We start from the raw sequence: 46,820 nt of genomic DNA on the forward strand, positions 1-46,820 counted from the left end.
GGAGCAGGGCGTGGAGGTGACGCCCGAACGCCTGAAAATCGCCGAAAACACCGCGCTTATCCTGTCGCTGCACCGGGAGCTGGACGGGTTCCGCGAAGACGCCGCCTCGAATTCCGGAACCAAGATTGGCACGACCCGCCGCGGCATCGGCCCCGCATATGAGGACAAGGTGGGCCGGCGTGCGGTGCGGGTGATGGATCTGGCGGATTTGGAAACGCTTCCCCTGAAGGTCGACAGGCTGCTCACGCATCATAATGCGCTGCGCCGCGGGCTCGGCCATCCGGAAGCGACCCAGGAGGCGATCATGCAGGAGCTGACCTCGGTGGCCGGCGAGATCCTGCCTTACATGGACCGCGTCTGGAAGGTGCTCGACGACAAGCGCCGCGCGGGTGCGCGCATCCTGTTCGAGGGCGCGCAAGGCACGCTGCTCGATATCGACCACGGCACCTATCCCTTCGTCACCTCATCCAACACCGTGGCAGGGCAAGCGGCCGCCGGCTCCGGCACCGGCCCCGGCGCGATCGGCTATGTGCTCGGCATCACCAAGGCCTATACGACGCGCGTCGGCGAAGGGCCGTTCCCGACCGAGCAGAAGAATGAGGTCGGCGAGTTCCTCGGCACGCGCGGCCACGAATTCGGCGTCGTCACCGGCCGCAAGCGCCGCTGCGGCTGGTTCGACGCCGTGCTGGTGCGCCAGGCGGTGGCCGTCAACGGCATCAAGGGCATCGCGCTCACCAAGCTCGACGTGCTCGACGGGCTGGACGAGATCAAGGTCTGCACCGGCTATCGCCTCGATGGCGAGTTGATCGACTATCTGCCGGCCAGCCAGGGCGCCCAGTCGCGCGTCGAGCCGGTCTATGAGACGCTCGAAGGCTGGAAGGGAACGACGGCCGGCGCCAGGAGCTGGAACGATCTGCCGGCGCAAGCCGTCAAATATGTCCGCCACATCGAGGAGCTGATCGGCGCCCCGGTTGCACTGCTTTCCACCAGCCCGGAGCGGGACGACACGATACTTGTGACCGATCCGTTTCAAGACTAGTTTCACAGCGCTTCCAGGCGCTACGGCTGATTTGCGGCCGGCCCGGGAAAGAATTGCAGGTCGACTGACGCATGGCAGATTTCGTTGGTGTTCTGAAAAAACAGCTTGCGAAGCACAGCGAGCCCTCGCCCGAGTTGCGCAAGCGGATTTACGAGAATGCTCGTGAGATGCTGGCGAAGAAACTCGCGAACTATTCTCCGCCGTTGTCGGCCGAGGTCATCAGCAAGCAGAAACGTTCGCTCGAAGATGCCGTCGCCAGCGTCGAGCGCGAGTATGCCAAGCCTGCTCCGGCGCCCAAGCCGGCTCCAGCGGAAGATCCCCTGGCGGAGCTGGAACATATTTTTTCCTCGATCGACCGCAACAAGAACCAGCCGAGCCACGTCCGGCAGCCGTCGGTGGCGAAGCCCGAACCAGCCAAGCCGGAGCCCTTCAAGCCGGAGCCCTTCAAGACGGCGCCCGCACCGGCGCCGGTGAAGGCGGAACCGAGCTGGCAAGGCGCAGCAAAGACGGAACCAAGCTGGCAAGGGGCAACGAAGACTGAGCCCGGCGGCTGGCACAAGGTGCCTGCGGCACCGCCGCCCATGCCCTCGCCGCGCGAGGACGATGTCGGCCTGCCCGGGATGAACGCCGCCGAACCGGACGAGGACAGCGATGTCTTTGCCAATGACGAGCAGCCGGCCGATACTTTCCAGCGGCTGCGGCCTGCGCCGCGCAAGCGCAGCTATGGAGGGTTGATTGCTGCCGTTGTCGCATTGCTGGTGCTGGCCGGCGGCGGGTACGGCGTTTGGCTGAACAAGGATGCGTTCAGCTCCATACTCGGCTTGAAGGGCGGCAGCAGCCAGACCGTCTCGACCGAGCCTCTGGTCAAGCCTGCCGCCCCGACAAAGCCGACCGCCGAGACGGCGGCCGCGCCGCCGGCTGCGGGCAATAACGCGGCTGCAGCCAATGAGCCGGCCGAAACAGCGAAATTCACCCAGCGGCTGACGCCCGAGGGCAAGGAAGTAGATCCTGGTCCGGCTGGCGGCCAGAGCACCATCGGCGAGGGCGAATCCGTCGCCGCGCTGACCACGCCGCCGCGAGCCGCGCCTGGGATGACGCCGGCGCCCGCCGCCGGCACGCCGCCCGCCGCGCCAACTCCGGCCGCGACCCCGCCCGCCGCCGACACTCCGCAGGCTGCGCAAACCCCGCCCGCGAGCCCGCCTGCCGGGACCACGCCGTCGGCGCCCGCCGGTGCCGCCGCCAATCCGCCCGCGCCGGCCGCCGGAACCACGCCTCCGGCCGCGGCGGCCACTCCGCCTGCCGCTGGCACGACTCCGCCACCCGCGTCCGGGACTGCGCCTGCGACGGCCCAAGCGACCGTGCCGGTCGGCCAGAAAGCGATCTTCTATGAGGAGCGCACCAGCACGCAGCAGGGCACCGCCGAGCCCGGCAGCATCGTCTGGTCGCTGGTGCAGGAATCGCCGGGCGGCGACTTGCCGCCGGAGCCGGCGATCCGCGCCGAGGCGACGATACCCGGCAAGGACATCCAGCTGCGCATGACCATCCGGCGCAATACCGACCAGACGCTGCCGGCCAGCCACATCATCGAGATGATCTTCCTGACGCCGGAAGGGTTTGACGGCGGCGGCGTCGACAACATCCTGCGCATCGCCATGAAGAGCTCGGAACAGGACGCCGGCAGCCCGCTGATCGGCATCCCGGCCAAGATCGCCGACGGCTTCTTCCTCGTCGCCCTCAACGACACCAAGGCCGACGAGGACGCCAACCTGACGCTGCTCAGGGGGCAGGCCTGGATCGACGTGCCGGTGGTCTACAAGACCGGACGCCGTGCCCTGCTCACCATGGAAAAGGGCATTCCGGGCGAGAAGGTTTTTGATGAGGCGCTGAAGGCCTGGGCGACGAAGACGTCCGGTTGAGGCCGAGCGGCTCAGAAGCCCTGAAACAGCATGTCGAGCGCTGCAACGATCTCGTCGTGATGCTTCGCGAGGTTGAAACGGTTTTCCCCGAGTTCCGTCGCAGCCACCGTAGCGATCAGATGGGTGGCCATGACCAGCTTGCGTCCATTGAATTCGAAGACCGGGTGCAGCTTCCGCATTGGCGGCGGCGCCGACGCGAGGGGCAAAAGCGGAACGACGACGCGCGTCTTGAAATTGTCGAGCAGGTCGGATTGAACCTCGAGGAGGTAGCCGCCTTCGATGCCGCTGGCGGCAAAGGCGTCATAGCGCGCCATCAGAACTGCCGATGCTCCTTGAGCGGAACGCCGTACGTGTCGACATACTCGTTCCAGGCATCCATGGTGGCGCGGTTTTCGAGCTTCCACAGCCGCGTTTTCTCGGCTGCCACGGCTTCTGCGATCCCGGCTTCGGCGGCACGAGATACATTCACGTTGAGCCCCTTGGCTTCCTTCATGAGCTGTGAATCGATCGATAGATTTGCCGGCTGGCGGACCGCATTTGCGGCAATCTTGCGCATGGTAGCCTCCGCAACATGCGTATAGAATATGCGCATCACGCGAGTGCTGCAATGGATAGCTTGGACCAGCGCGACCTTCGCGACCGGGCCGGCATGGCAAATTCGCCCTCAAATGCTATAGTCGCGCAAGCGGCAGGTCTGACCGAAGACGGCGATGACCAGTGCGAAGATCGACGTTCGTGAGCTGGGTGAAGCCGTTTTCCTGACCGATGGCGGCCTCGAGACCTCACTTGTTTTTCTGGAAGGCCTCGATCTGCCCTGCTTCGCCGCCTTTCCGCTTCTTGGCGAGGAGGAGGGGCGGACGACGTTGGCCCGCTATTTCCGCCAGTATCTCGACATCGCCGACAAACACGGCGTCGGCTTCGTGCTCGATACTCCGACGTGGCGCGCCAATCCGGACTGGGGCGAAAAGCTCGGCTATTCTAAAGTCGCATTGTCGGGCATAGACATGCAGGCAGTGTCATGGGCGCGGGCGCTGGCTGCGCCCTATGTTGCGCGTGGCATGACCGTGCTGGTCAATGGGGTGGTCGGGCCCCGTGGCGACGGCTACCGCGTTGACACAGTCATGTCGCCCGCCGACGCCGAGACCTATCACGGCGATCAGGTCAAGGCATTCCGCGATGCCAGCGCCGATATGGTCAGCGCCATTACGATGACCTATGCGCAGGAGGCTGCCGGAATAGCCTGTGCCGCGATGGCGGTGGGGCTCCCGTCGGTGATTTCGTTTACCGTCGAGACGGACGGACGCCTGCCTTCGGGGGAGAGCCTGAGAGACGCCATCGAGACCGTTGACGACGAAACGGACGGCGCTCCCGCATATTTCATGATCAACTGCGCACATCCGAGCCATTTCGACGCCGTCCTTGCCGGCGACGGACGCTGGATCAGGCGCATTCGCGGCGTGCGGGCCAACGCCTCCGCCAAAAGCCATGCCGAGCTGGATGCGGCGACCGAACTCGATCCAGGCGATCCTGTCGACCTCGGCCGGCGCTACCGCGCCATGCGCGACCGCTTCGGCCAGATAGCCGTGCTCGGCGGCTGCTGCGGCACCGACAGACGCCATATCGCTGCCATCTGCGAGGCCTGCCTCTGAGGCTTGCCTATAGCGGCTAGCCTTCCATCTCCTCGCGCAGCATCTCCAACTCTAGCCACTCTTCCTCAAGTGAGGCCAGCGTGATGCGCTCCTTGTCGAGCGCGGCGATGGTCTTCTGGAACGATGCGGGATCGCGCTCGTAGAAGGACGGGTCGGCGATATTGTTCTCCAGCCTTGAGATGGACGCGCTCACCGCCTCGATCTTCTTCGGCAGGGATTCCAGCGCGAACTTCTGCTTGAAGGAGAGCTTCTTGGCCGGGCTTTTAGCGCTGGTCTGTTCGGCCCTGGCCGTCGCTTCGTTCGCTTCAGCCTTCGGCCTTGCCTTGCGCTCCTCCAGCTTCGAGCCGCCGCGTTGCGCCAGCATGTCGGAATAGCCGCCGGCATATTCGAGCCAGCGTCCGGCGCCGTTGGGCGCGATCACGCTGGTGACTGTGCGGTCAAGGAAATCGCGATCGTGGCTGACCAGGACGACCGTTCCGGCAAAGCCGGCGACCAGTTCCTGCAGCAGCTCCAGCGTCTCCATGTCGAGGTCGTTGGTCGGCTCGTCGAGCACCAAAAGGTTCGCCGGCCGTGCCAGCACCCGGGCCAGCAGCAGTCGCGCCCGCTCGCCGCCCGAAAGCTCGCGCACCGGCGTGCGCGCCTGCTCCGGCTTGAAAAGAAAATCCTTCATATAGGAGACGACGTGGCGCTGCTCGCCATTGACCACAAGGTTCTCGCCGCGCCCGTCGGTCAGGTAATTCGCCAGCGTCTCCTGCGGGTCGACGGCCTCGCGCTTCTGGTCGAGCGTTGCGATTTCCAGATTGACGCCAAGCCGCACAGTGCCGGCATCCGGCGCCAGCTCGCCGGTCAGCATCTTGAGAAGCGTCGTCTTGCCGACGCCGTTCGGCCCGACAAGGCCGACACGGTCGCCGCGCTGGATACGGGTCGAAAAGCCCTTGACCACGGTGAGGTCGCCAAAACTCTTCTCGATGCCTTTGGCTTCGATCACCAGCTTGCCGGATTCAGCGGCGTCGCTTGCCACCATCGTCGCCGAACCCTCGGCGCCGCGATGGCTGCGAAAACGCTGGCGCATGGCCTGCAGCTCGCCGAGTCGGCGCATGTTGCGCTTGCGCCTGGCGGTCACGCCATAGCGCAGCCAATGCTCCTCGCGCACGATCTGGCGGCCGAGCTTGTGCTGTTCGCGCTCTTCCTCTTCAAGCACCTGGTCGCGCCATTCCTCAAAGTGCGCGAACCCCTTGTCCAGCCGGCGCGTCTGGCCGCGGTCGAGCCAGACGGTGGCGCGCGAGACGCGCTCGAGAAAGCGGCGGTCGTGCGAGATCAGGATCACGGCCGACGAGGTGCGGGCAAGCTCTTCTTCCAGCCATTCGATGACCGACAGGTCGAGATGATTGGTCGGCTCGTCGAGGAGCAGGATATCGGGCTTCGGCGCCATGACGCGGGCGAGTGCTGCGCGGCGCGCCTCGCCGCCGGAAAGGTCGTTCGGCCGCTCCTCGCCGGTCAGGCCGAGATGCTCCATCAGATAAGTGGCGCGATGCGGGTCGTCGGCCGGCCCGAGGCCGGCTTCGACATAGGCGCGCACGCTGGCGAAGCCATCCATATCGGGCATTTGCGGCAGGTAGCGCACCGTTGCCGAGGGCTGGCGGAATACTTCGCCGTCCTGCGGTTCGATCAGCCCCGCGACGATCTTGAGCAGCGTCGACTTGCCCGAACCGTTGCGGCCTACAAGCGCGATCTTCTCGCCGGCGGAGGCGCTCAGTGCCGCGCCGTCGAGCAGCGGCGTGCCGCCAAAAGTCAGTTTTATGCCATCCAGATTGAGAAGAGGCGGGGCCATGTCAGCTTTCGGGAAGAGGATAGGGGTGGGCGAGCAGCAGCGCCCGGCCACGCTCGAGCGCGATCTCGAGCCGACCCTTGATCTCATTTGATATGGTAAGCGATGAGCCGAACGCCACCTCGACACCGTCCAGCGGCCATTTGGCGCCTGAGACCGTCAGGCCGGCGAGGTCGGAGAAGCCGAGCACCGAGAACAGCGTGCCCTCGGCGTAGTCGAAGCCGGCTTTGCCCGGCAGGATCGGCACGCCTTCCTGCGCGCCGCTGGTCAGCAGCACGGTCATGCCCGCCTCGGCCAGCCGCACGCTCAGAGCCAAATGCAGAAAGGCATGATCGGCGCGCTTGCCGCCGAAGGCGCCGGCCAGCACCAGGCTGGTGGCGCCGCGCGCCAGCGCCTCGGCAATGGCGAGCTCGCCGTCGGTCATGTCCTTCTCGGTCGGGAAAATCTTGCGCGGCACGGCGGCCAGATTCTCCGGCAGGTTTGGCGGTACCGAGTCGAAATCTCCGACCCAGAGCTCCGGCAGGAGGCCAAGCATATGGGCATGGCCGATACCGGCATCGGCGGCGATGATGCGGGAGCCTTCGATCTGGCGATCGAGGCGAGGCGTGCGGACGAGATCGCCGCCAAGCAGGATGGTGAATGTGCCCATGGCCGTCGCCCTTACCAGCCCGGCCCACGAAACGGAAGCGGGCGCGTCCAAACGGAATCGCGCTTCGCTACCGCGGTGAACGATGATGATCCCCGGAAACTTCCGCTTGCGCGCCGCATCGGCCGGGCCTATGTCTCGAAATGCTCTAACGGGGTGCCGGACGCTGATTTTGCGAACCGGCTGAGAGGCAACGAAAGCCAACCCGCTGAACCTGATCCGGTTTGTACCGGCGGAGGGATTAGACGCTTCGGACCATCCGACGCCTCAATTCCTTTAACGCGAACGAAGGAGGCGCCGATGCGCTCGTTATTGTCCAACCTTGTTCTTGCAGCCGGCCTTGTTTCGCTTTTGGTGGGCGTCGGGCCTGCCGAGGCGAAAGACAAGCTTACCGTCTACACCTACGAAAGCTTCACCGCCGACTGGGGTCCCGGGCCCGCGGTGAAGAAGGAATTCGAGGCCGAATGCGGCTGCGATCTCGAATTCGTCTCGGTTGCCGACGGCGTGGCACTGCTCAACCGCGTCAAGTTGGAGGGCGCCGGCACCAAGGCCGATGTCGTGCTCGGCCTCGATACCAACCTGACCGCGGATGCCAAGGCGAGCGGCCTATTCGCGCCGCATGGCGCGGTGGCCGATTTGAATGTGCCCGGCGGCTGGAAAGACGACACTTTCGTGCCTTTCGACTACGGCTATTTCGCCGTCGTCTACGACACCGAAAAGCTGAAGACCCCGCCGAAGAGCTTGAAGGAACTGGTCGAGGGCGCCGGCCCCGACAAGATCATTATCCAGGATCCGCGCACTTCGACGCCGGGCCTCGGGCTGCTGCTGTGGGTCAAGTCGGTCTATGGCGACAAGGCGCCGGAAGCCTGGGCCAAGCTGAAGCCGAAGGTGCTGACCGTGACGCCGGGCTGGAGCGAGGCCTATGGTCTGTTCACCAAGGGCGAGGCGCCGATGGTTCTCTCCTATACCACTTCGCCGGCCTACCACATGGTGGCCGAGAACACCGAGCGCTATCAGGCGGCGTCCTTCGAGGAGGGCGAATATCTGCAGATCGAGGTCGCCGGCATCACCAAAACCGGCGCGAAGAACCCGCTGGCGGAAAAATTCATAGCCTTCATGACCGGGCCCAAGTTCCAGGACATCATCCCGGAGACCAACTGGATGTTCCCGGCCGGCAAGACCGACAAGCCGCTCAACCCGGCCTTCGAAAAGCTGGTGAAGCCGACCAAAACCCTGCTGTTCAGCCCGGACGAGGTGGCGGCCAACCGCAAGGCCTGGGTGGATGAATGGCTGGCGGCGATGAGCAAGTAGGACGCAGGATGGCGCTTGAGCACCCCCCTCTGTCCGGCCGGCCATCTCCCCCGCAAAGGGGGATCGGTGATTTCGCTAGCCGCCGACGGTGTAGGAAGAGCGGCAAAGCTGCCAATCTCCCTCCTAGAGTGGGAGATGTCCGGCAGGACAGAGGGGGGTGCGACGGAACGTGGCGTTCGCTAGCTCGAGCCAACGTGGTGCAGCGTGCAATCCACGCCGCGCCCTGACCCTCGCATCACCGCCGGCATCATCGCCCTTGTCGCCATCACTTTGCTCATCGGCGGCGCCTTCGCCGGCCTGATCCTCGAAGGCGCGAGCGGTCCGTCCAGCGCTGCCGCGGCCTTCGACAGCTATCTGCTCCGCGTCGCCCGCTTCACGCTTTGGCAGGCGCTGCTGTCGACATTGCTTTCGGTCTTGCCGGCAGTGTTCGTCGGCCGCGCCCTGTCCAGGCAAACGAACTTTCCCGGACGTCGCCTGATCCTGCAGTTGTTCACGGTGCCGCTGGCGCTGCCGGCCATCGTCGCCGCGCTCGGCGTGTTGGCGCTCTACGGCCGTGCCGGTTATTTTGCCGGCATCCTCGGCACGTTCGGCGGTGGGGAATGGCCGGGCATTTACGGCCTTTCCGGCATCCTGGTCGCGCATGTCTTCTTCAACCTGCCATTGGCCACGCGGCTGTTCCTCGAGGCGCTCGGCACCGTGCCGGCCGACCAGTGGCGGCTGGCGAGCCAGCTCGGTATGGACGCTCGGTCGGCCTTCCGGCTGATCGAATGGCCGGCGCTGCGCACGGTGCTGCCGGGGGTCGCCGGGCTGGTCTTCATGCTGTGCATCACCTCCTTCACAATCGTACTGACGCTGGGTGGCGGGCCGGCGGCGACGACGCTAGAGGTCGCGATCTACCAGGCGCTGCGCTTCGATTTCGATCCCGCGCGGGCCGTGACACTAACGTTTCTGCAGATCGTGCTGACCTTCGTCGTGGTCGCCATGCTGACGCGACTCGGCGCCAACACGGTCGGCGATGCGAATCTGCCGGTAGCGCCACGCCGCTATCTTGCGACCAGCACCACCGAGGCCGTGTTGAATGCCGGCCTCATCGTGCTTGCGCTGCTGTTCGTCGCCGCACCGATGGCGGCGACCGTGCTCGCCGGGCTGGAGGCGGATCTCGGCCGGCTGGCCGGCGAGGACGCCGTGCGCCGCGCGACGCTCACCAGCGCCGGGCTCTCCTTTCTCTCGGCGCTGTTTTGCGTGATGCTGTCGCTGTCGCTGATCGCCGCCCGACGCGCACTGGCCCTGAGGCGCCGCGCGGGCGGCGCCATGTCGCTGCTCGAACACGCCGCCGACACCGGCGCCGGTTTCGTGCTGGTCGTGCCGCCGATCGTGATCGGCGCCGGCTGGTTCCTGGCTCTGCGCAACATCACCGATGTGTTCGCCATCGCGCCCGTCATGGTCGTCGCGGTCAATGCGGTGATGGCAATGCCTTTCGCCATTCGCGCCGTCCGCCCTGCCTATGATGCGGCGAGCGAGCGCCACGAGCGACTCTGCCTGGCGCTCGGCATTTCCGGCTGGAACCGGCTGCGGCTGGTCGACTGGCCGTCGCTGCGGCGGCCCTTGGCCACCGGCTTTGCGTTCGCCATGGCGCTGTCGCTCGGCGATCTCGGCGTGATCGCACTGTTCGGCAGCGATTCCGTCCAGACCTTGCCCTATCTTCTACTCGCGCGCATGGGCAGCTACCGGACCGCCGACGCCGCGGGGCTGGCCTTGCTGCTCGGCCTCGTCTGCCTGCTGCTGGTTGTCGCCGCCGACTGGCTGGGGCGGGAGGCAAAGGCATGACGAGGGATAATAATGGCATCGCGGCCACGAAGGGCCTGGCCGTCACGTTGGACGGCGTATCCTTCAGCTATGGCGAGGCATCCTTCCGGTTCGATGTCGAATTCGCCGCCGGCAGGATCACCGCCATCATGGGGCCGAGCGGTTCAGGCAAGTCGACGCTGCTCAATCTGGTGGCCGGCTTCGAATCACCAAATGCTGGCAAGGTGCTGATCGGCGGGATCAATGTCGATAATGCGCCGCCCTCGGCGCGGCCGGTGTCGATGGTGTTCCAGGAAAACAACCTGTTCGCCCATCTTTCGGTCGAGGGCAATGTCGGGCTTGGCCGCTCGCCATCGCTCAAGCTCACGGCCGACGACCACCGCGCGGTCGCGGACGCGCTGGGGCGTGTCGGCCTCGCCGGCAAGGAAAAGCGGCTGCCGAGCGAGCTTTCCGGCGGCGAGCGGCAGCGCGTCGCGCTGGCGCGGGTGCTCATACGGGACCGTCCGGTGCTTCTGCTCGACGAGCCTTTCGCCTCGCTCGGCCCGGCGCTGCGCGAAGACATGCTCGATCTCGTGGCCGGCATCCACGCCGAGCGACAGATGACCGTGCTTTTCGTCACGCATCAGCCGCAGGACGCGCGCCGCATCGGCCAACGGATCGCGTTCGTCGACGAGGGCAGGGTCGCGGCCACAGGGTCGGCCGCCGCTTTCTTCGACGGTGCTGGACCGGAGGCCTTCCGGCGCTATATCGGCGATCGAGGCGGCAGCGTTGCCGGATGACAACACATTGCCCGGAAGCGGACATAATTTACGGCCAAACCGGCTGCGGGTGATCAGGCGTTTGCTTGCCTTGTCCGGGGGAGTGTGGCTAGGTCCGGCCATGCTGGTCCGGGTGGGCCGTGATTTGCCGAAAGATTACGAAAGGAAGCCGATCTGACAGCCGGCATCGAGAGGGTATGGACTAAGCCGCTGGCGCGATTTTTCGCGATGGCCGGCTTTGCCGTGGCGCTGGCGAGCTGCCAGATGTTCACGCCGCCGGACGTGCAGGAGTCCGGCTTCCAGCCCTCCGACAAGCCGATCACCGTCGACAATGTCGTCGCCAATGCCAGGCTGGCCGAAATGGCCAAAGCGCAGCATCCGCGGATTCTCGCCACCTATGGCGGCGAATATTCCGATCCGAAGCTCGAGCGCATGGTGGCCAAGGTCGTCGGCAATCTGACGGTGGTCTCGGCCAATCCGACCCAGACCTATCGCATCACCATCCTCAACTCGCCCAACGTAAATGCCTTCGCGCTGCCGGGCGGCTATCTCTATGTCACGCGCGGACTTTTGGCGCTGGCCAATGACTCCTCCGAGCTTGCGGCCGTCATCGCGCATGAGATGGGCCACGTCACCGCCAATCACGGGTTGCAGCGGCAGCAGCTCGAGGCCGAGGAAGGCCTGGCGACCAAGGTCGTCTCCGACGTGCTCGGCGACAGCCCGACCGCCAAGGCCGCGCTCATCCGCGGCAAGCTGAGGCTTGCGCAGTTTTCGCGCAACCAAGAACTGCAGGCCGACGCGATCGGCATCAAGTCGATCGGCGAAGCGGGCTATGATCCCTATGCGGCCGGCCGCTTCCTGCAGTCGATGTCGGCCTATACCGATTTCCGTTCGGTCAGCGGCGCCACGGATGCCAGCCTCGACTTCCTGGCCACGCATCCCAACACGCCGCAGCGCATCGAGCTGGCGCAGCGGCTCGCCCGCAACTTCGGACCGCCCGGCGTCGGCACGCGCGACCGCGATGCCTTTCTAGCCGGCATAGACGGGCTGCTCTACGGCGACACGCCGGAAGAGGGCTATGTGCGCGGCCAGACCTTCCTGCATCCCGGCCTTGGCGTGTCGCTCTCGGTGCCCGAGGGTTTCGTCATCGACAATTCGGCGGCCGCGGTGACCGCGACCGGTCCGGGCGACATCGCCATCCGCTTCGATGGCGTGGCGATCGACAAGTCTGTGTCGCTCACCGACTATATCCGCAGCGGCTGGGTCGCCGGACTAGACGATGCCAGCGTGCGCCAGGAAACGGTCAACGGCAACGAGGCGGCGATGGCGCATGCCAGCGCGCAAGGGTGGCAGTTCGATATCGCGGTCATCCGGGCCAGCGGACAGGTCTACCGGCTGCTGACTGCGGCACCCTCGGCCAGCACCGCGCTGGAGCCGGTTGCGCGCTCCGTCAGCAGCTCCTTCCGCACGTTGAGCGCGGCCGAGAAGGCGGCGCTGAAGCCGCTGCATATCCGGGTGGTGACTGTGCAGCCCGGCCAGAACATGGGCACGCTTGCCGCTCAGATGGTCGGCGTCGACCGAAAGCTCGACCTGTTCCGGGTGCTCAACGCAATGTCGCCGGGCGCGAGCGTGTCGGCCGGCGACAAGGTCAAGATCGTCACCGACAAGTAGGGTCGTCATCCCGTTTCGTGCTTCCGCAACGAATCAGCCGCGCGCTTCTATTCGGTCAACCCGGGCGCGCGGCTGCCGCAGCAATCAGAGCCCGCCACTGCTGCCGCCTTCAGGGCTGGTCTGGCCGCCGGTGCTGCCTCCGCTGCCCTCACCACTTTGGCCGCCGCCGGACCCCGAATGATCGCCGCTACTGCCGCGCCAGGGCGCCGGCCCGGTATCGGTCTGAGGTGGTTTGACCACTGTCGGGACTGTCACCGTCGGCGTCTTCGGCGCGGGTGTGCGGACAACCTTTACCTTGGTGACTATTTTCGTCACGACCTTCGGCTTGCACACTGCGACCGTTAAGGTGCTGCGCGCGGGAAGGCCGAGAATGCTCATCGAATATGCCTCTTGCCGCGCGATGCCGGCTTTGAGGAAAGCCAAGGCGCGGGCCTCGTCGGCGGGCACGCCGTTGCGGCCATCCTTGAAGATCACGGCGAGATCGTTCATCGCGTTGACGTGCCCCATGGCCGCCGCCTTGAGCAGCAGGTCCAATCCCTTGCCGGTATTCTGCTCGACGTCGACACCATTGAACAAGGCTCGCCCCCAAGCGGCCATCGCATAGGGGTCTCCCTTGTCGGATGCTTCTGAATAGAAGCTGATCGCTTTCGCGGAGTCCGCGGCCGGTCCTATTCCGGACGAAGCGATATGGCCGAGCTCGAACATGGCGCGGACGTGCCCCCTGTCGGCAGCTTCCTGGATAGCTTTCCTGGCCTCGTCGACCTTGCCGGACGCCAGCAGCGCCCGCCCAAGCTCGTAGCGAAACCGAGCGACGTCGGGGTAGGCCTTCACCGCCGCCTCGCAGGCCTCAGCGGCCTCGCCGGCGATCTCGTTCTGCAAACGGCCGGGCGCGACGCCCTGCAGGTCGAGCGGTGCGCCCGCCGCCTGGTCGCAGGGGTCGACGCTTGGCGACAGCTTCATCATCGCTGCCTTGGACGCGTTGCCGCCGCGGATTTGGAAGCCAATCTGGACCGGAGCAGCCGAGCCGATCTGCGGCTCGTAACGCAAATTATCGACTTCACCGGCCATCAGGCTGGAATCCGGAGACAGGGTCCGGTCCGGCAGCGACAGAGTTCCCGTTGCCGGATAGCTTGCAAGCTTCAGGCTCACCGCGGGGTCGTTGCTGGGGAAATCGAGCTTCAGCGGAACCGGACCGACGCCAACCGGGATGCTGATATCGCGATTTTCGATCGCCTCGGCGGCGCCGGTGAGGTGGATGCCGCTCTCCGGATCCGGCTGCTTCTGCTTGGCCGTGACCTCCTGACCCCCGGCGTCATCGTGGCGCATCAGCACCACCTCGTCGACCAGCGAGGAATTCTCCCACGGAACCTGCTTGCCGTTGGTGGCTTTGACCACGTCGCGGCGAACCGCCGCCATCACCGTGCGGATTTCCTGGTTGGGCGCCAACGCGTGGCGCGAAAAGGCAGATGAGAACGGGCTGAGGGCACCGCGCCCGTCATAGGCGACCGCGCCTGGCTCGGTGGCGAAGGCAATCAGCGTGTTCAGTGAGCTCTTCACCTGCGCAAGGCCGGCGTCGCCCGCGACGATCAGCTGGTCCCTCAGCCAGTAATCCTGGCGGGGGAAAGGATTGTTCCGGCAGGCGTCGAGGATGATCACCTGGATCTTCGCTTTCGAACGCAATTGCTCCAGCACGTCGTCAAGCTTGATCGCCTGGACCTCGATGTCGGCGGCATCCTTCAGCGACGCGTCGACGGGGATCAGGAAATTCTCGCCCCCGATCTGAAAACCGTGGCCGGAATAGTAGACGACGGCCAGATCCGCACCGTCCGCCGCGGCGAGATAGTTGCGGAACCGCTCCTCGAACTGAAGCTTGGTCAAGTCCTTTGCGACGAACACGTCGAAGCCGGCCAGCCGGAACGTGTTCGCGACGTCCTGAGCATCTTTGTCCGGGTTTTTGAGAGCCGGAATATTTCGGTATTCGGCATTGCCGATGACCAAGGCAACCCTTCGATCGGCGTGAGCCTCGAACGCGGTGAAGCACACGAGAACCAGGGCTGCAAGGAACTCGCAGCATCGCAGCATGGCAAACCCCCATCCGCTAAAGTTGGTGCAGTCAGGAAGACAGTTTACGCCGCGAGGGTCTGTTAAAGAATTCACAATCCATGGCTACGGATGCAGAAAGCCGCCGGGATGGCTGACTGATAGTCTCCTGGCGACTTCGAGTCGCTGCCTTGGCTTTCAGGCGGCTTCCGCCAGGAATTCGGGGTTCTGTTTCACCAGCGCCGCCCGCAGCTTTTCCATGGCGCGGGCTTCGATCTGGCGGACGCGTTCCTTGGAGATGCCGAGCGCCTCGCCAAGCGATTCCAGGGTGGCGCCGTCGTCGCTCAGGCGGCGCTCCTCGATGATGCGCAGCTCGCGCGCATTGAGCGCGCCGAGCGCGCTCTTCAGCCAGACCGCGCGGCGCTCGACGTCTATCGTTTCGCCGACGACCTCGTCGGGAAGCGGATCCTCCGAGACCAGGAAATCCATCCGCTCGGCGGCGCCGTTCTCATCGGCAAGCGGGGTGTTGAGGGAGCTGTCGGGGGCCGAAAGACGCGAATCCATCATCGCCACGTCGGCTTCCGGCACGCCGAGCGCGGCCGAAACCTCGCGGTAAAGCGAGGCATTGGAGAGCGGCTCGGCGCCGTTGGCAAGCCGCGCGCGCAGCCGCCTCAGATTGAAGAACAGCGCCTTCTGCGCGGAGCTGGTGCCGCCGCGCACGATCGACCAGTTGCGCAGGATATAATCCTGCATCGAGGCGCGGATCCACCAGGTGGCATAGGTCGAGAAACGCACTTCGCGGGCGGGCTCGAAGCGGGCAGCCGCTTCCAGCAGGCCGACATGGCCTTCCTGAATGAGGTCGCCGAGCGGCAAACCGTAGTGGCGGAATTTGGAAGCCATCGAAATCACCAGCCGCATATGGGCGACGGTGATCAGATGCAGCGCGTCCTGGTCCTTTTTTTCCCTCCAGCGTATGGCCAGGAGATGCTCCTCGTCGCGCTCGAGATAGGGAGCCTTCATTGCCGCCCGGACCAGTGTCCGTCCTGCCACATCCTCGATCATGCCGGCTCCTTTTGGCGGTCGTTGCACTGGATGACGGTTGAAATGACGTCGCAGCGCCCTACAACAGCCAGCAACGTGCCAGAAGCGCGAATGGTTCCGTAGTGCCGGCGGATGCATATGCCTGCCGAAAACGTTTCTGTTATCGATCCGTGAGGCTTGGCTTGGCGGATTTTTCGCTGGTTTTGAGAACTGGATTTCTGGAACGGTCGATTTTTGAAATCTGGTTCCTTATTTCTTGAGCTTCCATCTGCCAGTTTGCGGCTCTCACCATGCGCCGGGGCACCGGTCAAAACGGGATCACAGAAAAATGAAATGGCTCAAATCGCTTCTCGTCGCCGGAACGCTGCAGGTTCTGGCAGTCACAGCCGGTCATGCCGGCGCCAATCTCGACCAGATCAAGCAGGCGGGCGTGATCAAGGTCGGCACGGAGGGCACCTACGCGCCCTTCACCTATCATGACGAATCCGGCGCCCTGGTCGGCTTCGACGTGGAGATCGCCCGGGCGATCGCCGAGAAGCTCGGTGTCAAGGTGCAGTTTCTCGAGGGCAAGTGGGACGGGCTGATCGCCGGGCTCGACGCCAACCGCTACGACGCCGTCATCAACGAGGTCGGCATCACCGACGCGCGCAAGGCCAAGTATGATTTCTCCGATCCCTACATCGCCTCCAAGGCGGTGCTGATCGTGCGCGGCGACAACAGCGACATCAAGACATTCGCGGATCTCAAGGGCAAGAAGGCGGCACAGTCGCTGACCTCGAATTTCGGCAAGCTCGCCGAGAAGAACGGCGCCGAATTGGTCGGCACCGACGGCTTCGACCAGTCGATCCAGCTGCTGCTCACCGGTCGCGCCGACGCCACCATCAACGACAGCCTGTCCTTCCTCGATTTCAAGAAGCACAAGCCCGACGCCAATGTGAAGATCGCCGCGCAGGAAGAGAATGCCGATTATTCCGGTGTCATCGTGCGCAAGGGCGATCCGGAACTGGTGGCGGCGATCAACAAGGCGCTGGCCGACATCAAGGCCGACGGCACCTACAAGAGGATTGCCGACACATATTTCGGCCAGGACGTCTCGCAGTAAGCCCAGTCATCCCTTTGCTTGAGTTCCGGCGGGCCGTCTTTGACGGCCCGCCGATTTTTACCTGATAGTCGCTCGCATGCGGCCAGAGGGTCGCAGCGTCCGGAAAGGAGAAGGGCTCCGTGCCGCACTGGTTGCAATTGATGCTGGAGTCGCTGCCGACGCTGCTATGGGCGGCACTGATCTTCACCGTGCCGCTGACGCTGCTGTCCTTCGCCTTGGGGCTTATGGCCGGGCTGGTGACGGCGCTGATCAGGCTGTTCGGCCCGAAACCGCTGGTCGCGCTTGTGCGCTTCTATGTCTGGATCTTTCGCGGCACGCCGCTCCTGGTGCAGCTCTTCCTGATCTTCTACGGCCTGCCGTCGGTGGGCATCCTGCTCGATGCCTTTCCCGCAGCGTTGATCGGGTTCACGCTCAATATCGGCGCCTACACGTCGGAGATCATCCGCGCCGTCATCGGCTCGGTGCCGAAAGGGCAGTGGGAGGCCTCCTATTCGATCGGCATGACCTGGAGCCAGGCGATGCGGCGCACGATCCTTCCGCAAGCGGGCCGCGTCGCGGTGCCGCCGCTCTCCAATACGTTCATATCGCTGGTCAAGGACACCTCGCTCGCGGCGGCAATAACGGTGCCCGAAATGTTCCAGGCTGCGCAGCGCATCGTCGCCACCACCTACGAGCCGCTGATCCTCTATGTCGAGGCGGCGGCGCTCTATCTGGCGATGAGCTCGGTGCTGTCGGCGCTGCAGGCGCGGCTGGAGGTGCGGCTCAACCGCTATGGCGGCTTCCTGGAGACCAATGCATGATCGGCCTCACCAACATCGAGAAGCGCTTCGGCGACAATCTTGTCCTGAAAGGTGTCACCGTCAGCATCGACGAAGGCAGCGTCACCGCGCTGGTCGGACCTTCGGGCGGCGGAAAAAGCACGCTCTTGCGCTGCATCAACCTCTTGGAAATTCCGACCTCGGGCACTTTGCGCATCGGCGACGAGACGCTGGAGTTTCGGCCGGGCGCCAAAGTACCGGCAGCGGACATCCAGCGCGTGCGGCTGCAGACCGGCATGGTGTTCCAGAATTTTCAGCTCTTTCCGCATCGCACCGCGATCGAGAACGTCATGGAAGGGCTGGTGACGGTGCTGAAATGGCCGCAGACGGGGGCGCGCGAGCGGGCGATGGCGTTGCTCGAGAAGGTCGGCATGGCGCATAAGGCCGATGCCTGGCCGGCGACTTTGTCAGGCGGCCAGCAGCAGCGCGTTGCGATCGCCCGGGCGCTGGCGCCGTCGCCGCGCGTGCTGCTTTGCGACGAGCCGACCTCGGCGCTCGATCCGGAGCTGGCGCAGGAAGTGGTCGACGTGCTGGGTCAGCTGGCCCGCGAGGGCACCACCATGGTGATGGCCACGCATGATCTGAGACTTGCCTCCAAGATCGCGCAGGAGGTGGTGTTCCTCGATGCCGGCTCGATCGTCGAGAAGGGCCCGGCTTCGATCGTGTTCGACAATCCCGAGCGCGAGCGGACCAAGCGCTTCATCGCCTCGCTGCGGCAGGAGGAAGCGCGGAAGGAAGGCGGGGGCGGGGGATCAGGTACGATTTCTTCATAAGTTGGCGCTGCCCCTCATTGCTCTGCCGGGCATTTCTCCGCGTATAGTGACGGGAGAAAGGACGCTTTCATCAGAGAGTTCGCCAATCGCCAACGTTTCAAGAATGGGCGCCAACGACGCCGTCATCTCGCTTCTCCCCGTTCACTACGGGGAGAAGGTGCCGGCAGGCGGATGAGGGGCAGCGCCGACCTTCCGATATTGCGCGCAACAAAAAACCCGGCGCAAGGCCGGGTTCTTCGTTGTTCGGCAGGCGAAAGCTCAGGCAGCTTCTTCCTGCTCGGCTTCCTCGTTGTCGGCCTTGGCGCCGCGCTTCGGACCCTTGTTGAGGTTGACCTCGATGAGGCGAACCGCCTCGGTCTCCGACATGCGGTTGACGGCGGCGATCTCGCGAGCCATGCGGTCGAGCGCGGCTTCGTAGAGCTGGCGCTCGGAATAGGACTGCTCCGGCTGGTTGTCGGCGCGATAGAGGTCGCGCACCACTTCCGAGATCGAGATCAGATCGCCGGAATTGATCTTGGCATCATATTCCTGCGCGCGGCGCGACCACATCGTGCGCTTGATGCGGGCGCGGCCCTGCACGACCTTCAGCGCGCGATCGACATAATCCTCTTCCGAGAGCTTGCGCATGCCGATAGAGGTCGCCTTGGCGACCGGCACCTTAAGCCGCATCTTGTCCTTCTGGAAATCGATGACGAACAGCTCCAGCTTGTGACCCGCGACTTCCTGCTCGTCGATGGCCACGATCTGGCCGACGCCATGCGCCGGATAAACGATAAACTCACCGGTCTTGAACCCGTGACGGGCCGCGGTGGACTTCTTCTGCGGGGTGATCGTTGCCATTACGCCCTGAACTCCTTAGTTGTAGCGCCGGCATGGCGGCGCCGGCTGAACTCAGACGATCGGCGGAAGCCGATCTTTAGCCGCACAACAAGTGAACTCACCGGAATAAGCCGGGGCCGACAAACCGCACGAATGCGATTGCCTGCCCCAGATCGCTCTGGTCCGGATTTGAAAAGTTCACCTTTCAGTGATTTGGGGCGTTAGCGCCATAAATCGACGTTGTGTCACCGGCATGTTTCGCGGATATAACACAAAAAGTCGGAAGAATCAAGGTTTTGCTGCATTCGCTAACGCCATGCGCCATCGCTGGCTGTCAAGAGAGCAATTGTACCGGCTCGCTTACGTAGCGTCATGCCGGCTTGCCCGGCCCGGCCGTCAGTCGCCTTCGCCGGGCTCCGGCGAGAAATACTTCTCGAACTTCCCGGCCTCGCCGTCGAAGTTCTTGGCGTCGGCCGGCGGCTCTTTCTTGGCAGTGATGTTGGGCCATTTCTCCGCGTATTCGGAATTGACCTGCAACCATTTGTCGAGCCCGGACTCGGTGTCCGGCTTGATCGCGTCGGCCGGGCATTCCGGCTCGCACACGCCGCAGTCGATGCACTCGTCAGGATGGATGACGAGCATGTTCTCGCCTTCGTAGAAACAGTCGACCGGACAGACCTCGATACAGTCCATGTATTTGCATTTTATGCAATTATCGGTCACGACATAGGTCATCGCAGGCTCCGGGACGTCCCGTATTTGCTGGGCTTTTTTGGTGAGGTAACGCCTTTGCCCGCCGCTTGCAAGGGCAGGACTTCCCGCCTGAGCCGGCATCGCGGAAAGGAATTCCGCGCGCCTGCCGCGACGAGGTTCCGTCGAATCTTCTAGTCCTCGCCGAGCAGCCGGTCCGTCTGCCGCCGCTGCCGCTTGGTCGGACGGCCGGTGCCGGCCTCGCGCAGCGCCGGAATGGCGTCAGGAACCGCCTCGCCCTTGGGCGTCGGCGGCGGCGACATATCCTCGTAAAGCAGCCGCGCCTCGTCGGCAGGACCACGCCGGGCGCCGGGCCCAAGCACCTTCCAGACAAGGATTCGGCGGTCGAGCGTGATGGTCAGCACATCGCCGGCCTTGACCAGATCGGAGGCCTGCGCTGCTTTGTCGCGATTGATGCGGACGCGCCCGGCAACGACGAGCTTCGCCCCCAGCGACCGGGATTTCACCGCACGCGAGAAGAACAGCCATTTGTCGATGCGCTGGCGGCCTTCTCCAACCATCGGGACCGGCCGAGGCTATTTCTTCAGCTGGTCGCGCAAGGCGGCGAGCTTGGCAAAGGGTGAATCCGGATCAAAGCGCTGCGGACGCTCCTCGCGCGGCTTGCCCTGGAAGGCCGGCTTGCTGCCGCCTGCGGCATTGCCCTTGCCGTCCTGCCTGTTGCCTTTCCAGTCCGGCCGGCCCTCGCGGCGGCCCCCCTCGTGGCGATCGGCACGCTCGCCCTGCGGCCTGCCTTCGCGCCGTTCGCCGCCTTCGCGTTCCGGTCTCGGCTTGAACTTCGAGCGGTCGAAGCGCGGCTTGCCGGCCCCGTCGCGCTGGTCGCGGCGGCCCTCACGGGCTGGCCGATCGCCGGCCTGGCCACCCGTGGCAGCCGCCTGGCCATCGCCTGCAGCCTGGCCGTTGCGCGGACGATTGTCGCGGCGATTGTCATAGCGGTGGCGCGGGCGCGAATGGTCGAAGCGCGCCTGCCGCCACAGCAGGATCGGCTTCGGCTCTTCCGACTCGGCGGGGGGCTCTGCGCCTTCACCGCTTTCGCCCTCGTGGAGAGCGCCGGCGTCGGCGGTGTTGGTGCCGCCTGCATCGTCGGCGCCGTCAGCCCCACCCGCGTCGCTTCCCGCCGCGACCTCCCCCATCGAGGTGGAGGCGTCGGCGCTTTCAGCCGACCCAAACGCTGCTGCAGCGTCCACCGCTGCAGCGGTCTCCACAGGCGGAGTCTCTTCCGCGACCGCAGCCGAAGCTTCCGCCGGATCTTTCGCGTCAGGCTCCGTCGCGGCTTCCGCGATGGCGTCGGCAGGAACTTCAGCGGCAGCCGGCTCGGATCCCTCGATCGTTGCCTCTACAACCGTGTCTGTTGCCACGGCGTGCGCCTCTGCCGCCTGTGCAGCACGCGCAGCCTCTTCCGCCGCAAGCTTCGCAGCCGCGGCCTCGCGGGCGGCATTGTCCAGCGCGTCGAGCTTGGCCTTCACCTCCGCCGCCGGCTTCGGTTCGGCGCGATAGCCAAGGCCTTTGAGGATCTCTTCCATGTCGTCGGCGGTGGCGCCGAGGATCGACATCATGGGCGGCGTCACCATGAAGGCGTGGCCGTCATAGGCGCCGTCCGGTCGCTGGCCGAGGCCGGGCTTCCAGTTTGTCGCGGGGCGAATGAGATCGGCCAGCCGCTCTAGGATATCGACGCGTACGGCGCGGCGGCCGAGATTGCGATAGCCGGCGAGCTTGTAGAACGTCTTGTCGAAAGCAGGATCGATCACCACCGAGGTGCGGCCCGATGCCAGCGCATGCACCACGTCGCCGAAGCCTGGCTTGTCCTTGCCGTCGCTCTTAAGCGCCCAGAGCAGCGTCACCAGCCCGGCCGGCGCCGGCTTGATCAGCGCCGGCACGAAGACGTGGTAGGCACCGAAGCGCACGCCAAGGCGCCGCAGGGCCGCCCGGCCTTCCTGGTCGAGCGACTTCATTTCCTCGGCGATGTCGCGGCGGTTGATGAGACCGAAATGCTCGACGAGCTGGAAAGCGATGCCGCGCGCGATGCCGGTGAGCTGCTCGGCGTTCTTCAAATCGACCAGCGGCTTCAAGAGCGACTCGATCTGAAAATTGACGAAACGCTCGGCGCGCGCCGCGACCTTGTCGCGGGCAGGGCCGGTGAGCTGCTCGTCGGCAAGCAGCACAAGGCGCGGCTTCAAAGCCTCGTCGCCGGCAACCAGGGTGCCGATCGGCGCGCCGATCCAGCGCAGGACACCGTCCGAGCCCAATGCCAGATCGCCGTTGGCGCACGCGGCGAAGCGCTCGGCGCGCGCCTCGAACTCAGCCGCGAGCGCCTTCTGGGCAGCGGTGCGCACCGCCTTGGCGTCCTCGCCGCCGGCGCTCTGGTCGGCGGTGAAGCGGAATCCCTGCAACTCGCCGACGTGATGGCCTTCGACGAGCACGGTTCCGGTTGGGCTGATTTCAGCTTCAGGCATGGTATTTTCTCTAAGGCGCCGCATGAGGACGGAAGTCCTGCGGTCTACGAAGCGTTTCGTCAACCGCTCATGCAGCGCATCCGACAATCTGTCTTCGATTTCGCGCGTCTTTTCCTGCCAGTGTAGCTGATCGGCCAGCCAGCCCGGTCGGTTGGAGACGAAGGTCCAGGTGCGGATCTGGGCGATCCGGTGCGACAGCGTGTCGATATCACCATCCGTGGTGTCGGCCCGCCGCACCTGCTCGGCCATGTAATTCTCATCGACATGGCCATGGCGTGCAAGGTCCATGTAGATCGAGGCGATGAGCTCGGCATGCTGGGCGGGCGCGATCTTGCGGTAGTCCGGCAGCGCGCAGGCCTCCCACAGCAGCGCCACGCGCTCCCTGCCGGTGGCTAGCGTCCTGATGTCCGCGTCGCGCGACAAATGTTCCAGCGCCTGGGCGTCGACCGCCGGCAATGCCCGGGTCAGCCCTTCGACCGGCGCGTTGGTCTCGATCGAGCGTTTCAGGGCATCGAGGCTGGCAAAATCGAAATCGGCGGTGCGCCACTGCAGCACCTTCACCGGGTCGAAATCGTGCCCCTCGATCTTCTTGACCAGATCCTCGTCGAACGGATCGACCTGGCCGGTAACGCCGAAGGTGCCGTCGCGCAGGTGTCGGCCGGCACGCCCCGCGATCTGGCCTAGCTCGGCGGCGGTCAGGTTGCGGTATTGGTAACCGTCGAACTTGCGGTTCTGGGCGAAGGCAACGTGCTCGAGGTCGAGGTTCAGGCCCATGCCGATGGCATCGGTGGCGACCAGATAGTCGACGTCGCCCGACTGGAAGATCTCCACCTGGGCATTGCGGGTGCGGGGACTGAGCGCGCCGAGAACGACGGCAGCACCGCCCTGCTGGCGGCGGATCAATTCGGCGATGGCATAGACCTCGTCGGCGGAGAAGGCGACGATCGCCGTGCGCCGCGGCAGGCGGGTGAGCTTCTTCGAGCCGGCATAGGCAAGATGCGACAGCCGCGGCCGCGTCACCACCGAGACGCCCTTCAGCAGGCGTTGCAGGATGCCGTGCATGGTGGCGGCGCCCAGAAGCAGCGTCTCCTGGCGGCCGCGCAGATGCAGGATGCGGTCGGTGAAGATGTGGCCGCGTTCGAGGTCGCCGGCGAGCTGCACCTCGTCGATGGCGACGAAGGCGGCATCGGTCTCTCGCGGCATCGCCTCCACGGTGCAGACGGAATATCTCGCGCTCGCCGGCACGATCTTCTCTTCGCCGGTGACCAGCGCCACCTTGCTGGCGCCGACCTTCTCGCAGACGCGTGTATAGACCTCGCGGGCAAGGAGCCTCAGCGGCAGACCGATGATGCCGGTGTCGTGCGCCACCATGCGCTCGATGGCGAGATGGGTCTTGCCGGTGTTGGTGGGGCCGAGCACGGCCGTCACGTCGCGGCCGGAAAGGATCAGCGGCTGGGAGGGTTTCGGCTGGATATTCATCGGCTCGGAAATGAGGCTTTCTGCCGCTTGTTGTCGGGGACGCGACGGTTCCGTCGCGTGTGACAGGGCACACATAGGGATTTCAGACGCGAAGCGAAAGCGGAATGTTCCCATCAAGGGAAAGCGGAATGTTCCATCAAGAGATGGCGCGACGGCAGGCAAGGTCAAAATCCGCGCTCGATTAACCGTTGGAACGAGTCTGGAACGAATCGGCGACGAATCACTGACTCACTCTGATTCAGGTTTTGTTCACGGCTACATGTGGATTTTTTGGCCATGAGTCTCACCACATGCTGAATCTGTGAATTGGCCCGTTTCGTGCTTAGCTCGCGCTGGTGCCGGAGCGTCGTTAACCTTTGTGGGAGAGCGACCGCGACGGACTCGAGCGCGGCCGCGAACATTATGAAATGGTTGATCTTTCCTAATCGTCGTTAATCTTTTTCGCGCTGTTTCCGGCGTGGCCCGTTAACTTTTCGGCCAAAGCCGGAACGAATCGGCGACGAATCAGCGATCTGCAAAAATTCCCGGTTTGTTCACCCCTAGATATGGTGTTGTCCACAGCTTGTGCACCGAAAAATTCACAGCATGTGAACCGGGTTTCCACAGGGCGCGAGGAGGCCGTTAAGTATTGCGTGCCAAATTGAGGCATGCCCACCCGGTGCCGCCGGAGCGCAGACAAAAACAGGCGGCCCGTTTGCGGCGGGCCGCCTGCCATCGGTGTCAGAAGAGTTCAGCCGAACAAGATCTCAGGCGAAATACTGGCCGCCATTGGCGCTTATCGTCGAGCCGGTGATGAAGCCTGCGTCTTCCGAGGCGAGGAAGACGACGCAGCGCGCAATCTCCTCCGGCTCGCCGAGACGGCCGACCGGGATCTGAGCGATGATCGATTCCCGCACTTTTTCCGGCACGGCCATGACCATGTCGGTGGCGATGTAGCCGGGGCAAACAACGTTGACGGTGATGCCGGCGCGGGCGCCTTCCTGGGCAAGCGCCTTGGTGAAGCCGATATCGCCGGCTTTCGAGGCCGAATAATTGACCTGGCCCATCTGGCCTTTCTGGCCGTTGATCGAGGAGATGGTGATGACGCGGCCGAACTTCCTATCGCGCATGCCGTTCCATAGCGGATGCGTCATGTTGAAGACGCCGGAAAGGTTGGTGTCGATGACCTCCTTCCACTGCTCGCGGGTCATCTTGTGGAACATGGTGTCGCGGGTGATGCCGGCATTGTTGACCAGCACCGAGACCGGACCGAGATCAGCCTCGACTTGGGCGATGCCGGCGGCGCAAGCGTCATAATCGGCGACCGACCATTTGTAGACGGGGATGCCGGTCTCGGCCTTGAATTTCTGGGCCGCCTCGTCATTGCCGGCATAGTTCGCGGCGACCGAATAGCCGGCATTCTTCAGGGCCACCGATATCGCCGCACCGATGCCGCGCGATCCGCCCGTGACGATTGCTACCTTGCTCATGCATTTCCTCCCTTTGGTCGGAAGAGCGAATAGGGAGTGGCGAATAGCGAGTAGGGATCGATAGCCCGTCGTGCAACGCCATTTCCCCCTATTCGCTACTCCCCATTCGCTATTCGCTCAGTTCGCCATTCGCTCAGTTCAAGGCTTCCACACACATCGCAACGCCCATGCCGCCGCCGATGCAAAGCGTCGCGAGACCCTTCTTTGCGCCGCGGCGGCGCATCTCGTAGACCAGCGTGTTGAACACGCGGGCGCCCGAGGCGCCGATCGGATGGCCGATGGCGATGGCGCCGCCATTGACGTTGACGATCGAGGGATCCCAGCCCATGCCCTTGTTGACGGCGCAGGCCTGCGCGGCGAAGGCCTCGTTGGCCTCGACGAGATCGAGGTCCTTGGCCGACCAGCCGGCCTTCTCCAGCGCCCGCTTCGAGGCCGGGATCGGGCCGGTGCCCATGATCGCCGGGTCGACGCCGGCGGTCGCCCAGGAGGCGATGCGGACCAGTGGGGTGATGCCGCGCCTGGCAGCCTCGGCCTCGCTCATCAGCAGCGCGCCGGCGGCTCCGTCATTGATGCCCGAAGCATTGGCGGCGGTGACGGTGCCGTCCTTGTCGAAGGCCGGCTTCAGCTTGGTCATGGCATCCAGCGTAGCGCCGTGGCGGATGTATTCGTCCTGGTCGACGATGGTGTCGCCCTTCTTGCCCTTGATGGTGACGGCGACGATCTCGTCCTTGAACTTACCGGCCTTCTGCGCCGCCTCGGCCTTGTTTTGCGAGGCCAGCGCGAACTCGTCCTGGACTTCGCGGGTGATCTGGAACTGACGAGCGACGTTCTCGGCGGTGTTGCCCATATGGTAGCCGTTGAAGGCATCCCATAGGCCGTCCTTGATCATGGTATCGATCATCTTGTAGTCGCCCATCTTGACGCCGGCGCGCAGGTGCTGGGCGTGCGGCGACAGCGACATCGATTCCTGGCCGCCGGCGACGATCACCTTGGCGTCGCCGGTGGCGATCTGCTGCATGCCGAGCGCAATGGCCCTCAAGCCCGAGCCGCAAACCTGGTTGAGGCCCCAAGCAGTCGTCTCCTTGGGCAGACCGGCATTGATGGAAGCCTGGCGGGCCGGGTTCTGGCCCTGAGCGGCGGTCAGCACCTGACCGAGGATGACTTCGTCCACCTCCGCCGGGTCGACCTTGGCACGCGCGAGCAATTCCTTGATGACGACCGCGCCGAGCTCGTGCGCGGGCGTGGCGGCGAAACTGCCGTTGAAGGAGCCGACTGCTGTGCGGGCTGCGCTGGCGACGACGATTGAATTGGAAGCGGACATTTTCTTCTCCAGGCTTCGAGGTGTCGTTAGGCTATCCTTGGAGACTTTCTTGCCCGTTCAAGCACCTGAGTCAAACCGGAAATCGGCATGGCCGCCATGCGCGGCAAGCAAGTCGAGCGCTTATCGTGACGGCGTGGCCATCGCGCTGCAGCACAATTTGGCCCGCCCTTTCGGCATTAATTGATGCCGCACTGCACAAACCGCTTGGAATTGTGACGCTTTTGCGCATATCCTCGACAAATGGCGCAATCGTTACCGGCCGCTTACTGTGAACGCGCCGGTATCCTGGGGAGGATACGGATGGCCGCAAAAGACGACCCGATCGTCATCAAGAAGTACGCCAACCGCCGGCTCTACAACACCGGCACCAGCACCTATGTGACGCTCGAAGATCTGGCCGAGATGGTCAAGAAGGGCGAAGAATTCACCGTGCAGGACGCCAAGACCGGCGACGACATCACGCATCCGGTGCTGACCCAGATCATCTTCGAGCTGGAGAACAAGGACGGGCAGAACATGCTGCCGATCCCGTTTCTGCGCCAGCTGATCTCCTTCTACGGCGACCAGATGCAGATGATCGTGCCGAGCTTCCTCGAACAGTCGATGATCGCCTTCTCCAAGGAGCAGGAGCGTTTCCGCGAGCAGCTGAAGGGCGCCTTCGGCAAGACGCCGATCGACATGATGAAGACGCCGATGAAGGCGCTGGAGGAACAGACGCGGCGCAACGTCGAGATGTTCCAGAACGCGATGCGCATGTTCACGCCGTTCCCGTCCGGCGGCCCCAATTCCGCTGCGCCCGCCGAGCCGCCGAAGAAGGACGAGAAATCCGACGACCTGCAGGAATTGAAGGCGCAGATCGCCGCCATGCAGCGCAAGCTCGACACCATGTCGTGATGGCTAGCCGTCAGGTGTTCCTGCAGGGCCGTCATAGCGGGCTCGCGGCCTGATCGGCCTGTTGCTCGTCACCTGCTCGATGGCATGCGCCGTCCAGCCGATGCTGCGACCGAGCGCGAACAGGCGAAAGGGCGCGTCGGCGGGGAGATTGAGGCTGCGCGTCAGCGCGGCCAGCGCGAAGTCGACATTCGGGCGCATGCCGGTCGCGGCAAGGACGGCGTCGCGCAGATGAAGCAGATCGTCAGCGATGTCGAGGTCGGGCAGCAGAGCCTCGGCGCGCGGATCGCCTTCGGGATAGAGCTGATGGCCGAAGCCGGGCAGCGGCCGGTCGTGGGCCAGCCAGCGCGCGATCGTCTCGTCCGGCCCGAGCCGCTCGGCATCCTCGACCAGCGCGATGGCCGCGGCGCCGGCGCCGCCATGACGCGGGCCGGTAAGGGCAGCGAGCCCGGCAAGCAGGCAGGCCACGATCGGCGCGCCGGTCGAAGCGGCGACGCGTGCGGCGAAGGTCGAGGCGTTGAGCTCGTGATCGGCCAAAAGCACCAGCGCCTTGCGGATGAGATCGGCACCGGCAGCGTCGACCGACCAGCCGCGCGCCAACCTTTCATGCACCGGCTCCGCCCCCGGGCTTGCACCGAGTGACGTCGCGAGCACGCTGGTGGCGCTGGCGCCATCCTGCTGCAGCATGCCCGGCCTGCGGCCGAGCGAAGGCCGGCCAGCCGCGGCAAGCGCCGACAATCTTGCAAAGGCCGTCGGGGTGCCGCTCTCGCGAACGATCGAAGGCGTCAGCGATGCGAAGGATATCGCGGCGCCGGATGCCCAAAGCAGGCTTGCTGCCTCCTCCAGCGTCGCTGTCGCGGCAAGCGCAACGGCATCCTTGCCGCGATAAACGAGGCGGCCGTGCAGCACGGTCGAGATGGCAGTGGTGATCGCTGGCTCGCCCCAGGCGATGGCGCTTTCGGCGATCGCCTGGGGGCTGCGCCCGCGCGCCCGACGGGTGGCGAGCGCGGCTATGTCGTCGGCTCGATACTGGCTGCGGCGCGGATCGGCCCCGTCGGGCCGCATGCCGATGCGGCCGCGGCTGACATAGGCGTAAAGGGTCTGCGGCCGGACCTTGAGCCGCGCCAGCGCTTCCTCCCGCGTCAGCCATTCGGACAAGTTCGCACCGCCTCATATTGATTCAGTTGATCAAGATTGATGCGTTGATTGTAGAGCATTAACTGCAGTGCACAAAGGGTCAAGGAGACAGTCATGGCAAATGGGCTCGATGATGTTGTGGCGGCGGAGACGGTTCTTTCCGATGTCGACGGCGCGGGCGGCCATCTCACCATCCGAGGCCATTCGTTGACGGAACTCGCCGGGCACTGGCGCTACGGCCAGGTGGTCCGCCTGTTGTTCGACGGGTTCTTTGACGAGCTTCCCGGCGACAGCGAGCTGGAGAAGGCGATCGGCAATGCGCGTGTCGAGGTTTTCGAACGGCTGCAGCCGATGCTCGCTGAACTTCCAGCGCTCGATGTCTACAGCGGCATGCGCGCCGGCATCGCCCTGCTGCCCGACGGCGACTCGCTCGCCGACGCGCTCCGGCTGATCGCGGCGCCGGCGGCGCTAACGCCGGCCCTGCTGCGGCTCGGACGCGGCGAGAAGCCTGTTCCTCCGGACGCACGCGCCGATCATGCGACCGACATGCTGCGAATGCTCTCCGGTACGGCCTCGCCGGCGCTTGCCAAGGCGCTCGATACGTATCTGGTGACGGTCTGCGACCATGGGCTCAATGCCTCGACCTTCGCAACGCGGGTGGTGGCGTCGACGCAGGCGGGCTTGACCTCGGCGATCCTGGCCGGGCTCGGCGCGCTCAAAGGCCCGCTGCATGGCGGCGCGCCGGGGCCGGTGATCGAGATGCTCGACGCGATCGAGGCGAGCGGCGACGCGGCCGCCTGGCTGCGAAACGAGATAGCTCGCGGCGAGCGCATCATGGGCTTCGGCCATCGCATCTACCGCGTACGCGACCCGCGTGCCGACGTGCTGAAAGCCGTCGTGCGGCGGCTGGGCACACGAAATGAGTCCGGCCGCCGGCTGGCCTTCGCCGAGACGGTGGAACAGGCGGCACTCGACGTGCTCAGGGTCGCCAAGCCGCAACGCTCGATCCAGACCAATGTCGAATTCTATACCGCGCTCCTGCTCGAAGCCGCGGGCTTCCCGAAGGAGGCGTTCTCCAACGTCTTTGCCGCCGGCCGCGTCGCCGGCTGGATTGCGCATGCGCGCGAGCAGCAGGCGACCGGACGCCTGATCCGGCCGCAGTCGCGCTATGTCGGGCCGGTGCCCGATCTCGTCGCCTGACGCCGCGAGCAAACCCCAATGCAATACTCCGCGTCCGGCAGCGGACAGTTTTTTCATGAGCGAAATTTCACCCGATCACGCTTGTGTGCTCGTGTTCTTGCCTTGGTCCGTCCTTATATGCTGCGCTGCAACATAGGCTGACGGCAGCGGTCCCGCTCCAATGACGCAGGGGCAGGCCGGCACATCGAGACAAGGAACGCCATGGCGAAGAACGGCAAGGCGGGGGACAAGAAGAAGATCAACATCGCGCTTCAGGGCGGCGGTTCGCACGGCGCCTTCTCCTGGGGCGTGCTCGATCGTCTGCTCGAAGACGGGCGGCTTGAGATCGCTGCCGTGTCCGGCACCAGCGCCGGCGCGATGAATGCGGTGGCGCTGGCCGACGGCTTCGTGCGCGGCGGCGTCGAGGGCGCGCGCACAAAGCTCGATGATTTCTGGCGTGCTGTGGCCTCGAAGGGGCGGTTCAGCCCGGTGCAACGCATGCCGTGGGACGTGGTCTGGGGGAACTGGTCGATCGAGAACACGCCCGGCTATTTCTTCTTCGACACCATGTCGCGGGTCTTCTCGCCTTACGTCGCCAATCCGCTCGGCCTCAACCCGCTGCGCGATGTGGTCGAGAAGGAGATCGACTTCGGCAACGTGCACGCCTGCAAGTCGATGGAGCTCTTCATTTCGGCGACCAATGTCGAGACCGGGCAGCTGCGCGTCTTCTCGGATGGCGAGATCGACATCGACACGGTGATGGCGTCGGCCTGCCTGCCGCAATTGTTCCGCGCCGTCGAGATCAAGGGCGTGCCCTATTGGGATGGCGGCTATGGCGGCAATCCGGCGCTCTATCCGTTCTTCAAGACTGCGGCGGCCGAGGACGTGCTGCTCGTGCAGATCAACCCGGTGGTGCGCGAAGGCACGCCGAAGAGCGCCAACGAGATCCAGAACCGCATCGACGAGATCACCTTCAATGCCGGGCTGCTGCGCGAATTCCGCTCGATCGCCTTCGTCAAGGAACTGATCGCGGCGGGACGGCTGCCGCATGGCGAATACCGCGACATCCGCATGCACCGCATCGATGCCGACGAGGCTTTCAAGGATCTGTCGGCCTCGTCCAAGGTCAACGCCGAATGGGCCTTCCTCGCCTATCTGCGCGACCTTGGCCGCAGTGCGGCCAGCGACTGGCTGGAGGAGAACTACGACGCGGTCGGCAGCCGAGCGACGCTCGACCTCTCGGGCGAGCTCGACGACGGCTTCAAGCCGATGCGCGGCCCGGCCCCGGGCCGGCGGGTCAAGGAATTCCTCGCCGCGCGCATCAAGCCAGAGTCAGCGCGCCGGCGAGCCTAGTTGCCCAACCCTGTCGCACGTTTCAGCAGGCGCTGAGGTTTCCCTTGCGGAACCGGCGATATGCTGGATTCACCTCCGTCGCGCGAGTAGTTTACCTCGACGTAAACGGGAGGTAGCGATGCTGCAGACCAGACAGAACTCTCTCGGGGTCAAGTTTGAGGCGCAGTGCAGGGCCTTCGAGAAGGACCCCTTTCCTGGCCTCGCAGTGCGCAAGGATCGGCTGAAGCGGCTGCTGGCGCTGACCGAAAAGCATGAAGCCGAGATCTGCACGGCGATCGACAGCGATTTCACTGGACGGGCGGCGCAGGAAACGCGGCTTGCGGAACTGTTCGTCGTTCGCGCCGGCATCAAGCACGCCATCCGGCATCTGCGCGGCTGGATGCGCGAGCGCCGCGTCGCCACCAGCCTGCCGTTCCTGCCGGGGCGCAACCGCCTTCTGCCGCAGCCGCTCGGGGTCGTCGGCATCGTCTCGCCCTGGAACTATCCGTTCCAGCTTGCCATCGCGCCGGCAACTGCCGCTCTAGCCGCCGGCAACCGGGTGCTGCTCAAGCCGTCCGAGCTGACGCCGAACTTTTCGGACCTGCTCGCCCGGTTGGTCGAAGAGCATTTTTCTTCCGACGAGATGAGCGTTGTGGTCGGCGATGCCGAAGTCGGCAAGACATTCGTGTCCATGCCTTTCGATCATCTCCTGTTCACCGGCTCCACCGCGGTCGGCCGGCAGGTGGCGTTAGCCGCGGCCGCCAATCTGACGCCGGTGACGCTCGAACTTGGCGGCAAGTCGCCGGCGATCTTCGATGCGTCGTGCGATCTCGACGCTGCGGTCGCGAGCGTCGCCTACGGCAAGCTCTTGAATGCGGGCCAGACCTGCATCGCACCCGACTATCTGATGGTCCCGCAAGGGCAAGGCGCGGCGATCGCCGCAAAACTTGCCGGCGCGATGGCGCAGCTCTATCCGCGCCTGGGCGACAATCCCGACTACACGGCGATCGTCAGCGAACGGCACCAGCGGCGCCTGAGCGACATGGTCGCCGAGGCGCGCGAAAGCGGCGCCGATGTCACCGAGGTCAACCCGGCAAATGAAAGGCTTGGCGTGAGCGACCGCAAGATGGCGCCGGTCCTGGTCAGGAACGCCGGCGAGAGTTTGCGGCTGATGCGCGAGGAAATCTTCGGGCCGGTGCTGCCGATCGTTGAATACGGCGCGGTAGATGAGGCGATCGATCACGTGAACCGCGGCGAGCGTCCGCTGGCCCTCTATTGGTTCGGCAAGAACAGCGCCAATCGCCAAAGGATCATGCGAGAAACCGTTGCCGGCGGCGTGACGATCAACGACAGCATGATGCATCTGGTGCAGGAACGGCAGCCATTCGGCGGCGCCGGCGAGAGCGGCATGGGCGCCTATCACGGCGAATGGGGTTTCCGCACCTTCAGCAAGGAAAAGCCGATCTTCGTCCAATCCAGGCTGAGTGCCGGGGCCCTGCTCAGGCCGCCTTATGGCCGCACATTCGAGCGGCTGTTCCGCTTGCTTAACCTGATCACCTGATCGGATTTATTTTCGGATTGGGCGCGTCCTCTGATTGCCCCATGCCAATGCGACATGTCATTTCGCAAAAAAATTCTTCATCATACTGACGCCTGCTGCCATTGAGTGTCCGATCGGCTGAAAAACCGGCCCCGATTGAGAAAAGCCAAGCAGTCCAGCATGTAAAACGCGGAAAAAACCAGCGCCCCAAGCTCGGCGGCGCAATAATCCATCAAAGTTTCTGACTGTTTTGCGCAACGGCTTTGCGGTAGAAGCGCGCTTCGCCGATCACGGCAAATTGAAGATGGCTCTGCGCGCCCCCATATCGGCCGCGCGCCCGGGGATCGAAACCGTCGACCCCGCCCAAGCCTGCAACGGAAAAAATGACGATGCCGAAAATCAGGTTTCACAAGCTTGCAGCCATTGCTGTGCTCATCGGATCCGCTGCCTGGATGGCAACGGGCGAGTTCTCGTCCGTGGGCAGCGCCGCCGATCACCAGAAGGACGGAGAAGCAGGCAAAGCCGCGCAGTCCGGCGCCGAAAAGCCGAAGACGGCGGAGGCCGAGCCGAAGGCAGCATTGCGCACCGTCGCGGTGGTGACGCCGCCGCGCAAAACCTTCGCGCGGGCGATACGGATCTCGGGCCTGACCGAAGCTGACAAGCGCGCTGTGCTTGCTGTCCGCGTCGCCGGTGTCATCGATAAGCTCCCGGTCAAGCAGGGCGATCACGTCAAGACCGGCGACCTCGTGCTGATGCTCGCCGCCGAGGAGAAGCTCTCGAATGTCGACAATGCCAGGCAGTTGCTGGCGCAGCGCAAGGCCGAGCTCGACGCAGCCGAGCGGCTGGCCAAGACCGGCAACCTGCCCAAGCTGCAGCTCGACACTGCTCGGTCGAACCTGACGGCGGCGCAGTCCATGCTGGAGACGGCGCAGGCCGAACTCGACCGCAATGAAGTGAAGGCGCCTTTCGACGGCGTCATCGACCGCGTGCCCGTCGAGCTCGGCAGCTCGGTGATGCAGGGCGGCGAGGTGGCCACCATCCTCAAGCTCGACCCGGTGATCGCGCGCGGCGAGATCAGCGAGCGCGACCTGCGCTACATCAAGATCGGCGACCAGGCCAATGTGCGCCTTGTCAACGACCAGAAAGTCACCGGCACGGTGCGCTACATCAGCCGTGACGCCTCCTCGCAGACCCGCACCTTCCGTGTCGAGGTGGCGATCCCAAATGCCGACGGCTCCATCCCCGCCGGCATGACGGCCGAGATCACGCTCAGCGCCCAGCCGACCGATGCGGTCATGCTGCCGCGCTCGGTGGTGACGCTGGGCGACAAGGGCGACCTCGGCATCCGCGCCGTCGGCAAGGACGACAAGGTGGCGTTCTTCCCGATCGACCTCGTCGACGACACGCCGAAGGGACTGGTGCTCGGCGGCATACCGCAGGACGCGCGCATCATCGTCGCCGGCCAGGAACTGGTGAAGGAAGGCGATCTGGTGAAGCCGGTCGAGGCCGACCAGGCAACCATCAACAAGCTGATCAGTGAAGCCTCCGCCGGCACGCAATAGCGCGGTCGCCGCGCCGGCTCGGCCGGCGCCGCTGGCCAATGTCGCGGCTTCCAGGGAAACAGCAGGCATAAGTCATGGACATCGTCAGACTCGCCATTCACAACGCCCGCCTCACAATATCGGCGCTGATGTTCCTGCTCGTCGCGGGCTGGGTCGCCTATCAGTCGACGCCGAAGGAAGCGGAGCCGGACGTTCCGATTCCGATGATGTATGTCAGCCTGATCTACCAGGGCATATCGCCGGAGGACTCCGAACGGCTGCTGCTCAGGCCGATGGAAAGCAAGCTCAAGAGCCTGAAGGGGCTCAAGGAGATGCGCTCGGCCGCCTTCCAGGGCGGCGGCTACGTGCTGGTCGAGTTCCAGCCGCAGACCAATCTGGCCACCGCGCTGCAGGACACGCGCAGCAAGGTGCAGGACGCCAAGGCCGACCTGCCGCAGGCGGCGGAGGAGCCGACCGTCACTGAAGTTAACGTCTCGGAATTCCCGGTTCTCGTCGTCACGCTTTCCGGCGACGTGCCGGAGCGCGTGCTGACGTCGGCGGCGCGCGAATTGCGCGACCGCATCGAGGAGGTGCCAGGCGTGCTCGAAGGCTCGCTGCAGGGCGCGCGCGACGATCTGGTCGAAGTCGTCATCGATCCGGTGAAGCTCTCCTCCTACGGACTCCAGCTCGATCAGGTGATCCAGGGCGTCGGCGCCTCCAACAGCCTGGTCGCGGCCGGCAATCTCGAAGGCTCCGAGGGCAAATACGCGGTCAAGGTGCCGTCGCTCATCGAGACGCCCGAGGACGTCGCCAAACTGCCGGTCGTCGCCACGCCCAATGCCGTGGTGCAGGCCAAGGACGTCGCCACCATCCGCTCCACCTTCAAGGACGCCGAGACGGTGACCCGCCTCGACGGCAAGCCGGCGATCGCCATCGAGGTGAAGAAGCGCATCGGCGCCAACCTGATCGACACGCTGAACCATGTCCGGGAGGTGTCGGACACCTTCATCAAGACGATGCCGGAAGGCATGCACGTCACCTACACGCAGGACAAGTCGGTCTTCGTCAACCAGCTTTTGGGCGACTTGCAGAACCATGTGATGATCGCGGTCATCCTGGTGTTCATCGTGATCCTCTACGCGCTGTCGGGACGCGCCTCGCTGCTCATCGGCCTCGCCATTCCGTCGTCCTTCCTGATCGGCATCCTGCTGCTTGCAATGATGGGCTACACGATCAACATGATCGTGCTGTTCAGCCTCATCCTGGCGGTCGGCATGCTGGTCGACGATGCCATCATCGTCACCGAATTCGCGGAGCGGCGCATGAGCGAGGGCATGCCGAAGGCCGATGCCTTCGCGCTAGCCGCCAAGCGCATGGCCGGCCCGGTCATCGCAGCGACAATGACGCGCATCGCCGCGTTCTCGCCGCTGCTCTTCTGGCCCGGCATCATCGGCGACTTCATGAAGTACATGCCGATCACGCTGATCGTGACGCTGTCGGCCTCGATGCTCTATGCGCTGGTCTTCGCGCCGACGCTCGGCGCCATCTTCGCCAAGGCGCCGGCGCATCACGAGGACAGCGATCGCGACGGCTGGTATATGGCGCTGGTCAAGCAGGCGGTGCGTTTCCCGATGACCGTCATCCTGCTCACCGTAGGCCTGCTGGTCGGCGTCGGTTTCGCCTATTCGAAATACGGCGCCGGCGTCGAGTTCTTCCCCAGCGTCGAGCCGGATTACGGCCTGCTCTATGTGCATGCCCGCGGCAACCTTTCGCTGGCCGAAATGGACGCCGCAACCAAGACGGCGGAAAGCCGGCTGCTCGGCTGGCCGGGCGTGAAATCGGTCTACACGCGCGTCGGCAAGACGCAAGGCGGCGGCCAGGACATCCCGGAAGACGTGGTCGGGGTGATCCAGTACGAATTCGTCGACTGGCGCGAGCGCAAATCCGCCAACCAAATCCTCGATGATTTGCGTGGCGTCATGGCCGGCATTCCCGGGGTCGATGTCGAAGTGCGCGTGCCGGAGGCCGGCCCGCCGACCGGCAAGCCGATCCAGATCAGGCTTTCGGCCGCCGACCCGGCCGGGCTCGACGACAAGGCGCGCGCCGTCGCAGCCCGCATCGCCAAGGTCCCCAACGTGATCGATGTTTCCGACGGCCTGCCGCCGCCCGGCGTCGACTGGGCGCTTGAGGTCGATCGCGCCAAGGCGGCGCAATACGGCATCAGCCCGACCTCGGTGGGCACGGTGGTGCAGCTGGTAACGAACGGCCTCAAGCTGTCGGAATACCGGCCGGCCGGCGCCGACGACGCCGTCGACATTCGCCTGCGTCTGCCGGAAGACCGGCGCACGCTCTCGACGCTCGACGAGCTCAGGGTGCAGACCTCGCAGGGCTCGGTGCCGATCTCGAACTTCGTGGTCAGGAAGCCCGAGCCGACAGTCGGCGTCCTCAACCGCATCGACGGCGCGCGCACCGTGGTGGTGCAAGCCAATGTCAGCGCCGGCGCGCAAGTGGCAGCGGTGCAGGCGGAAGTCACCAAGGCCGTGGCCGACATGGATCTCGGCAGCGGCATACGCTGGAAGCTCGCTGGCTCCAACGAGGACAGCGCGGAAGCCAGCGCCTTCCTTAGCAAAGCCTTCGGCGCGGCGATCTTCCTGATCTTCCTGGTGCTGCTCGCGCAGTTCAACAAGTTCACCAGCGTGTGGCTTGTTCTGTCCTGCGTTGTGATGGCGACGATCGGCGTGTTCCTCGGGCTGCTTCTGACAGGCGAGGCCTTCGGCATCGTGATGTCGGGCATCGGCGTCATTGCGCTTGCCGGCGTGGTGGTGAACAACAACATCGTGCTCATCGACACCTATGACCGGCTGCGCGAGGAAGGCTGGGACAAGATGGATGCCGTGCTGCAGACCTGCCGCGAGCGCGCGCGGCCGGTGGTCCTGACCGCGGTGTCGGCCATCCTCGGCGTGCTGCCGATCGCCTTCGGCCTCGGTCTCGAAATCTTCCATCACGAGACGACGATCAACGCGCCATCGACGCAGTGGTGGATTTCGCTGTCGTCGGCGATCGTCTTCGGCCTGTCCTTCGCCACCTTGCTGACGCTGGTGGTGACGCCCTCGATGCTGATGGTGTTCACCCGAGCCAAGGTGAAGCCCGGCGCCCGGCGTGGCTGGCTCAGCCGCCTGTTCCGCCGCGGCAAGGGCGAGCTCTCGACAGGCGAGCCGGTAGCGGAAGCCAATGCCGAGCCGGCGGTCGCCTTCCCGAAAGCCGCCGAGTAGAGCGACTTCGCAACTCAGGTACATAAAGCCGCTCGGGAACTACCGGGCGGCTTTTTGCATTGTTCCCTCGAAGTTCAACCAGACGGCGAGGGTTTTCAATGACGATCGGTACAATTCTCGTAATAATCCTGATCCTGATCCTGATCGGCGCCGTGCCGGCATGGCCGCACTCGCGGTCTTGGGGCTATGGGCCTTCGGGGATTGTGGGAGTCATTCTGGTAGTGTTGCTGATCCTGCTTTTGATGGGCAGGATCTGAACCGACGACGATTTGCGGTCGGGCCTTGAAGTCCGGCCGTTTTCATCTTGAGGTTGTTCTTTGCTCAGGCGGCCTGACGCATGGGCGCGACGGCTATGCCGATGTCTTGCATGGCTTCCGCCACTGCTCGGTCGAGCGGGGTGTGCGGGATTTCGCCGATGACCTTTTCCAGGCGCGCTGACGCCAGCCGGTGCGGCTCGAAGCGCAGGTAGGACATCGAGACGATCTCGCGCCACATGGTTACGAACGGGCTGCCGGCGCGCAGCACCCACCAGGGCATGAACGTGAGTTTCAGCTTGCGGCCGAGCGCCTTTTCGGCGGCGGCCTTGATGTCGAGATCGGTGACGGCGTGGCCGGGGAAATTGATGGCCTCGTAAAAGCCGAGCTTATCGAGATTGCGCGCCAGTGCGACAAAGGCCACCGCGAAGTCGGGCAGATAGGCCCATTCGTGCACGAGCTTGGCCGCGCCGGCGGCGGTGTAGACCCCCTTTTCCATCTTGGCGGCGACGACGAGATCGAACCAGCCGCCGCTGCCGGTGCCGCCAAAGAAGTCGCCGGCCCTAAGCAGAATGGTGCGCACGCGGCCCGCATCGGCTTCGCGACGGAAAAGCTCCTCCATGGCGACGCGGATGCGGCCCTTGTCGGTGGTAGGATGGAAATTCGTTTCCTCGGTGATCACCTGCGGCATCGGCGAGCCGTAATTATAGACAGTGCCCGGGAAAAGATGCAGCGCGCCGTTCGCCCGACAGGCTGCCATGACGTTCTCGGCCATCGGCAGGCATTTGCCCCAGTCGGTATAGATCGGGTTCAAGCCATTGAAGATGATGTCGACGCCTTGCGTGGCCCGGATCAGCGACTGGCGGTCCAAAGCGTCGCCAGCGACGGCAATAGCGCCCTTGAGCTCGGGCGGCACCTTGCCGGTGCGGGTGACAGCGCGGACGTCGAAACCGGCGTCGATGAAGGCCTTGGCAACCACGCGTCCGAGCCGGCCATTGGCGCCCAGAATTGCGATCTTGGTCATTGTTCGTCTCCGTTGTTTGCGCTTGCCCGCTTAATCTGACGTCTTCAAAGCCGAATGGAAATTGACTAAGGTCGGCACTCTGTTATTCAAAAACGAATGAATGAATTCGACTGGAATCTGATCAAGAGCTTCGTCGCGGTGGCCGAGACCGGCAGCCTTTCGGCCGCCGCGCGCAAGCTCGCATCAAGCCAGCCGACGCTCGGCCGCCACATCGCCGAGCTGGAGCAGGCGCTCGGCGTCACGCTGTTCCGGCGCGGGCGGCGCGGCTACGAACTCACGGAGGCAGGCAGCGCACTCTACGAGCGCGGAAAGGCAGTCAGCGAGCAGGCCAATGCGTTCTCATTGCTTGCGCTGGGCTCGGTCGAGGCGATCGAGGGCACGGTGCGCATCGCTGCCTCGGAGGTGGTTGCGGCCTGCGTGCTGCCGCAGATCACGGCGCGCCTTGGCGAGGAAGAGCCGGGCATCGAGGTCGAGATCGTCGCTTCCAACCAGGTCGAGAACCTGCTGCGGCGCGACGCCGACATCGCCATCCGCATGGTCAGGCCGGCGCAGAACGAGCTGATGGCGCGCAAGGTCACCGATATCGCGCTCTGCATATGTGCTGCGAAATCCTATCTCGACCGGCATGGACGCCCGCAGAAGCCGAGCGATCTCGCCAACCATCCTTTGGTCGGATTCGACCGCAGCGATGAGATCGTTCGCGGCCTCACCGCGTTTGGCATCCCGGTCAGCCGCAGCAACTTCCGCTTCAGGACCGACAACCAGATCGTGCTGTGGGAAGCGGTGCGGGCCGGCAATGGCATCGGCATCGGCCAGGAGCCGCTCGCTAGTCGCGACCCTCGACTGGAGAAGCTGTTGCCGGAGGTTCCCTTGCCCGTGCTGCCGGTGTGGCTTGCAATGCACCGTGACGTGCGCACCAGCATGCGCATCCGCCGCGTGGCGGATTTCCTGCATGAAGAGCTGAAGCGCTACTCCGCCGGCGCAGGCTCGGCGGCGAATTCGGCGCGGTGAGCCAGGTTTGCCATCAACAGCACGATGACCAGCAGGCCGGAAAGCGCGACGAAGATCGGGCCGAAGCTCGAATGCTCGGCGACGAAGCCGATCGCCGACGGCGCCACCAGGATTCCTGAATACCCCATCGTGGTCACGACGCTCATGCCGGTGCCGGAAGACAAGCCTTCCTGGTTGCCGCCGGCCGAAAACAGGATCGGCACCATATTGGCGATGCCGAAACCGCAGAAGGCGAAAGCGGCAATGGCAAGATAAGGCGAGGGGGAGAGGCCGGCCACCAACATGCCGGCGGCAGCGACAAGCGCCGAGCCGCGCAGCGTCGCCACCGCGCCGAAGCGGTTGCGCACGCCATCGCCGAGAAAGCGCATAAGCGCCATGACGCCGGAGAAGGCAGCATAGGCGAGGCCGGCAATCGCAAGGTCGGCGCCGAGCTCCTGCTGGAGGTAGAGCGCGGCCCAGTCAAGTACGGCGCCCTCTGAGACCATGGTGAGCAGCGCCATCAACCCGAGATAGACAATTGTGTGCCGCGGCAGCGTAAATTTCTGATGCCCGGCGGCCTGCGGCCTGTCGTCGGCGATGAGGTAGCGAACAGCAAAGGCGATGACCAAAAAGGCGAGCGCCGTCACCGCAATCGCATGCGCGAGATAGCCGTAGTTCTGAATGGAATAGCCACCAAGCGCGCCGCCGGCGAAGCCGCCGAGGCTCCAGAAGCCATGCGAGGACGACATGATGGCGCGGGAGAGCCGTCGTTCGACGATCACCGCGTTGGAATTCATGGCGACGTCCATGCCGCCGATCGAGCCGCCGAAGACGAGCATCGCGAGGGCCGCGAGCGGCACGTTGGGCGCAAGTGCCACGACCAGCAGGCCGAAACTGCCGCAGATGCCGAACCAGCGCAGCACGGGGCGCGAGCCGTGCCTGGAAATGAGATGGCCGCACCAGGTCATCGCCATCACCGCGCCGACACCAAACAACAGGATCAGCAGGCCGAGGGTGAATTTCGAGATGTCCAGCCGGGTCAGAAACACCGGGATCTGCGGCGCCCAGCTGCCGGTGAGAAAGCCATTGGCCAGGAAAATGCCGGCAACGGCCCAGCGGCCGCGCGTCGCGGCTTGCCTTGTGGTTTGCACGCTCATGGTTTGAAGTCCGAATGGCTTTGCGCGGCAAATTAGATCGATTCAATTTGTAGTCAAGAAGCGCTATGGCAGAAGCGTTGGACCAAGAGGCGCGGACCTGTGAGGAATGGCCCTACTTTGGAGATTTGGCCGAAACGCCTCCTTTGACATCCATGGGCGAAGCAGGAGCGAAGCGACGCGCGCAGACCTTGGGATGACAAAGCAGCAGCGGCGAGCCAAATAGGACGGTTCAATGATCCTTCGGCCGCCTGGCCTCGAACTCAGCCTTCGTGGCCTCGGAGGCTTCGGTCTGGTTGAGCGCCTGCCATTCGGCATAGGGCATGCCGTAGATGATCTCGCGCGATTCGTCCTTTGTCAGGGCAATGCCGTCAGCCTCGGCCGCCTCGCGATACCAGTTCGACAGGCAGTTGCGGCAGAAGCCGGCCAGGTTCATCAGGTCGATGTTCTGGACGTCGCCGCGTGCGCGCAGATGCTCGACCAGCCGGCGGAAGGCGGCGGCCTCGAAATCGCGTTTCCGTTCTTCGCTGAGTTCGGTCATTTCGTGGTCCCCGGCCTCTCGGCCGTTTTTTAGGCCGGCCCGGTGCGCGAGCCGAACATCTTCACCTCGTGTATATCGGCACGGCGGTCGACGGCGTCAACGATCGGAGCCAATCGCTCCGCCCATTGAACAGCGCCAGCGCGGTCGGCGATCAGGTCCTGACGGATCTCGAGCAGGGCATGGGCATAGCCGTTGACAATGGCATGGCGGAACATGGTGTCGCCGCGCAGCGCGCCGTCATAGGGCTCGTTGTCGCCGACGATCAGCGCCTTGTCTTCGGCCAGCATGTCGATCAGCGGCCGCGCAACGCGGTCGTCGCGATCCCACAAGATGCCGACATGCCAGGGGCGGATGAAGCCTTGCATGCGAGGGGTGAAGGAATGCACCGAGAAGATGAACGGCGCTTTGCCGGAGGCCTGCGCCACCGAGGAAATCATCGCCCCGACCGCGTCGTGATAGGGGCGGTAGAAGCGGTCGAGCCGTCTCTCCCGCTCCTCGGCGGCCATGGGATAGTTTCCCGGCACGACGGTACCGTCATAGAGCTGGCGGATCAGCGTCGGGTCGTCCTCGCCCCGGTTGGGGTCGATCAGAAGGCGGGAGAAGCCGGCCAGCACGGCCGGCGCATTGAGCGCCGCCGCCAACTCGCGCGTCACCGTCTCGACGCCGATGTCATAGGCGATGTGGCGCTCGAACTCGGCAGCCGGCAGGCCGAGGCTGCCATACTCTTCCGGCAGGTCGCGACGGGCGTGATCGGCCAGAAGCACGATGCCCTTCTTGCGGTCGCCCTCGACGATGTCGAAGGGCGCGAAAGCTGTGGATCGGGTCATCGGCTGAAAACGGTCTGTTCGCTGGCGTCCGGGCGGGGTGGTATCGTCATTCCACGAAGAGGACTGAGGCGCAATGCCGTTGTTTGGCCACGGTTTCTGCAAAGAATCCCGGATGGGACGCCAAATCGTTCACCGGACCCTTCTAAATCGATTGGAATTGAATAAAACGGCGCGTTGACATGCGCCCGGAGTTTGCTGAAAAGGTGCTTCGACGATGCAGATGTGGTTCGCCAAGGGTTTTGGATTGGGTTGCGCCGGCAGGCTGCGCAAGCGCCTGAGCCTGCCGCTCCTGATCTTTGGCGCGGGCCTGTGCGCGCTCGCCGCGACCTCGCCGGCGCGCGCCGACTTCCGCGTCTGCAACGCGACGCAGAACCTGGTCGGCGTCGGCATCGGCTATCGGGCGAAGGCCGGCTGGATCACAGAGGGCTGGTGGCACATCGAGGGGTCGACCTGCAAGACGCTGATCGAGGGGCCGCTGTCATCAAGGTTTTACTATCTTTATGCAGAAGACGCCGAGCGCGGCGGGCGTTGGGACGGCCCGATCAACATGTGCGTCGCCGAAAAAGAGTTCAAGATTGCCGGCGTGAATGATTGCGTCGCCCGGGGCTTTCAGCGCGCCGGATTTCAGGAATATGACACGGGCGAGCAGGCAAGCTGGATGGTCCAGCTGACTGACGAGCCCGCAACGGGCGGCGCGCCAGCGGCCCCCGCTCCGGGAACGAACAATCAATGAGACGTAACCGCAAGGTCAAGATCCTCGCCACCATCGGTCCGGCTTCCTCCTCCGAGGAGATGCTGCGAAAGCTCTTCGAGGCAGGCGCCGACGTCTTCCGCATCAATATGAGCCATACCGACCACGAGCTGATGCGCACGCTTGTCGGCCGCATCCGGGCCGTCGAGGCGGCGGTCGGGCGGCCGATCGGCATTCTCGCCGATCTTCAGGGGCCAAAGCTCAGGGTCGGCAAATTCGCCAATGGCAAGGAAGCACTGACCGTCGGCCAGACCTTCACGCTGGATGACAGTCCGGAACCCGGCACGTCGAAGCGCGTCTACCTGCCGCATCCGGAAATCCTGAACTCGGTCGAGGCCGGTCACCGTCTTTTGATCGATGACGGCAAGCTGGAGCTCAAGGCGGTCAAGAGCGACGGCAAGTCGATCGCCTGCACGGTGGTCGCCGGCACCGGCATCTCCGACAAGAAGGGCGTCAGCCTGCCCGACACCGATCTGCCGGTCGGCGCGCTGACCGAGAAGGACCGCGCCGATCTCGACGCGGTGCTGGCGGCAAGCGTCGACTGGGTGGCGCTGTCGTTCGTGCAGCGGCCGGAGGATCTGGCCGAAGCGCGCAAGATCGCGCGCGGCCGGGCCCTCATCATGGCCAAGATCGAAAAGCCGCAGGCGGTGGCGCGCCTGGCCGAGATCATCGAACTCTCCGACGCGCTGATGGTCGCGCGCGGCGATCTCGGCGTCGAGATGCCGCTCGAGGCCGTGCCCGGCATCCAGAAGCAGATCACGCGCGCCGCCCGCCGCGCCGGCAAGCCGGTGGTGATCGCGACCCAGATGCTGGAATCGATGATCACCGCACCCGTGCCGACCCGCGCGGAGGTCTCGGATGTGTCGATCGCCGTCTTCGAAGGCGCGGACGCGATCATGCTTTCGGCCGAATCCGCCGCCGGCGCCTACCCGGTCGAGGCGGTCGCGATGATGAACCGCATCGCCACCAAGGTCGAAGCCGACCCGACTTATGCCGGCATCATCAACGCCCAGCGCTCGGAACCGGAAGCGACCGGGGCCGACGCCATTTCGCTCGCTGCGCGCGAGATCGCGGAGACGCTGAAACTGTCGGCGATCATTTCCTACACCGCCTCTGGAACAACTGGTCTGCGCGCCGCGCGCGAACGGCCGCAAGTGCCGATCGTGGCGCTGTCGCCGATCGTCAACACGGCGCGCCGGCTCTCGCTTCTGTGGGGTACGCATTGCGTGGTCTCGGAGGATGCTATCGACCTCGACGATATGGTCGACCGCGCCTGCCGCATTGCCCTCGAGGAAGGCTTCGGCAAGCCGGGCGACCGCGTCATCATCACGGCGGGCGTGCCGCTGAGGACGCCCGGCTCCACCAACATGCTGCGCATCGCCTATGTCGGCTCAGAGACGCACTAAGGTATGCCCGTATTCAGGTGGGACCGGCCTGTGAGGCGCGCCTTTCCTGCGCTTCCGGGGCTCATGTGGTCAAGTCGCTCCGCTCCGGTTCTGGGAATCCGCTCTGCTCGGCTCGGCCTAATTTGAATCTCGACACCTTCCGGTCCCGAGCTTAGCCCGGCGCCAGCTCGGCGTCCGGCACCTTCAGTTCCGGGTACCTGTCAGCGCCTTGCGCGTCGCCGGCGATCCGGCTTTCCACAACACTCGCCATCGACTGCAAGTCGACCGGCGCGCCGGCCGCCCTTTCGATGGCGCCGACGACGAGGTCGGGGGCGATCCAGTCGGGCTTGTGGCCGAGATTGGCGACCCAGACCAGCTCGGCGCCGGGAATGTCGCGTTCGAGGCCGACGGAATGGACCGTGGCATAGACCACCTTGTCGCGATCGCCGGAGATGACCAAGGTCGGCGCCTTGATCTCACGGTAGCCAGGCGAGGCAACGCGCACATAATCGTAAAGTCGGGCCACATCGCGGGCGTTGGCGCGGAAGGCAGGCGGCCTCAGAACAAGCGGAATGGAAGCCTTGCCGATATAGCCCTTCGGCACATTGTTCGGTGAAAACACGCAGGCCGTGGCATTGCCGATCCGCAGCATGCCCGCCGCGTAAGCAATGGTCTCGGAAAACAGCCAGCCGACCACCGGAACAGCCGTCAATTTGTAATACCAGGCGGTCGCGCCGCCCGGCCACGGATGGCTCACGGGCGCCAGGAAGACGAGGCCGAGCGTCTTTTGCGGATGCTGGCGCGCGAAGGCGGTTGTGACCGCGCCGCCGAAGGAATGGCCTATGATGATCGCCCTTGCGATGCCGAGCCGATCCATCAACGCGGCGACAGTGTCGGCCTGCGCCGCCAGCGTTTCGTTGTCGCCGCGCTCCGACCAGCCGAAGCCCGGTCGGTCGAGGAACAGCAGCTCGGCGCGGCCCTCGAGCAAAGGCCTCAGCGGCAGCATCTGGTCCTTGAGATTGGCACTGGCGCCATGGATGAAGACGACAGGCGGCAGATCGGCGCCGGCGGCGGGGACGTGGACATAATGGATGCGGGCACCATCGATGTCGGCGAATGCGCCGATCGGCGGATTGCGGCGCTCGATCAGCCAGACGCCGGCGCGGGTAATGCCGGCAAGGGCGATGAGGAAGGCAACGAGGCGGAGGAGCGCGAGGCAGATGAGGTCCATGCGGAAAGTACGGGCGAGTGGATCTAATTTAGGAGCGCGATGAGTTTGGCGAGCTGGCGGCCTGCTGCCAGGCCAAATTATTGCCCGCTTCGGTGGAGTATCGCAAACGTTCGGCTTGGCCGGGCTTGTCAAGGTCGTCGTCACCTTGCGCGAAGGCTACAGCGGAGCAGAGTTCTGCACCACCGTCGCGGCGCGGAAAAGTCACGGCATGGGTCGTTGGCTCAAGCCCGAGGATGACGAAAAGCTGCCCCTCAAATGCCCTCGCCGGCCAGGTCTTCCGACAGCGTCGAGACCTGGCCCTGGGCGCTGCGCATCATCGGATAGATGGTGAGCACCTTCTGCCAGGCTTCCAGCGCCGACTGCTTGTGGCCGGTCTCGGCCATGATCTGCGCGAGACCCGACAGCGCGCCGAAATGGCGCGGTTCGAGCCGCAGCGTGTGGTCGATGTCCGACATCGACTTTCCATAGTTCTTCATCAGGAAATGCACGGTAGCGCGGCGGTTCCAGCCTTCGGCATAATCGGGCTGCAAGGTCACCACCTGATCGAGGAAATCGAGCGCGACGTCGAATTTCTGGTCTTCCGCCGCCCTTTGCGCCCATCGCATCATCAGGTCGATCGAGGCGCTGCCGGACTGGTTCCACTCATTCCAGATGCGGCCGGCGATGCGTTCGGCGGCCTTCTCGTTGCGCTCGCGTCTGAGATCGGCAAAGAGCTGGTCGAGCCGTCCCTGCCTGGTCGAGGCGACCGGCGGAGGCGTGATGGCGGGCGGCGGCGAAGCGGCGGGCGGCGTGGCCTCATCCTGCGCCGAAGCGGGCAAGGTCGTTCCGGAAAGGACGAGGGCAATGAAGAATGCAAAAAGAATCCGCATGTCCGGAATCTAGTCCCGGACGGCGGATCGTCAAAATGATTTTAGCGTGAGGGTCCGGCGAACCGGCAGTCGACATCAGCGGCGGGGGGGGGGGGGGCCCCCCCCCGGGGAGGCCCGGGGGGGGGGGGGTGGGGGGGGGGGGGGTTTTGGGGTTTTTTTTTGGGGGCGTTTGGCGCCACCACCCCGTTTGGGGGG

Annotated in this window: 39 protein-coding genes and 1 riboswitch (1 of these 40 cut by a window edge); of the genes, 20 read left to right on the top strand and 19 right to left on the bottom strand. The window is 64.8% G+C overall.

From position 1 onward, the window contains the following. Both P9230_RS14130 and P9230_RS14135 read left to right on the top strand, forming a co-directional pair. A protein-coding gene (locus P9230_RS14130; protein WP_095782560.1) for an adenylosuccinate synthase crosses the window boundary here: on the top strand, nt 1-1,039 show its 3' portion. It extends 260 nt beyond the left edge of the window; only the last 1,039 of its 1,299 coding nucleotides appear in the window; its start codon lies beyond the left edge, outside the window; it ends in the stop codon at nt 1,037-1,039. Nucleotides 1,040-1,110: 71 nt separating this feature from the next. After that, nucleotides 1,111-2,955, top strand: coding sequence for a hypothetical protein (locus tag P9230_RS14135; RefSeq protein ID WP_278119563.1), 1,845 nt, complete (start codon nt 1,111-1,113; stop codon nt 2,953-2,955). Between the two features lie 11 nt (nt 2,956-2,966). On the opposite strand, the gene P9230_RS14140 is transcribed toward P9230_RS14135, so the two are convergent. Beyond that, the gene (locus tag P9230_RS14140) at nt 2,967-3,269 is read right to left on the bottom strand and encodes a CcdB family protein (protein ID WP_278053484.1); all 303 of its coding nucleotides are present in this window, start codon (nt 3,267-3,269) and stop codon (nt 2,967-2,969) included. Further along, the gene (locus tag P9230_RS14145) at nt 3,269-3,511 is read right to left on the bottom strand and encodes a type II toxin-antitoxin system CcdA family antitoxin (RefSeq protein ID WP_067002201.1); all 243 of its coding nucleotides are present in this window, start codon (nt 3,509-3,511) and stop codon (nt 3,269-3,271) included. Before P9230_RS14145 ends, P9230_RS14140 begins: the two co-directional genes overlap by 1 nt. 154 nt (nt 3,512-3,665) lie before the next feature. Here P9230_RS14145 and P9230_RS14150 point away from each other — a divergent pair, with 154 nt between their 5' ends. Beyond that, complete coding sequence (locus tag P9230_RS14150; protein ID WP_278119565.1) at nt 3,666-4,604, top strand: homocysteine S-methyltransferase family protein; 939 nt, start codon at nt 3,666-3,668, stop codon at nt 4,602-4,604. 16 nt (nt 4,605-4,620) lie between these two features. Here P9230_RS14150 and P9230_RS14155 read toward each other — a convergent pair whose 3' ends face one another. After that, on the bottom strand, nt 4,621-6,435 hold the full coding sequence (locus tag P9230_RS14155; RefSeq protein ID WP_278119567.1) for an ABC-F family ATP-binding cassette domain-containing protein: 1,815 nt from the start codon (nt 6,433-6,435) through the stop codon (nt 4,621-4,623). 1 nt (nt 6,436) lies between these two features. After that, entirely contained in the window at nt 6,437-7,081 is a 645-nt protein-coding gene (locus P9230_RS14160; RefSeq protein ID WP_127217122.1) for a thiamine diphosphokinase, read from the bottom strand. A 139-nt stretch (nt 7,082-7,220) separates the two neighbouring features. Next, nucleotides 7,221-7,336: riboswitch (TPP riboswitch) on the top strand. A 42-nt stretch (nt 7,337-7,378) separates the two neighbouring features. On the opposite strand from P9230_RS14160, the gene thiB reads away from it, so the two are divergent. The 4 genes from thiB (at nt 7,379) to P9230_RS14180 (ending at nt 12,624) form a co-directional block, all read left to right on the top strand. After that, entirely contained in the window at nt 7,379-8,389 is a 1,011-nt protein-coding gene (gene thiB / locus P9230_RS14165; protein WP_127217121.1) for a thiamine ABC transporter substrate binding subunit, read from the top strand. 204 nt (nt 8,390-8,593) lie between these two features. Further along, the gene (thiP, locus tag P9230_RS14170) at nt 8,594-10,216 is read left to right on the top strand and encodes a thiamine/thiamine pyrophosphate ABC transporter permease (RefSeq protein WP_278119570.1); all 1,623 of its coding nucleotides are present in this window, start codon (nt 8,594-8,596) and stop codon (nt 10,214-10,216) included. Further along, entirely contained in the window at nt 10,213-10,974 is a 762-nt protein-coding gene (thiQ, locus tag P9230_RS14175) for a thiamine ABC transporter ATP-binding protein (RefSeq protein ID WP_127325894.1), read from the top strand. The genes thiP and thiQ overlap by 4 nt, the downstream gene beginning before the upstream one ends. 207 nt (nt 10,975-11,181) lie before the next feature. After that, nucleotides 11,182-12,624, top strand: coding sequence for a M48 family metalloprotease (locus tag P9230_RS14180; RefSeq protein ID WP_278119572.1), 1,443 nt, complete (start codon nt 11,182-11,184; stop codon nt 12,622-12,624). 84 nt (nt 12,625-12,708) lie between these two features. On the opposite strand, the gene P9230_RS14185 is transcribed toward P9230_RS14180, so the two are convergent. Further along, nucleotides 12,709-14,706 carry a caspase family protein gene (locus P9230_RS14185; RefSeq protein ID WP_278119574.1) on the bottom strand — a complete coding sequence of 666 codons (1,998 nt, stop codon included), beginning with the start codon at nt 14,704-14,706 and terminating at the stop codon, nt 12,709-12,711. Between the two features lie 156 nt (nt 14,707-14,862). Continuing rightward, nucleotides 14,863-15,726 carry an RNA polymerase factor sigma-32 gene (locus tag P9230_RS14190; RefSeq protein ID WP_067001865.1) on the bottom strand — a complete coding sequence of 288 codons (864 nt, stop codon included), beginning with the start codon at nt 15,724-15,726 and terminating at the stop codon, nt 14,863-14,865. Between the two features lie 307 nt (nt 15,727-16,033). Between P9230_RS14190 and P9230_RS14195 the strand changes: the two genes are divergently transcribed. The 3 genes from P9230_RS14195 to P9230_RS14205 all read left to right on the top strand — a co-directional run bounded on the left by P9230_RS14195 (nt 16,034) and on the right by P9230_RS14205 (nt 18,398). Continuing rightward, nucleotides 16,034-16,807, top strand: a complete 774-nt coding sequence (locus tag P9230_RS14195; RefSeq protein ID WP_127325740.1) for an amino acid ABC transporter substrate-binding protein — start codon at nt 16,034-16,036, stop codon at nt 16,805-16,807. A 119-nt stretch (nt 16,808-16,926) separates the two neighbouring features. Beyond that, nucleotides 16,927-17,607, top strand: coding sequence for an ABC transporter permease subunit (locus tag P9230_RS14200; protein ID WP_278119577.1), 681 nt, complete (start codon nt 16,927-16,929; stop codon nt 17,605-17,607). Next, nucleotides 17,604-18,398 (top strand): amino acid ABC transporter ATP-binding protein, encoded by a 795-nt coding sequence (locus P9230_RS14205; RefSeq protein WP_278119579.1) that lies wholly within the window; start codon nt 17,604-17,606, stop codon nt 18,396-18,398. The genes P9230_RS14200 and P9230_RS14205 overlap by 4 nt, the downstream gene beginning before the upstream one ends. 258 nt (nt 18,399-18,656) lie before the next feature. On the opposite strand, the gene P9230_RS14210 is transcribed toward P9230_RS14205, so the two are convergent. The 6 genes from P9230_RS14210 to P9230_RS14235 all read right to left on the bottom strand — a co-directional run bounded on the left by P9230_RS14210 (nt 18,657) and on the right by P9230_RS14235 (nt 26,707). Further along, nucleotides 18,657-19,238 carry a CarD family transcriptional regulator gene (locus P9230_RS14210; protein ID WP_040974338.1) on the bottom strand — a complete coding sequence of 194 codons (582 nt, stop codon included), beginning with the start codon at nt 19,236-19,238 and terminating at the stop codon, nt 18,657-18,659. Nucleotides 19,239-19,613: 375 nt separating this feature from the next. After that, nucleotides 19,614-19,952: a ferredoxin FdxA gene (gene fdxA / locus P9230_RS14215; RefSeq protein ID WP_067001876.1), complete on the bottom strand. Its 339-nt coding sequence runs from the start codon at nt 19,950-19,952 to the stop codon at nt 19,614-19,616. Nucleotides 19,953-20,101: 149 nt separating this feature from the next. Next, the gene (locus P9230_RS14220) at nt 20,102-20,488 is read right to left on the bottom strand and encodes an RNA-binding S4 domain-containing protein (RefSeq protein WP_278119581.1); all 387 of its coding nucleotides are present in this window, start codon (nt 20,486-20,488) and stop codon (nt 20,102-20,104) included. A gap of 15 nt (nt 20,489-20,503) precedes the next feature. Further along, nucleotides 20,504-23,917, bottom strand: a complete 3,414-nt coding sequence (locus P9230_RS14225; protein ID WP_278119583.1) for a helicase-related protein — start codon at nt 23,915-23,917, stop codon at nt 20,504-20,506. A gap of 746 nt (nt 23,918-24,663) precedes the next feature. Then, complete coding sequence (locus tag P9230_RS14230) at nt 24,664-25,386, bottom strand: beta-ketoacyl-ACP reductase (protein WP_067319406.1); 723 nt, start codon at nt 25,384-25,386, stop codon at nt 24,664-24,666. Nucleotides 25,387-25,519: 133 nt separating this feature from the next. Further along, nucleotides 25,520-26,707: an acetyl-CoA C-acetyltransferase gene (locus P9230_RS14235; RefSeq protein WP_067319404.1), complete on the bottom strand. Its 1,188-nt coding sequence runs from the start codon at nt 26,705-26,707 to the stop codon at nt 25,520-25,522. Between the two features lie 300 nt (nt 26,708-27,007). Here P9230_RS14235 and phaR point away from each other — a divergent pair, with 300 nt between their 5' ends. Then, on the top strand, nt 27,008-27,601 hold the full coding sequence (gene phaR / locus P9230_RS14240; RefSeq protein WP_067319402.1) for a polyhydroxyalkanoate synthesis repressor PhaR: 594 nt from the start codon (nt 27,008-27,010) through the stop codon (nt 27,599-27,601). 3 nt (nt 27,602-27,604) lie between these two features. Here the strand turns inward: phaR and P9230_RS14245 are convergent, their stop codons facing one another. After that, a complete protein-coding gene (locus P9230_RS14245) occupies nt 27,605-28,756 on the bottom strand; it encodes a citrate/2-methylcitrate synthase (RefSeq protein ID WP_067319400.1) in 1,152 nt (383 codons plus the stop codon). A gap of 93 nt (nt 28,757-28,849) precedes the next feature. Here P9230_RS14245 and P9230_RS14250 point away from each other — a divergent pair, with 93 nt between their 5' ends. From P9230_RS14250 to P9230_RS14275, 6 genes are all read left to right on the top strand, one after another. Next, nucleotides 28,850-29,935: a citrate synthase/methylcitrate synthase gene (locus tag P9230_RS14250; RefSeq protein ID WP_278119584.1), complete on the top strand. Its 1,086-nt coding sequence runs from the start codon at nt 28,850-28,852 to the stop codon at nt 29,933-29,935. A 201-nt stretch (nt 29,936-30,136) separates the two neighbouring features. Next, complete coding sequence (locus tag P9230_RS14255) at nt 30,137-31,267, top strand: patatin-like phospholipase family protein (protein WP_067319396.1); 1,131 nt, start codon at nt 30,137-30,139, stop codon at nt 31,265-31,267. A gap of 118 nt (nt 31,268-31,385) precedes the next feature. After that, nucleotides 31,386-32,807, top strand: a complete 1,422-nt coding sequence (locus tag P9230_RS14260) for a coniferyl aldehyde dehydrogenase (RefSeq protein ID WP_278053457.1) — start codon at nt 31,386-31,388, stop codon at nt 32,805-32,807. 368 nt (nt 32,808-33,175) lie between these two features. Further along, nucleotides 33,176-34,348 (top strand): efflux RND transporter periplasmic adaptor subunit, encoded by a 1,173-nt coding sequence (locus P9230_RS14265; protein WP_278119587.1) that lies wholly within the window; start codon nt 33,176-33,178, stop codon nt 34,346-34,348. 74 nt (nt 34,349-34,422) lie between these two features. Further along, entirely contained in the window at nt 34,423-37,599 is a 3,177-nt protein-coding gene (locus P9230_RS14270; RefSeq protein ID WP_278119589.1) for an efflux RND transporter permease subunit, read from the top strand. Nucleotides 37,600-37,697: 98 nt separating this feature from the next. Beyond that, entirely contained in the window at nt 37,698-37,856 is a 159-nt protein-coding gene (locus tag P9230_RS14275; protein ID WP_040991775.1) for a DUF3309 family protein, read from the top strand. A gap of 64 nt (nt 37,857-37,920) precedes the next feature. Here the strand turns inward: P9230_RS14275 and P9230_RS14280 are convergent, their stop codons facing one another. After that, nucleotides 37,921-38,877 (bottom strand): SDR family oxidoreductase, encoded by a 957-nt coding sequence (locus tag P9230_RS14280; protein WP_278119591.1) that lies wholly within the window; start codon nt 38,875-38,877, stop codon nt 37,921-37,923. 96 nt (nt 38,878-38,973) lie between these two features. Between P9230_RS14280 and P9230_RS14285 the strand changes: the two genes are divergently transcribed. Next, nucleotides 38,974-39,888: a LysR family transcriptional regulator gene (locus P9230_RS14285; RefSeq protein WP_127404126.1), complete on the top strand. Its 915-nt coding sequence runs from the start codon at nt 38,974-38,976 to the stop codon at nt 39,886-39,888. On the opposite strand, the gene P9230_RS14290 is transcribed toward P9230_RS14285, so the two are convergent. The 3 genes from P9230_RS14290 to P9230_RS14300 form a co-directional block, all read right to left on the bottom strand. Continuing rightward, nucleotides 39,846-41,024, bottom strand: coding sequence for an MFS transporter (locus P9230_RS14290; protein ID WP_278119593.1), 1,179 nt, complete (start codon nt 41,022-41,024; stop codon nt 39,846-39,848). The genes P9230_RS14285 and P9230_RS14290 overlap by 43 nt on opposite strands. 229 nt (nt 41,025-41,253) lie before the next feature. Then, a complete protein-coding gene (locus P9230_RS14295) occupies nt 41,254-41,562 on the bottom strand; it encodes a DUF1244 domain-containing protein (protein ID WP_095799795.1) in 309 nt (102 codons plus the stop codon). Nucleotides 41,563-41,591: 29 nt separating this feature from the next. Beyond that, the gene (locus P9230_RS14300; RefSeq protein WP_095799796.1) at nt 41,592-42,389 is read right to left on the bottom strand and encodes an N-formylglutamate amidohydrolase; all 798 of its coding nucleotides are present in this window, start codon (nt 42,387-42,389) and stop codon (nt 41,592-41,594) included. Between the two features lie 214 nt (nt 42,390-42,603). On the opposite strand from P9230_RS14300, the gene P9230_RS14305 reads away from it, so the two are divergent. Further along, nucleotides 42,604-43,122 (top strand): DUF1036 domain-containing protein, encoded by a 519-nt coding sequence (locus tag P9230_RS14305; RefSeq protein WP_170950279.1) that lies wholly within the window; start codon nt 42,604-42,606, stop codon nt 43,120-43,122. Continuing rightward, on the top strand, nt 43,119-44,546 hold the full coding sequence (pyk, locus tag P9230_RS14310; protein ID WP_067319379.1) for a pyruvate kinase: 1,428 nt from the start codon (nt 43,119-43,121) through the stop codon (nt 44,544-44,546). Before P9230_RS14305 ends, pyk begins: the two co-directional genes overlap by 4 nt. A 151-nt stretch (nt 44,547-44,697) precedes the next feature. Here the strand turns inward: pyk and P9230_RS14315 are convergent, their stop codons facing one another. Together P9230_RS14315 and P9230_RS14320 are read right to left on the bottom strand one after the other, a co-directional pair. Further along, on the bottom strand, nt 44,698-45,756 hold the full coding sequence (locus P9230_RS14315) for an alpha/beta hydrolase (RefSeq protein ID WP_278119596.1): 1,059 nt from the start codon (nt 45,754-45,756) through the stop codon (nt 44,698-44,700). Nucleotides 45,757-46,007: 251 nt separating this feature from the next. Further along, a complete protein-coding gene (locus P9230_RS14320) occupies nt 46,008-46,625 on the bottom strand; it encodes a hypothetical protein (protein WP_067001924.1) in 618 nt (205 codons plus the stop codon). Nucleotides 46,626-46,820 lie beyond the last annotated feature (195 nt).

This window comes from Mesorhizobium sp. WSM4887 (genome assembly GCF_029625865.1).
GTDB lineage: Bacteria > Pseudomonadota > Alphaproteobacteria > Rhizobiales > Rhizobiaceae > Mesorhizobium.

Excerpts from the sequence above, each read along its gene's own strand:
- P9230_RS14135 (WP_278119563.1), top strand. The coding sequence starts at position 1,111 with ATGGCAGATTTCGTTGGTGTTCTGAAAAAACAGCTTGCGAAGCACAGC.
- P9230_RS14140 (WP_278053484.1), bottom strand. The coding sequence starts at position 3,269 with ATGGCGCGCTATGACGCCTTTGCCGCCAGCGGCATCGAAGGCGGCTAC.
- P9230_RS14145 (WP_067002201.1), bottom strand. The coding sequence starts at position 3,511 with ATGCGCAAGATTGCCGCAAATGCGGTCCGCCAGCCGGCAAATCTATCG.
- P9230_RS14150 (WP_278119565.1), top strand. The coding sequence starts at position 3,666 with ATGACCAGTGCGAAGATCGACGTTCGTGAGCTGGGTGAAGCCGTTTTC.
- P9230_RS14155 (WP_278119567.1), bottom strand. The coding sequence starts at position 6,435 with ATGGCCCCGCCTCTTCTCAATCTGGATGGCATAAAACTGACTTTTGGC.
- P9230_RS14160 (WP_127217122.1), bottom strand. The coding sequence starts at position 7,081 with ATGGGCACATTCACCATCCTGCTTGGCGGCGATCTCGTCCGCACGCCT.
- thiB (WP_127217121.1), top strand. The coding sequence starts at position 7,379 with ATGCGCTCGTTATTGTCCAACCTTGTTCTTGCAGCCGGCCTTGTTTCG.
- thiQ (WP_127325894.1), top strand. The coding sequence starts at position 10,213 with ATGACGAGGGATAATAATGGCATCGCGGCCACGAAGGGCCTGGCCGTC.
- P9230_RS14180 (WP_278119572.1), top strand. The coding sequence starts at position 11,182 with ATGGCCGGCTTTGCCGTGGCGCTGGCGAGCTGCCAGATGTTCACGCCG.
- P9230_RS14185 (WP_278119574.1), bottom strand. The coding sequence starts at position 14,706 with ATGCTGCGATGCTGCGAGTTCCTTGCAGCCCTGGTTCTCGTGTGCTTC.
- P9230_RS14190 (WP_067001865.1), bottom strand. The coding sequence starts at position 15,726 with ATGATCGAGGATGTGGCAGGACGGACACTGGTCCGGGCGGCAATGAAG.
- P9230_RS14195 (WP_127325740.1), top strand. The coding sequence starts at position 16,034 with ATGAAATGGCTCAAATCGCTTCTCGTCGCCGGAACGCTGCAGGTTCTG.
- P9230_RS14205 (WP_278119579.1), top strand. The coding sequence starts at position 17,604 with ATGATCGGCCTCACCAACATCGAGAAGCGCTTCGGCGACAATCTTGTC.
- P9230_RS14210 (WP_040974338.1), bottom strand. The coding sequence starts at position 19,238 with ATGGCAACGATCACCCCGCAGAAGAAGTCCACCGCGGCCCGTCACGGG.
- fdxA (WP_067001876.1), bottom strand. The coding sequence starts at position 19,952 with ATGACCTATGTCGTGACCGATAATTGCATAAAATGCAAATACATGGAC.
- P9230_RS14220 (WP_278119581.1), bottom strand. The coding sequence starts at position 20,488 with ATGGTTGGAGAAGGCCGCCAGCGCATCGACAAATGGCTGTTCTTCTCG.
- P9230_RS14225 (WP_278119583.1), bottom strand. The coding sequence starts at position 23,917 with ATGAATATCCAGCCGAAACCCTCCCAGCCGCTGATCCTTTCCGGCCGC.
- P9230_RS14230 (WP_067319406.1), bottom strand. The coding sequence starts at position 25,386 with ATGAGCAAGGTAGCAATCGTCACGGGCGGATCGCGCGGCATCGGTGCG.
- P9230_RS14235 (WP_067319404.1), bottom strand. The coding sequence starts at position 26,707 with ATGTCCGCTTCCAATTCAATCGTCGTCGCCAGCGCAGCCCGCACAGCA.
- phaR (WP_067319402.1), top strand. The coding sequence starts at position 27,008 with ATGGCCGCAAAAGACGACCCGATCGTCATCAAGAAGTACGCCAACCGC.
- P9230_RS14250 (WP_278119584.1), top strand. The coding sequence starts at position 28,850 with ATGGCAAATGGGCTCGATGATGTTGTGGCGGCGGAGACGGTTCTTTCC.
- P9230_RS14255 (WP_067319396.1), top strand. The coding sequence starts at position 30,137 with ATGGCGAAGAACGGCAAGGCGGGGGACAAGAAGAAGATCAACATCGCG.
- P9230_RS14260 (WP_278053457.1), top strand. The coding sequence starts at position 31,386 with ATGCTGCAGACCAGACAGAACTCTCTCGGGGTCAAGTTTGAGGCGCAG.
- P9230_RS14265 (WP_278119587.1), top strand. The coding sequence starts at position 33,176 with ATGCCGAAAATCAGGTTTCACAAGCTTGCAGCCATTGCTGTGCTCATC.
- P9230_RS14270 (WP_278119589.1), top strand. The coding sequence starts at position 34,423 with ATGGACATCGTCAGACTCGCCATTCACAACGCCCGCCTCACAATATCG.
- P9230_RS14275 (WP_040991775.1), top strand. The coding sequence starts at position 37,698 with ATGACGATCGGTACAATTCTCGTAATAATCCTGATCCTGATCCTGATC.
- P9230_RS14280 (WP_278119591.1), bottom strand. The coding sequence starts at position 38,877 with ATGACCAAGATCGCAATTCTGGGCGCCAATGGCCGGCTCGGACGCGTG.
- P9230_RS14285 (WP_127404126.1), top strand. The coding sequence starts at position 38,974 with ATGAATGAATTCGACTGGAATCTGATCAAGAGCTTCGTCGCGGTGGCC.
- P9230_RS14290 (WP_278119593.1), bottom strand. The coding sequence starts at position 41,024 with ATGAGCGTGCAAACCACAAGGCAAGCCGCGACGCGCGGCCGCTGGGCC.
- P9230_RS14295 (WP_095799795.1), bottom strand. The coding sequence starts at position 41,562 with ATGACCGAACTCAGCGAAGAACGGAAACGCGATTTCGAGGCCGCCGCC.
- P9230_RS14300 (WP_095799796.1), bottom strand. The coding sequence starts at position 42,389 with ATGACCCGATCCACAGCTTTCGCGCCCTTCGACATCGTCGAGGGCGAC.
- P9230_RS14305 (WP_170950279.1), top strand. The coding sequence starts at position 42,604 with ATGCAGATGTGGTTCGCCAAGGGTTTTGGATTGGGTTGCGCCGGCAGG.
- pyk (WP_067319379.1), top strand. The coding sequence starts at position 43,119 with ATGAGACGTAACCGCAAGGTCAAGATCCTCGCCACCATCGGTCCGGCT.
- P9230_RS14315 (WP_278119596.1), bottom strand. The coding sequence starts at position 45,756 with ATGGACCTCATCTGCCTCGCGCTCCTCCGCCTCGTTGCCTTCCTCATC.
- P9230_RS14320 (WP_067001924.1), bottom strand. The coding sequence starts at position 46,625 with ATGCGGATTCTTTTTGCATTCTTCATTGCCCTCGTCCTTTCCGGAACG.